This is a genomic window from Flavobacteriales bacterium (genome assembly GCA_019694795.1).
Classification (GTDB): Bacteria; Bacteroidota; Bacteroidia; order Flavobacteriales_D; family UBA2798; genus UBA2798.
The window spans coordinates 1-54,190 of sequence record JAIBBF010000019.1 but is presented as its reverse complement, the minus strand read 5'-3'; the positions used below and the strand labels follow the sequence as shown (position 1 = coordinate 54,190).

The 54,190-nt window shown below is 41.2% G+C and carries 31 protein-coding genes; 18 read left to right on the top strand and 13 right to left on the bottom strand.

The window, feature by feature from the left end; all coding sequences use genetic code 11:
- Positions 1–120: 120 nt before the first annotated feature.
- Positions 121–1,638: a hypothetical protein gene (locus K1X56_07930; GenBank protein ID MBX7094632.1), complete on the top strand. Its 1,518-nt coding sequence runs from the start codon at positions 121–123 to the stop codon at positions 1,636–1,638.
- Here K1X56_07930 and K1X56_07925 read toward each other — a convergent pair.
- The 3 genes from K1X56_07925 to K1X56_07915 all read right to left on the bottom strand — a co-directional run bounded on the left by K1X56_07925 (position 1,635) and on the right by K1X56_07915 (position 6,533).
- Positions 1,635–2,447, bottom strand: coding sequence for a helix-turn-helix domain-containing protein (locus tag K1X56_07925; GenBank protein ID MBX7094631.1), 813 nt, complete (start codon positions 2,445–2,447; stop codon positions 1,635–1,637). The genes K1X56_07930 and K1X56_07925 overlap by 4 nt on opposite strands.
- A gap of 119 nt (positions 2,448–2,566) precedes the next feature.
- Entirely contained in the window at positions 2,567–3,757 is a 1,191-nt protein-coding gene (locus K1X56_07920) for a T9SS type A sorting domain-containing protein (GenBank protein ID MBX7094630.1), read from the bottom strand.
- A 97-nt stretch (positions 3,758–3,854) separates the two neighbouring features.
- The gene (locus K1X56_07915; GenBank protein MBX7094629.1) at positions 3,855–6,533 is read right to left on the bottom strand and encodes a S46 family peptidase; all 2,679 of its coding nucleotides are present in this window, start codon (positions 6,531–6,533) and stop codon (positions 3,855–3,857) included.
- Positions 6,534–6,620: 87 nt separating this feature from the next.
- On the opposite strand from K1X56_07915, the gene K1X56_07910 reads away from it, so the two are divergent.
- Positions 6,621–8,147: an SPOR domain-containing protein gene (locus tag K1X56_07910; GenBank protein MBX7094628.1), complete on the top strand. Its 1,527-nt coding sequence runs from the start codon at positions 6,621–6,623 to the stop codon at positions 8,145–8,147.
- Here the strand turns inward: K1X56_07910 and K1X56_07905 are convergent, their stop codons facing one another.
- A complete protein-coding gene (locus K1X56_07905; protein MBX7094627.1) occupies positions 8,148–8,675 on the bottom strand; it encodes a hypothetical protein in 528 nt (175 codons plus the stop codon).
- A 69-nt stretch (positions 8,676–8,744) separates the two neighbouring features.
- On the opposite strand from K1X56_07905, the gene K1X56_07900 reads away from it, so the two are divergent.
- Complete coding sequence (locus tag K1X56_07900) at positions 8,745–10,775, top strand: T9SS type A sorting domain-containing protein (GenBank protein MBX7094626.1); 2,031 nt, start codon at positions 8,745–8,747, stop codon at positions 10,773–10,775.
- Here K1X56_07900 and K1X56_07895 read toward each other — a convergent pair.
- A complete protein-coding gene (locus K1X56_07895; protein MBX7094625.1) occupies positions 10,772–13,249 on the bottom strand; it encodes a T9SS type A sorting domain-containing protein in 2,478 nt (825 codons plus the stop codon). The two genes, K1X56_07900 and K1X56_07895, sit on opposite strands and share 4 nt — an antisense overlap.
- Before the next feature lie 143 nt (positions 13,250–13,392).
- Between K1X56_07895 and K1X56_07890 the strand changes: the two genes are divergently transcribed.
- The 9 genes from K1X56_07890 to K1X56_07850 all read left to right on the top strand — a co-directional run bounded on the left by K1X56_07890 (position 13,393) and on the right by K1X56_07850 (position 32,258).
- Positions 13,393–16,584: a PKD domain-containing protein gene (locus K1X56_07890; protein ID MBX7094624.1), complete on the top strand. Its 3,192-nt coding sequence runs from the start codon at positions 13,393–13,395 to the stop codon at positions 16,582–16,584.
- 23 nt (positions 16,585–16,607) lie between these two features.
- The gene (locus K1X56_07885) at positions 16,608–17,597 is read left to right on the top strand and encodes a PorP/SprF family type IX secretion system membrane protein (GenBank protein ID MBX7094623.1); all 990 of its coding nucleotides are present in this window, start codon (positions 16,608–16,610) and stop codon (positions 17,595–17,597) included.
- A gap of 2 nt (positions 17,598–17,599) precedes the next feature.
- A complete protein-coding gene (locus tag K1X56_07880) occupies positions 17,600–19,654 on the top strand; it encodes an OmpA family protein (protein MBX7094622.1) in 2,055 nt (684 codons plus the stop codon).
- A gap of 278 nt (positions 19,655–19,932) precedes the next feature.
- Positions 19,933–23,349, top strand: coding sequence for a gliding motility-associated C-terminal domain-containing protein (locus K1X56_07875; protein MBX7094621.1), 3,417 nt, complete (start codon positions 19,933–19,935; stop codon positions 23,347–23,349).
- A 14-nt stretch (positions 23,350–23,363) separates the two neighbouring features.
- Entirely contained in the window at positions 23,364–24,344 is a 981-nt protein-coding gene (locus K1X56_07870; GenBank protein MBX7094620.1) for a type IX secretion system membrane protein PorP/SprF, read from the top strand.
- 1 nt (position 24,345) lies between these two features.
- Positions 24,346–28,074 (top strand): PKD domain-containing protein, encoded by a 3,729-nt coding sequence (locus K1X56_07865; GenBank protein ID MBX7094619.1) that lies wholly within the window; start codon positions 24,346–24,348, stop codon positions 28,072–28,074.
- A gap of 5 nt (positions 28,075–28,079) precedes the next feature.
- The gene (locus tag K1X56_07860; protein ID MBX7094618.1) at positions 28,080–29,069 is read left to right on the top strand and encodes a type IX secretion system membrane protein PorP/SprF; all 990 of its coding nucleotides are present in this window, start codon (positions 28,080–28,082) and stop codon (positions 29,067–29,069) included.
- 8 nt (positions 29,070–29,077) lie between these two features.
- Positions 29,078–31,102 (top strand): OmpA family protein, encoded by a 2,025-nt coding sequence (locus K1X56_07855; GenBank protein MBX7094617.1) that lies wholly within the window; start codon positions 29,078–29,080, stop codon positions 31,100–31,102.
- Positions 31,103–31,154: 52 nt separating this feature from the next.
- Entirely contained in the window at positions 31,155–32,258 is a 1,104-nt protein-coding gene (locus K1X56_07850) for a glutaminyl-peptide cyclotransferase (GenBank protein ID MBX7094616.1), read from the top strand.
- Positions 32,259–32,331: 73 nt separating this feature from the next.
- On the opposite strand, the gene K1X56_07845 is transcribed toward K1X56_07850, so the two are convergent.
- Together K1X56_07845 and K1X56_07840 are read right to left on the bottom strand one after the other, a co-directional pair.
- The gene (locus K1X56_07845) at positions 32,332–32,757 is read right to left on the bottom strand and encodes a hypothetical protein (GenBank protein ID MBX7094615.1); all 426 of its coding nucleotides are present in this window, start codon (positions 32,755–32,757) and stop codon (positions 32,332–32,334) included.
- 1 nt (position 32,758) lies between these two features.
- Complete coding sequence (locus tag K1X56_07840) at positions 32,759–35,401, bottom strand: valine--tRNA ligase (protein MBX7094614.1); 2,643 nt, start codon at positions 35,399–35,401, stop codon at positions 32,759–32,761.
- 146 nt (positions 35,402–35,547) lie between these two features.
- On the opposite strand from K1X56_07840, the gene K1X56_07835 reads away from it, so the two are divergent.
- The 4 genes from K1X56_07835 to K1X56_07820 all read left to right on the top strand — a co-directional run bounded on the left by K1X56_07835 (position 35,548) and on the right by K1X56_07820 (position 38,301).
- Positions 35,548–36,003: a DUF1573 domain-containing protein gene (locus K1X56_07835; protein ID MBX7094613.1), complete on the top strand. Its 456-nt coding sequence runs from the start codon at positions 35,548–35,550 to the stop codon at positions 36,001–36,003.
- Between the two features lie 162 nt (positions 36,004–36,165).
- On the top strand, positions 36,166–36,618 hold the full coding sequence (locus K1X56_07830; GenBank protein MBX7094612.1) for a DUF1573 domain-containing protein: 453 nt from the start codon (positions 36,166–36,168) through the stop codon (positions 36,616–36,618).
- Positions 36,619–36,624: 6 nt separating this feature from the next.
- Positions 36,625–37,008 carry a DUF1573 domain-containing protein gene (locus K1X56_07825; protein MBX7094611.1) on the top strand — a complete coding sequence of 128 codons (384 nt, stop codon included), beginning with the start codon at positions 36,625–36,627 and terminating at the stop codon, positions 37,006–37,008.
- Between the two features lie 66 nt (positions 37,009–37,074).
- Entirely contained in the window at positions 37,075–38,301 is a 1,227-nt protein-coding gene (locus K1X56_07820; GenBank protein ID MBX7094610.1) for a pyridoxal phosphate-dependent aminotransferase, read from the top strand.
- Positions 38,302–38,358: 57 nt separating this feature from the next.
- Here the strand turns inward: K1X56_07820 and K1X56_07815 are convergent, their stop codons facing one another.
- The 3 genes from K1X56_07815 to coaE all read right to left on the bottom strand — a co-directional run bounded on the left by K1X56_07815 (position 38,359) and on the right by coaE (position 44,672).
- Entirely contained in the window at positions 38,359–42,441 is a 4,083-nt protein-coding gene (locus K1X56_07815) for a T9SS type A sorting domain-containing protein (protein MBX7094609.1), read from the bottom strand.
- A 118-nt stretch (positions 42,442–42,559) separates the two neighbouring features.
- Positions 42,560–44,089, bottom strand: coding sequence for an NAD(P)H-hydrate dehydratase (locus K1X56_07810; GenBank protein ID MBX7094608.1), 1,530 nt, complete (start codon positions 44,087–44,089; stop codon positions 42,560–42,562).
- Positions 44,076–44,672, bottom strand: coding sequence for a dephospho-CoA kinase (gene coaE, locus K1X56_07805; protein MBX7094607.1), 597 nt, complete (start codon positions 44,670–44,672; stop codon positions 44,076–44,078). Before coaE ends, K1X56_07810 begins: the two co-directional genes overlap by 14 nt.
- 159 nt (positions 44,673–44,831) lie before the next feature.
- On the opposite strand from coaE, the gene K1X56_07800 reads away from it, so the two are divergent.
- Complete coding sequence (locus tag K1X56_07800) at positions 44,832–48,917, top strand: gliding motility-associated C-terminal domain-containing protein (GenBank protein ID MBX7094606.1); 4,086 nt, start codon at positions 44,832–44,834, stop codon at positions 48,915–48,917.
- A 47-nt stretch (positions 48,918–48,964) separates the two neighbouring features.
- On the opposite strand, the gene K1X56_07795 is transcribed toward K1X56_07800, so the two are convergent.
- On the bottom strand, positions 48,965–50,425 hold the full coding sequence (locus K1X56_07795) for a DUF4301 family protein (GenBank protein MBX7094605.1): 1,461 nt from the start codon (positions 50,423–50,425) through the stop codon (positions 48,965–48,967).
- 100 nt (positions 50,426–50,525) lie between these two features.
- On the opposite strand from K1X56_07795, the gene K1X56_07790 reads away from it, so the two are divergent.
- Positions 50,526–51,101, top strand: coding sequence for a hypothetical protein (locus K1X56_07790; protein ID MBX7094604.1), 576 nt, complete (start codon positions 50,526–50,528; stop codon positions 51,099–51,101).
- 22 nt (positions 51,102–51,123) lie between these two features.
- On the opposite strand, the gene K1X56_07785 is transcribed toward K1X56_07790, so the two are convergent.
- Positions 51,124–52,242: an efflux RND transporter periplasmic adaptor subunit gene (locus K1X56_07785; protein ID MBX7094603.1), complete on the bottom strand. Its 1,119-nt coding sequence runs from the start codon at positions 52,240–52,242 to the stop codon at positions 51,124–51,126.
- 4 nt (positions 52,243–52,246) lie between these two features.
- The coding region (locus K1X56_07780) for an efflux RND transporter permease subunit (GenBank protein ID MBX7094602.1) at positions 52,247–54,190 on the bottom strand (1,944 nt) is incomplete at its 5' end.

Below are 54,190 nucleotides of genomic sequence, written 5' to 3'. Positions count from 1 at the left end.
GGATTCCCGCCCAATAAACGATTGGTGGTTACCGCAGAGCTCAAGTAGATTTGGCCTGATTCTTGTCAGTTCATTACCAAAAATGGTCAATTCTGCTATATTTGTAGAGCACTGAAAATTATGAGAAGACTTCTACTTTTTTTCATTCTTAACAGCATTCTCCTCTCGAATACAATGGCGCAATTCCCGCGCTTCAATTTCGGACCGGAAATCAATTCAACGCACAGTGATCTCAACATTTGCTCCATTTCTGAATTGACCAACGGAAATAAACTAGTGGTTCGCAGTAATTACCAAAGCAATGCTACCCGCTATTCGTTCGAGATTTTTGATGAATCCAATACCCAAATCGGATTTTCCACGCACACCTTTAGTATTCCCGAAACGGATCGTTTGTATTATGTAGAAACCATCACCCTGGGTGAAAAAAACTGGTTGTTTATTTCGCGATTTAATGCCACCGAAAAAACACATGTACTCAATGCCTATCCTATAACGGAAGATGGTATTCAGGAAAATGGGAAAATGGAAATTGACCGTATGCCTGCATTTAATGTCGGCAACACCGGAAAATTTCGTCTGAACATTTCGCCCGATAAAAAAAATCTGGTGCTGGTGCATGAATTCCCTTCCGATAAAACGAAAAACGAATCGCTTTCCATCCATATTTTCGATCAGGATTTAAAAGAAACCTATCACAAAGATCACCTCTTCGATATTCCGAGCCGACCTAATCCGGTCAACCTCCCCTTCATCAACAACAATGGCGATGTGTTTATCATTAAGAAGGACCGCGATAAAACGCAGTATAAATTTTTAATCGTTTCTATTGATAAAAGCACACGTCACCTCGGTATAAAACCAATTACGGTAACGGGACTACTCATCTCCGATATTAAGGCGGGATTATTACACAACGGAAATCTGGTGGTATTGGGATTTTATTCCTCACAAAATTATTCCGATTACGAAGGCATGTTTTATTTTGCTTTTGATCCAGGCGGAAACGTTGCGGCAAAACATCATGAAATGCTGAACTCCGATATCCTTTCCAACTTCATGAGTAAAAAAGAAGCCAGTAAAGCAGGAGCATTTTTGAGCGGATTTTCATTGCAGCATTTAGTAGCACAAGACAATGGCGGATTATATGTGTTGGCAGAAAAATCTTCCATCACCACCAATAATAATCTGGATGCTTTTCTTTATGAGGACATCCTGGTTTTAAACATCGATCACAATGGAAATGTAAAATGGGGAAAAGGGGTTAAGAAGAAACAAGAAAGCATTAACGATCATGCAAAATGGAGCAGTTATAATTTCTGGCTTCACAACGACACGCTAAATCTCATTTACAATAAAGTATTCCCCGACGATCAACTTACAAAAACCGGCAAGAGAAAAAAAGCCGACGAATTTGGCGATAAAACATTTTACGGCAGTACCTGGTCGATGATTTGTCCGGATGGCAGCATAACCAATAACCCCTTGCTCCAATTGCACAGCAATCATTCCGTACCGATGAGTCTTAATCCCGAATTATTGTATCAATCGCCTAAGGGATATGTTTACATTATGTGCGAAGATTATCTCAGGCAACACCATTGCTTAGCTGAAATGCAGTTCTTCAGCCATCATTAAGCATCTTTTCTGTCCTTCAATACATTTTTTATCTGACGGATTTCCTTTTGAAGATTAAGAACCACAGAAGACAAATCGTCTTTGTCCACCTTCGGATCCGGCAATTCATTCGAAATAAAATTCACGAATTTCCATACCTCTAGCACATCGCGGATATCTACTTCATAAGGATCATACAATGGATTGGTAGAAACCAATTGCAAGGATTTATTTTCTTTGAGTTTGTTGTAAACGATTTTAAAAACAATCCCATCGTCTTTGGTTACCAAAATATACGGATACCCACTCTTTATGGTGTTCCAGTTTTGCACGTACTCACCGGTTACAAATGAACCGGAAGCTACCGGCGGCATCGAATCGCCACTGATGGTAAAGGTGCGGTATTTTTTATCGCGCGATAAAAAGGGAAGACTAAAGGTTGGAAGGACTTTAATAAAATCCGGATCGGAATAACCCGCCATATAACCGGCTCTCGCTTTTTCAGGAACCAATTCAATATTTTCCTGATCATCCTGATCCACCGTAGTAGCCAATACACGGAGACGGTTTCCATTCAAATCAATATCATAACCCGATTCTATTTCACTCAACTGCGCATCCGATAAAGAGGATAAATCCGTTTTGAGCAGTTTATCGATGCTGACTCTAAAAAAATTCGAAATACGAATCAGGGTAGCGAAGTTGGGCTCGGCCGTACCGTTTTCATAGCCACTCAAAGAAGAGCGGGTAATTTCCAAACGACCCGACAATTCCTCCTGGGAATGATCCTTTCGTTGGCGTAACAGCTTGAGATTCGGGGCAAAAAACATAGGCGACTCGGTTAAATATTGACAGAAATATAGTCAAATATAGATTAAAAAATCACCAAAACAAAAAAAAGGGCAAAAAAAATCCCGCACAAGGCGGGACTTTCAACTTATCAATACGATTAACGCTTGATCAATTTCCCGGAAGAAACCAATTCGCGGTTCGATACTAAACGATAAAAATACATACCCGAAGAAAGCGTTGAAGCATCCAGACGAATAACATTACCATTGTAATTCATGCTGAGCACTTGCTGACCGATCGCATTCACTACGGTGAGTTGGTAGTTCATGGATTGCTCACTACGGATTTCGAATACATCATTAAATGGATTGGGAACAATATGCACTTCGTTACTCGATGTTTCTTCTACTCCAACATTGCATGAAGTTGCACAAAAAGTTACCGTTCCTGCCACCGTACCCGAATTCAAATCAATCGAACCACCGGTTTGATCGCAGATATCCAATGTACCATTGATAGAACCCGAATTGGTAGTTCCTTGTCCAATACAAAATCTACCGGTACCCGAAACCGTTTTCGAATTCACGAAATCCTGAGTAATCGATACCAATCCGTCATTATTAAATGTAGCTCCTCCACCGGTAGTATCACCGTTGTAAAGCGAATGAGAAATAATTAAATCATGATTAATATCTACATTTTCTGCATTCCAGAAATCATTAGAAACTATCATCGGAGCTTGGGTAGTAAGCGTTCCTGAATTATAAATATTGGCAATGGAAAAACTACCGGAATTATGATTCACGGTACCTGTCGTCCAAAGATCTGTCCCCGTAAACGATCCCGTAGTAGTTAATGTACCTGCAGAAGCCGTAACCACTGCATTCAGTGTTCCTGTGTTAGAAAAAGTAGCAGATGAATTAATGTATAAGGAATCCGACACCGTGAAGGTTCCCATATTAGAAGTTACGGCTGTTAAATCAACACCAAAGGCATTGGTGATGGTCATGGTAGCATGATTCATAAACGTACCACCATTTTGATACATGTTGGCAATGTTTACATTTCCATAATTGTGAAATGCTCCACCACCCACGGCAAGAATCCGGTTAGGCGAATTTCCAAGTAAAGCACCGGAGGCATTAACCGTTACTGAACCCGAGGTGTAGGCGAAATCGACATCCAGCGTTAATTGGTGATTAATCACAATATCGTTTCCGGAGGTTGGAACACAGGTGCAATCCCATGTAAACGGATTGGTTGCATTTCCATTGGCAATGGTGGTTCTGGTTTGAGCAAATGAACCTAGAGCCAAAAGACTAAAGATAACAGCGTAAATAGATTTCATATCAGAGATTTTGTAACTGAAAATTACAAAAACCAAGCCAATAAACTGTTAAAATTACTTAAGAAATATTAAAAGTGTGACCAAAACCGAATAATCCTCAATGGCACAACTCTTTCCGCAACCAGCTTTCCTTATCGCCACCCAGTTTTTCAGCCACCATAAAATCGGCACAACCTTCAACGGTTTTGTTTTGGATGTAATAACAAACCCCGCGATTGTAATATCCGCGATGATCCAGACTGTTCATGGATATGTATTGGGTATAAACCTTAATGGCATCGTCAAACTTCTTCAACTCCGTTAAGCAAATCCCCTTTTTCAAATAGGCATCCGCCAGTTTAGAATCCAGCGAAATAGCTTTTTCGTACGATTTAAGTGCTTCTAAATATCGTTTCGACTCCAGCAACACTTCACCTAACTGATAATGCACTGCGGGATTCTGAGCTTGAATCTTGGCCGCATTTTTTAAATCGAGTTCGGCATCATGCAGCATGTTCAGATCCAAATACAATTTTGCACGCTCAACAAGATAAGAAACATCTTCAGGGTGATTGCGGATATTGTCGGTCACCTGCAATACCTTTTCCTTTTCCTGTTTTTCTTTTTTAGCACGAATACTTTCAGGCGTCATTAATTCCATCTCACGCAGAAGGTGACCGGCACCCGCGTATTTATCTATGATAAATAATACATAGCGGATATCGAGAATAATATTTCTGCAACGTTCCGGATCGTACATCACATCACTCATGGTACTCTCCCAGCTGCGATCGAAATTAATACCGATCAAATACCCATCCGCATCCAAAACAGGAGATCCTGAATTTCCGCCCGTGGTTTGATTGCTGGCGGTAAATGCAACCGGCATTCCATAATGACTTGCATAAGCACCATAATCCTTATTTTTCCACAGGGTGATGAGTTTTTCAGGTAAATCAAATTCTTCATTTCCGGGAATGTATTTTTCCATCATTCCGTCAACAGTAGTGTAATATTCATAACGCATTCCATCCCGGGGTTTGGATCCTTCTACTTTTCCGTACGACAAACGCAATGTAGAATTGGCATCGTACCAATAGGTTTTATCAGGAAACAATTGCATTAATCCGGCAACATAATCCGTCATCATCTGCTCCGATCTGCCATACAACTTTTTATACTCGCCATCTACTTTTGTCCGATATCCATCGTACATCATTTTCATAAGTAAAAAAGCAGGATCCGATTTTAATTTTTTAACGGTAGAAGCAGTAAACTTATTCAGCGTAGCACTCATGCGAACACTATCCGTAAATACTGATTTATTAAAAATATCATCAGCTAATAAATTCCAGTTGCCTTTGTATTTTTTCTTTAAAGTTGAGATTTCATCCGGCAATAAATCAGAAGGTGTACCTTCTAAATACATGGGGAACATCGCCAGGAATAATTTTCTATCGGTGGCAGCATTGTAATTTTTAAAATAACCGCGAACAGAGGAACGATGTTTCTCAATCATTTCTCCGGATTTATTGGAACGCTCTAAATCTGCGAACTGATCAATGGTTTTTTCAAATCCCTGGGTATAACGGATAAACTCCGGACCCGAAAACACCATTTCAGAAAAATAATCATTGGCCTTTCCGTATTCCGAAAATTTCAGATAAAGCGTTGCAAAATCCATAGGAAGCGAAGCATATTTTCGTGCAAACTCCGGATCTTTGTTCGCGCGCTCGGTATATTCCTTTTCCAGTTCACGTTTTACTTGCACGGCATTCAAACGTTTTAATCCAGCCGTTTCACCAATCCACTTTTTATACGCATTACTAATCCGGGCTTGCTTGGCGGCATATTGAATACGAATTAAATCGGAGCTGCGCATATCGGCATCAATAATGTTGAGTGCCGTTTCACGCATTTTAATCCGAATAGGGTTCGAGGTGTTTACGATATAATCAACCGCCGCCGAACTGAGGTATTGTTGTGTTCTGCCCGGAAACCCAAACACCATGGTGAAATCACCTTCCTTTATTCCAGTCATCGATACCGGTAAAGCATATTTTGGTTTATAGGGAACATTATCGGGGGAATAGTCGGCGGGACGATTATTCTTATCGGCATAAATTCTGAAAATAGAAAAATCACCGGTGTGGCGAGGCCAAATCCAGTTGTCGGTATCACCTCCAAACTTACCAACCGAAGAAGGCGGAGCTCCTACTAAACGGACATCACGAAATGTTTCCGATACAATCAGAAAAAATGAATTTCCGTAATTGAAAGGTTTAATCTGCGCTTCATAATGTGTTCCGCGAACAGCATCTGCTTTTATTTTCTCTGCAGCTTGTTGCATGGCCATCGGATCAAGATCTCCATTTTCATTTTTCGCAGCACGCATCAACTCATCTGTTACATCATACATATTCACAACAAACGATGCGGTGAGTCCCGGATTCGGCAATTCCTGCGAACGATCCATTGCCCAAAATCCATTCTTTAAATAATCATGTTCTAAAGAACTGTGCGCTTGAATCTGACCAAAACCACAATGGTGATTGGTAAGAATTAATCCTTCATATGAAATCACTTCCGCTGTGCAACCACCACCGAAATTTACAATGGCGTCCTTTAAAGAAGGTTTATCTTTCGACCAGATTTGCTCCACGTCGATTCGTAATCCCCTTGCTTTCAAATCACTTTCCTTCTGTTTTTTAAGTTGAGAAGGAACCCACATCCCTTCATCAGCTACAACAACTAACGAGATCAATGAGAGAAGAAGTAAAAACGCTATTTTTTTCATAGTATCAGATTATGCAGTAAAAATCGGATTTTTAAATTCCAATTGCAAAAAAAGACATTCCCATCAAATGATTCTCTATTTTTGTATATGCGGTTGCGCATTTACATAACAGGTGTTTTCATTGTTGTAACCGGCCTTTCAGTATGGGGCGGAAATGGTGATACTACACTTATTCTCAAAAAAACACTCAGGGGCGGACTCTCACCCAAATCGGTTGTGCACAATGGAAACGGATTGTTTTTTGCGCAAAACATGATGTACAATCACACCATTTCCGTTTACGATCAGCATTACAACTTGCGAAAAACCATTTCTGACCGTGTTAAGCTGAGTGAATTTGGATATGCCGACAAAAACGGATCATATCGTGGTGCTCCGGTGGAATGTGCATTTAGTCCGGATGGAAAATATGCCTACGTCAGCAATTATTTCATGGAAGGAGAAGGCTACAGCAATCCCGGTTGCGATGAATGTTATGGAAAAGATTTTGATGAATCCTACATATATAAAATCAACACATCATCACTTGCCATTGAAAGTGTATTTCCGGCAGGAAGTGTCCCCAAATATGTTTCCGTAACTCCCGACGGAAAAAAATTATTGGTCAGCAACTGGAGCAGCGGAGATATTTCTATTATCGACCTCAACACGGAGAAGCTGATAAAAAAAGTAAATGCCGGACGATTTCCGCGTGGTATTTCCATCGACTCAGAAAGCAAATATGCCTACATCGCCATTATGGGCAGCACCATCATAAAACGATTAAACCTCACCGATTATTCCAGTGAAAAATTTTGCGACATAGGGAAAGGACCGCGTCACCTTTGCATCGATTCCAAAGATTCGGTTTTGTACGTAAGCCTCAACTCCGATGGCGACATCGCTGCCATACGAATTAAAGACCGCGCAGTTCGAAAACTGCACATTGGAGGAACACCGCGAAGCATGACCATCGGTAACGACGATCGCTATTTGTATGTGGTAAATTATTCCTCTGCTCAAATCACAAAAGTGGATTTAAAATCGTTTTCCGTTGTAGAAAAAGCAGAAACCGCTAAGAATCCCATTGGCATAACTTACGATGAACGCAACAATGAAGTTTGGGTAGCTTGTTATTCCGGATGTTTGATGGTGTATGAAGATTTAGATCAACCGGAAACAAAATATACACTGGCCGAATATTTTAATTTTGGACCCGCGGTGGATGATTTATTCAGCGGCATCACGCGAATTTTCCCTGATAAAACTGCTGCATCCAATCCTGCATCCGGCTCCGAAAACATTCTCAAATCTTCCACCACTGTTGCATTAAAAACAGAAAAGAAAAAAGAAGCGGAAGCCAAAGAAATAAAGGAAGTCAAAACCGAAAAAGTAATCGTTTCATCCGGTGGTAATTATTTTGCAATTACCGGTTCATTTAAAAATGAAGCCAACGCTAAACGTCAGGTCGATAACCTCAAGAAAAAAGGATACGCCTGCGAAGTAATTGATAATAGCAATGGATTCCACTATGCTGCAGTTGGAGGATTTAATTCCAAAGAAGAAGCAACTGAGGCATTGTCGACACTCAAATCAAAAGAAAACCTGGAAGCTTGGGTTTGGCAGAAAAAATAATTACTTCAGTTTACCGGTCAATACCGTAGCTAATACGGTAACGAGATTTGCTCCCAGTAATCCAAACAATAAAATCAGCGGCATGGCTTTACCGTGAATCAGCATGATCATTACCACGAAGGCAGCAAGGGTAACCAAAAAATTAATCAGCTTTAATAAATCGTTTGAACGTTTCAGCTCATTGATTTCAGATAATTGAGCAGCAAAAAGTCCCAACACCAAAACCGTATTTAACCAAGGCCAATAAGCATCCGGTTTCACGCTTTCGTAAATGATAAAAATCAAAACCACCCCCGATAAAAGGACCATCCAGCCAATAAATCTGAATAACTTTTCGAAAGGTGTTTTGTAATCGTCGGTACAATTCAGAAAAATAAACAGCACCAGCAACACATCAAACAGGGTAAGGAATAGTTTAATGTCGTTAAAAATGGAAAGATGCCCGGTCATAAACAGTACGCCCATCACGAGAATTCCCGCAATTGCCAGATATTCAATGATTCGAAAAAACGACCGTATAGTTTGCATTAGGTAAATCTACAAAGTTTTCAGAAATATCAAGTATTTGTCCGATTTTTGCCGTATCTTAATAGAGAAATGAGAATACTACCTGCCTGCCTGTTGACCCTGATTCCTTTTTTTGGTTTTTCGCAAACCGAAACAAAGTTACTGGCTCCCGATGGTGCAGCTTCCGACGAATTCGGAGATGCTGTTGCCAAATGGGGAAATGTGGTATTGGCGGGTGCTCCTAAAAATAACGATATCAATCCCGGTTGCGGAACGGTATACTTCTACAGAGAAAATAATGGAACCTGGACCATGGAACAAAAGGTAACCCCTTTGGATCCGGATCAGGATGATCGTTTTGGAATTTCGGTTGATCTTTTTGGTGATGTTGCCATTGTAGGTGCTTGCCTCGATGATGAAAACGGAATCAATGCCGGGGCAGCATATATTTTCCGCCACAATGGTTCCATTTGGGTGCAGGAAGATAAGCTGATTGCCAGCGACGGAGCTGCAGGAGATGAATTCGGATATTCGGTATCTGTTTACGATAGCATTGCAGTGGTAGGATCCTATCGCTCGGTGATTTCAGGAACAGGTAATGGAGCGGTTTACATCTTCAAATACAACGGAATCAATTGGCCCCAATTGCAAAAATTAAGTGGGACTGCTCCTCAGATCGATGACTTCTTTGGATACAATGTGGACATCCACAAGGACCGTTTGATTGTAGGTGCATACCAGGATGACGATATGGGCGTTAATTCCGGATCGGCTTATATTTTTTCATGGAATGGCGGCATGTTTTCGCTGGAACAAAAAATATTTCCGGCAGACGGTCAACCAGGTGATGCTTTTGGTTTTTCCGTGGGCATTAATGATAGTCTGGCAGTTATCGGCGCCTATGGAAAAGATGTATTAGCTTCTGCAAGTGGAGCTGCATATGTGTATCGCAGAACTGGAAATAGCTGGAATCAGGAACAAGTATTATCAGCCCCTGATGGTGCTACGGATGACTGGTTAGGTTATTCCGTTTCCATTTCAGGAAAAACCATTGTTGCCGGTGCATTTCATGATGATGATTTAGGATCGGAAAGTGGATCTGTTTATATCTACAGATATACAGGAAGCAATTGGATGTTTGAATTTCCATTGCGCGCTACCGATGCTAATACCAATGATAATTACGGAATATGTACAGTGGTCGACAATATGGATATCGTCATCGGCGCACCGTTTAACGACGATAATGGTACCAATAGCGGATCGGTGTATGTGTATCCAATGTGCACCTTTTTACCTGTGCAGGAATTATGCATGGCCTCCGTAAATACCAATTTCAATGAAAACATTCTGATTTGGGAAAAACGAAACACCACCTATATCGATAGCTTTTTAGTGTACCGCTTTAACGGCACAGGTGATGATTTACTTACTACTCTACCCTATTCCTCCGTTGGAGAATTCATTGATAATGGTGCCAATCTGATTGCCTCCGGATATTCCTACCACCTCACTACAAAGAATGTTTGCAATGTGGAAAGTCAGGCCGGATCCTATCACAAAACCATTCATCTCACCACCACACCTGGTTCACCCGGACAAACCATTCTTAATTGGGATGTTCAACTCGGATTTTCATTCCCCTACTACAGAGTATGGCGCGATACCACCGGTACAGGAGCATTTCATTTGATTTATGCAACGCTCAACTCTCAATTTACCTATACCGATAATTCCGCTCCGCTCACTACTCCACTCGATTATTACATCGAGGTGCAGCGATCTGCAGGGGCCTGTATGAATGGACAAACCAGTCGTGTGAGTGCCTATTCCAACAAATCGAATCCTGCACTTAGCAGTATATCAGAAAGCACAAACGATTTAAAATTTTCACTTTATCCCAATCCAAGTCAGGGAATACTTAATGTGAAATTTGAAAACAGCGAGAACACCAGCGCTACCATTTCATTGATCGATCTAAGCGGAAAATTGGTGTACACAACAACAACAAAGGAGAACCATCAGCTGATTCTCCTTCATGAAATTCCTTTCGGATATTATTTTGTAAAACTGGAAACTGGTCAAAAAACCGCGGTTTTACCAATGGTGTATATCCCTTAATTTTTTATCACCCTTCGGGTGATGTACTTGTTTTCTTTGGTAAGAATACGAACAAAATATATTCCTGAATTCTGATTTTTAAGATCGACCTGAATGGATGATTTTCCGTTTGGAGAAATAGTATAAACCACATCACCCAATACATTGATTACATCCATTTGCTGAATGGAATAGGAAGCATTGATTTCAACCGTAAACATTCCATTATTCGGATTTGGATAAATCGTTAAATGCTCCAAACCTAATTCCTCCACGCTAACATCTAATACGGTAACGGTATCTGAATTTGCACTCATACAACCATTGGCATCGGAGTAAACCACCCAGTACTCGCCATTGGCCGTTACATTTAAAACCTGACCCGTAGCTCCCGGAATGGCAACCCCGTTTAAATACCATTGGTTACCGGAAGTATTGTTGGTAACACAGGTATAGTTCGCTTGAACAAAGGTGTTGGTTGGAGTGGTTGGAAGAGGATTTACATTCACAAAAACTGAATCGTAATTACTGCATCCGTTTGCATCGGTGCCGGTAACATAAAACCAGGTATCTGCGGTTGGTGAGGCTTGCGGATTAGCAATGGAGGTATTGCTTAATGCAGGATTAGCATCCCACACATAGGAAACCGCTCCGCTTGCATTTAAAGGGGTACTGTTACCAATACAAAAATCAGCAGCTGTTCCCGCATCTACTGAAGGAAGCGAATTTACAGAAACTGAAATATTTGTTGAGTTATTACACATCATGGCATCCGTAACGGTTACCGTGTAGGTCCCTGCCGTATAAACTGTAATAGAAGCATTGGAAGATCCGGTATTCCAGGAATAGGCAGCGAATCCGGATGCATTTAAAGTAACTGAATCACCAACACAAAAAGTGGTAGGTCCGGATGGCGTAATTACAGGACCCGGTAAAGTATTTACCACAACCTGAATGGTATCTAAATCTGTGCAACCATTCCCATCGGTGGAGCTCACAAAATAGGTGGTGGTAGAAGAGGGATTCGCTAAGGGATTAGAAATATTGCTTGCGCTAAGTCCGGTGCTGGGTGTCCATGACCAGGTAGTTCCTCCCGTTGCATTCAGTTGTACACTTCCTCCGGAACAAATTTGCTGATCGCTTCCGGCATTGGTGGTAAGCTGACAATATTTTATGGTGCTGTAATCGGTACCAGTTCCACTTCCTTTGCTATCTCCGCTTACATAAACATTTCCTGCAGCATCAACATTGATTTTTTTAGCCTGGTCGCTGTTGTTCGCCGTTCCGTTGAAGCGGGTCGACCAAACACGGCTTCCTGTTGCAGGATCATATTTGATGGTCATAAAATCATTGTTCGATCCGGGTAAATAACTATAACCGGTAACGTAAACATTGCCTGAATTGTCAATGGCAACATCACTTGCTTCGTCATAATTTCCACCAATACCATTATAGGAATCGGTCCAGATTAATCCGAGTGTTGAATTGTATTTAGCCACCCAAAAATCTTCGGCGGTTCCTGTATTTTTTGCTCTGCCTACAACATAAACATTTCCGCTTGCATCCAGTTTAATCGCATTCGAAACATCTGCGGCATTGGCAGTTCCGTTAAATATGACTGTATTCGTAATCGTACCTGAAGAATTAATTTTTATGGTGTGAACATCATCATCACTGGCTGCTCCATTATAGGCATAACCGGTAACATATAAATTTCCTGAAGCATCCATCACCATATCGGTGGGGTATTCATAGGAATTGAGGGTATGATTGTATTGAACGGTCCATTGCTGCGTTCCTGCCGAATTGTATTTAATAACGCGGTAATTCAGATCCTGACCTGTATTAAAGGCGTTTCCTGCAACGTAGACATTTCCGGAGGCGTCGGTGAGGACAATGGTCCCCTGATCGAGGTTATTTCCGGAAGAAGTAAAATCAGCCACCCATTGCTGCGTTCCGGCAGAATTATATTTTACCGTGCGGATATTGGTATTCGATGTACTTACATTGGCAGAACCGGTAACAATAACATTTCCTGATGCATCCACTGCAATGTCGCGGGCATCATCAAACAGACTTGCGCCGGCATCATAATATTGCTGCCATTGCTGAGTTCCAGCGGAATTGTATTTGATGGTGGTATAATCGTAATTCGATCCCGAGCGAAATGCGTAACCGGTAACATACACATTTCCGGAAGCATCCACGGCTAATGCACGCGCTTCATCTAAACCGTTTCCGGATCCATTGAAGGTTTGAGTCCACTGTGCTACTCCCGCATTATTATACTTCACGGTGACAATATCATAACCGCTTATGGCATTGTAAGCAGAGCCGGTGACGTAAATATTTCCGGAAGCATCAACATACATATCGGCAACAATTTCAGGCGTATTTGTACCTGCGCCATTGTAACGCGATTCCCATTGTACATTGATCTGAGCTGATACTGAAACACTCAGCAAGAATCCGGAAAAAAGTAATAGTTTTCTCATAGCAGAAGATGGCAATAATACTAGCTAAAATAGACAAAAGGAAGCAAACCAAAACCAAAGTTTGACTTTATTATTGGAAAAATTTCATTCTGCATTATTGTAAGAACCTTTTATTTATATTTACTCATTAGAACTATCAAGCTATGAAAGGAAAACTCTACAGGCTACTTTCTGTATTTATTTTTTTAATCACCTTCTCTCCTGCCTACTCAACGCATATTGTTGGAGGTTCCCTCACCTACGAACATTTGGGAGGAAGTACCTATCGGATTCTGTTAAAACTGTATCGCGACTGTACACCTGCAACCGGACCGCATGCCGATTTGCAAACTTCAGCAGCGATTGAAATTTATAATGCGAATGGTACCTTCAATGCTTCGGTAACCTTAAACCGAATTCAGCTCACAACAGTGCCGCTAAATCTCGACACCTGCGTAGCAGATCCGGGTATTTGTGTAGAGGAGGGTTTGTATGCCGGTATCGTAAATAACTTACCACCTGTAGCAGGCGGATATCATTTGTATTTTGAAACCTGTTGCCGAAATTCTTCCATTGTCAATTTGAACAACCCACTCAATGCGGGAGAAGGATTTTACTGCAGAATTTCAGATAACACTATGTTGCTCACCAACAGTTCACCCCAATGGGTGAATTTCCCACCTGTATTCGTTTGTCAGGGGCAACCACTCGATTTCGATCACAGTGCTACGGATGCTGATGGAGATTCATTGGTGTATTCCTTTTACAATCCACTTTCTGATATCGATTATTTAACACCAAACGATTTAACCTTTACTGCCGGCGTTCCGAATTTTGTATATGTAAATTACAATCCCGGTTACGGCGTAAACAATCCGCTTGGAGGAGCTAACCTAACCATCAGCAGCGGTGGAATTGTAGATGGAATTCCATCCAATATCGGACAGTACGTAGTTGGTGTTCGCTGCGATGAGTGGCGCGATGGAATTTTAATTGGAAGTGTATACCGCGATTTCCAGTTTAACGTAGTGGTTTGTCCCCCACCAGCCCTTGCGGGAATTGGACCCGTAAACGGATGTGCAGGAAATGCCATTCAGTTCAACAATACTTCATCCATAACTGCCAACGGATTTGTATGGGATTTTGGTGACGGATCTCCTACATCTACACAAACCAATCCTTCGCATACCTATCCCGGAATCGGAACCTACACGGTACAACTAATTGCACAATATGGAACCCCATGTGCCGACACAGCCTACCGAACATTTCCAATTGCATGGTCGAATGCCGATTTCAATAATCCGGATTCCGTCTGTATCAGTTCACCCGCTTCCTTTAGCAATACATCTACAGCTTCTGCGAATAATACCGTGAATTCATGGACCTGGAATTTCGGAGATGGATCGCCCACTTCCGGATTACCGAATCCAACACATACGTTTGCTAGCGGTGGATTATACAATGTTCAACTCATCATTAATTCATCCTCAGGTTGCCGCGATACGATCAATCACCCTGTATTTGTACAATCGCTGCCTAGTGTAAATGTGGGACCCGATACTTCTGCCTGTAACAACAATCCATTGGTAAGTTTGAACGGAACGGTAAACAATGCTTCGGGTGGACTCTGGCTCAATGGAAATGGAACCTTTAATCCGAACAGCAGTACCTTAGTTACCGATTACACTCCATCAGCAGCTGAAGTGAGTGCAGGCTCGATGTTCCTGGTTTTATCTTCCACCGGAAATGGATTATGTCCCACTGCAGTTGACACTCTACACATCGTTTTTGTGGATGGTCCCGATGTAAACGCCGGAGCCGATATTCAGGTTTGTAAAGATACCAGTGGAGTTCCTCTCAATGGAACCGTGCAATTTGCAGGTGGCGGAACATGGAGCAGCAGTGGAAGCGGAACATTTTCACCCAATGCAAATACACTCAATGCAACCTACATTCCAAGCGCAGCAGACACTGCAGCAGGAGCGGTTACTCTTTATCTTACCGCTACCAATGTTGGAAATTGTATAACAACAACCGATACAGTAGAAGTCGGATTTTATAATCCACCTACCGCACTCATCATGAATAACGACACCGCATGTTCCGGTGATCCGATTCCACTGTTGGTGAATGTAACTACAGGACAAGGAATCTGGACCACACTCGGAAGCGGAATTTTTACACCCGATTCATTGGTGGGATCTTATTATCACCCCGGTGCAAATGATATTAGCAATGGAACGGTGACGTTAATTTTTACATCCATCAACAACGGAGGATGTCAGGCTGCCAAAGACACGATCGATGTTGCCATCATTCCATCACCTGTTCCTGCCTTTAGTTTTACAGAACCTTGCTTTGGAATTACTTCAGTATTCACCGACGGATCTACTGCCATTGGCGGAGTGGTTGGCTGGAACTGGGATTTTGGCGATGGACAGAGTTCTACTTCTGTAAATCCTACTCATTTATTTGCGCAGGCAGGAACCTACAATGTTACGCTGATTGCCACTTCATCCAATGGATGTAAAGACACGTTAACACAACCTGTAGACGTTCATTATCTGCCCGAAGTTGGATTTTACTCTCCGAATCCATGTTTAAATGGCGGAACCGATTTTACAGATACCAGTTCGGTAGTGGGATCAACCATTACAGGATGGCAGTGGAATTTCGGCGATGGAGGAACTTCTACAGTGCAAAATCCAAATCACCTTTATCCGGGTGCAGGTTCCTATTCGGTTACATTGATAGCGACGACAGCTTTCGGTTGCATCGATTCCTTAACTCAAAATACCAATGTACTTCCGGGTCCAAACGCTGCTTACATTGCATCATCCTATTCGGTGAATCAGTTTGAAGTTGTAAACTTTACGGATCAATCCACACCGGCGGGACAAATCGTTAGTTGGCAATGGAATTTCGGAGATAGTTCTGCCATTGATTTGAATCAGAATCCAAGTCATGGCTTCAACGGCAGTGGCACCTATTCGGTGATTCTGGTAGTGGAGGATGGAAATGGATGTTACGACACAACTAAATCCGACATCATTGTTTTCCTTCCACCGGATATTCCAAACGCGTTTAGTCCGAACGGCGATGGCAATAATGATTTTCTCTATATCTACGGCGGTCCATTCAAAGAATTGGAGTACCGTATTTACAACAACTGGGGAGAATTGATTTTCGAATCGACCGACATTCAGCAATGCGGTCCCTATGTTTGCCTCGGTTGGGATGGAACGTATAAAAATGTTCCGCAACCAATGAGTGTTTATGTGTACCAGGTGCGTGCCGTAACAGAAGACGGTGTTGAGCACGTGATTACCGGTGATGTAACATTATTACGATAAACGGGGAGGGAAGTAACATGAGAATGAAAAAACTGATTATAGCCTTGCTTTTTACTCCCATTGGGGGACTCGTTTCTGCGCAAGATTTTCACCTTTCGCAATATGAAGCAGCACCTTTAAATATAAATCCTGCCATGACGGGTATGTTTAAAGGGAATTTACGATTGCACGGACACTACCGCACTCAATGGTCGGCCATTGCAACAAAACCATTTACCACCGGATTAATTAGTGGCGATATGCCTTTAAAAAAGTTTTCGGTTGGAGCACAAATTGCAAACTTCAGAGCAGGAGCCGGAAACTACAACGTATTTAGTTTTTTGGTTTCAGCAGCTTATAAAATCAAATTAGATAAAAACAATAATCACCATTTGAGTATCGGTCTACAAGGAGGTGCATTTCAGAAAAGCATCAACTACGAAAAACTCAGTTTTGGAAGTCAGTATAGTCCCTACCAGGGAGGTTATTTCGACCAGAACGTTTCATCGGGTGAAAACTTTGCCGGTAACAGTGTGCTTAAAGGAGATTTTAATGCCGGACTGATGTATTTCTACGGAAAGGAAAGTGCATTGTTTAATCCCTTTGCAGGCATTTCATTTTTCCACATCAATCAACCAAAAGAATCCTTCTTTAACTCCAACAACAAACTACCGGTAAGATGGGTTGCTCATGGGGGAACAAAAGTTAATCTGACCGAAAAAATTCAGCTGGTTGGAAAAGCATTTTATATGGGAGAAAAAAATGCGAGAGAATTAACTTATGCCATGGACATCCATTACTACCTCGCGGATCAGGATGCGTTTTTATTGTTTGGTCCGACCTTTAGAAACAAAGATGCAGCTGTAATTATGGCCGGTTTACAATTAGGAAAATTCACTTACCGCATTAGTTACGACATCAATACTTCTTCCCTGCAGCCTGCAACTAACGGAAGAGGAGGTTTAGAATTATCGGTTACCTACATCAACAAAAAAATCGATCCGAACCCAGTTAAAACCTGTCCAAGATTATAAAGATGAAAAGACATATACTACTTCTTGTATCCCTGTTCATCGGATTGATTGCACAGGCACAAAGCAAAAAAGAACTGATAGAACTCGGCGACGCTGCCTTTCAAAAAGAAAACTACGGCTCCGCAGTTTATTTCTATAAACGAATTGTTGAACACATTCCGGGCAAGTACGACCTTACCTATCCGTATGAAATTGTATCCGCATCCCGTTCCGTAAAAAAGGAAAAAAGCGACAGCACTGCAAAAGTGGATGCTTCCGATGCGAAAAAAGTTTACGTGATTCATCGTTTAGCCGAATCGTACCGCCTGTTGAGGGATTACGACAATGCAGAACTGTGGTACAAAACCGCTATGGAAAATCCATCGCCACAATTCCCGAATGCAAAATATTATTATGCTAGCTGTTTAATGCATAATGATAAGTACGAAGAAGCACAAAGTTATTTTGAAGCCTTCTTAAATGAAACCGGTGATGAAAAAATGAAACAACTCACCGAAAACAAAATTGCCAGTTGTGCTTTTGCCCGCAATGAAGAAAACCGGCGCAACGATATTTTCATTCATAAACTCGACTCCACATTTAATTCTGGTGTTGCTTCCTTTGGCGTAAATTTCTTTACGGATGAATCACTCATTTTTGCCAATGCAAAATCCGGCAATACGGTTCTTGATCCGAAAAAAGACGACGGAAAATACACTTCCGATTTATTTATCGTTTCACAAAAAGACAGTGCATCGTGGGATCAACCATTACCTTTTGCATCACCTGTGAATTCCGAGATGAATGAAGGCGGATCGGTGTTGTCGGTTGACCGCAGCACTTTTTATTTTACGCGCTGGAATCCCGAGAACAGAAAAGAGTGTTATATCTATGTAAGCAAGCGTTTCAATAAACGTTGGATGGAACCATTAAAACTCGACATCAACATGGAAGGTTATAAAACCATGATGCCGATGTTAAACATGGATGAAACCAAGTTGTTTTTTGCATCGGATCGTCCGGGCGGACAAGGCGGTTTAGATATCTGGTATTGTCCGGTAGATGCAGACGGAATTCTAGGTGACCCGGTGAATTTGGGTCCCGTTGTAAATACCGCTGAAGATGAAACAACGCCTTATTATCATCTTCTGACCAATACACTTTATTTTTCATCTACAGGTCACAGAGGATTTGGCGGATTAGATGTTTTTAAAACTCAATTTGTAGAAGACGAAGGCATTTGGTCGACCCCCATCAACATGGGTGCACCCATCAACTCCAATAAAGACGACCGTTATTTTATTCTGGCTCCGGATCAGAAACGCGGATATTACGCATCCGACAGAGAAAAATGCAGCTCTTGCGATAGTTCGGAAGTAATCTCGGGTAACTGCGAAAAATTGTATGGATTTGTAAAAGGAACCATTGAAATTGATATTCAGGGTTACGTTTACGATGCAGCTACAGAAGAACCGATTCCGGGTGCAATTGTAGAATTGAAGGACGTAAATGGCGAATGGGAACCGATTGTTTTAATTACCGATGAAAACGGTTTTTATAAGACCGGTTTAAATGTGGGGATGGAGATATTTATGAAAGGTAAAAAGACCAAATATTTTGCCGATGCTGCAAGCGTAAACACCACCGGAATTACAGAGACCACACACCTGCAACAAGATTTTTACCTGCGCTTAATTCCTACCGGTGAAATAGAAATTCCGGGTATCGAATACGATTTCGATAAAGCAACCCTTCGTCCGAAATCCAAAGAAATTCTGGATCAGCTTTACGACTTCCTTGTTCTGAATAATGACCTGGTAGTAGAAATTAAATCGCACACCGACTGCCGCGGTAACGATAATTACAACCTCAAACTTTCAAAAGACCGTGCGAAATCCTGTGTCGACTATCTCATTTCGAAAGGAATTGCCAAAGAACGCTTGATTCCTCAAGGTTATGGTGAAACGGAACCCTTGTTTAAATGCGATGATATCGAGGCTGAACAAAATGCCGATAAAAAAGAAGAAATGCATCAGCGCAACCGAAGAACAGCTTTCCGTGTTGTTAAACAAGAATAAAAAAACATTCATCCTTAATTCCCAAAGCCCGGTCAATTCCGGGCTTTTTTTATGCAACGTTTTTTCATTGTCCAACGTCCATTTTTAGTGCTACCAAAACCCGTTTTTTAAAAGACTAAACCCTGACTTTGTCCGATTAATGCGGCATTTTCATTGGTTTACGCGCTTAATTAACTACCTTTGCGACCAAATGTGCTGCTATTTAATCAATTGAATGTTAATCAATTGATAAACAGCAACATAACACTCTTATTGCGTTAAGAAAAGTCAACATACCTATGACCAAAAGTCGAATTGCTCTTTTAATTTTACTGTTTAGCGGGATTTTTAGCCGTACATCTGCCCAGATTGACACCGATTTCTGGCTGGCGGCTCCTGAGGTTTCTGCATCACTCGGTGACCAGCCCATTGGTTTGCGAATCATGAGTTATGGCTCGGCTGCAACGGTAACCATCAATCAACCGGCCAATGGCGGATTTACACCCATTGTGGTAAACCTGGGAGCAAATGCTACCCAAAATGTGAACCTCAGCGCATTTTTGGCATCCATCGAAAGTCCATCCGGAAATGCGGTTAACAACAACGGTCTGCACATTAGCTCAACGGCAGACATTAGCGTTTTCTACGAAATAGGAGCTGCATCCAACAAAGAAGCCATTTCATTAAAAGGAGAAAAAGGATTAGGAACCGAATTTTATACACCATTCCAAAAATTCTGGAACAACGGTTCCACTACCCCAGCTTCGTTTAACAGTATAGAAATTGTTGCAACGCAAAATGCAACTACCGTTTTAATTACTCCACGTTCGGCAGTAACCGGACATGCCGTAAACTCAACCTACAGCATAACGCTGAATGCGGGACAAACCTATTCTGCACGCGAAAGTGATTTGGTATCTACTACCTCGTTAAGTGGATCTATTATTTCTTCCGATAAACCCGTTGCCGTAACTGTTTACATGGGCGCAATGAGTAACACCGGATGTTTAAGTACAATGGCAGACCAGATTACTTCTTCGCAATACATCGGGAAAGATTACATCATTCACAAAGGAAAAGCCATCAACGAAAAAGTGTATGTGCTGGCTACACAAAACGGAACTTCGGTTAATGTTTACAATAGTGGTACAGCAACCACATTAATCAACTGGGGTGAAGCTTATGAAATCAGTATTACCGACACGGTAAATTTCATTCAAACTTCAAAACCCGTTTATGTTTTTCATGCATCAGGAAATGGATGTAAATTAAGTGGAGCGCAGGTGCCGAATTTACTTTGCGCAGGAACCTACTCCACCGCATTTACTCGTCCTGTTACCGACTCTTTCGCTTTGCGATTATATACAAGAACAGGATTTGAAGGACAATTTCAATTAAACGGAAATTCATCGTTAATTCCTTCCTCTGCATTTAGAACTGTTCCGGGTACCGGCGGAAATTATAAAAGTGCATTGATCTTTTTTAACACCACCGATATTCCGCAAAACAGTTACAACATTGTAACCAATAGTGGCGATATTTTCGGAATGGGAATTATGTACGGAAGCAGTACTGCCGGATCAGGTTTTGCATACCTCAGCGAATTCAGTTCTTATCCTTTTGTTGATGCAGGTGCAGATGCAAGCGTTTGTGCCAACGTTCCTTTTAGCTTAAACGGAATTGTTGGTGGCGGATCAGTAACCGGAACATGGAGTTCTACCGGATTCGGAAGTTTCCAAAATGGATTGACCAGCCTAACCAATAATTATCTTCCTAATGGACTCGACACTGTTGTGAGTCCCATAAAATTAATTTTATCCTCTACCGGTCCTTGTCCCGTACAACGCGACACATTGATTTTAACTGTTGAACCCGCACCAATTGTAAATGCTTCTGCCGACCAAACAGTTTGTGGAAACAACGCTATCGTAAATCTGAATGGCGGAGTTACCGGTGGAGCAACAACAGGAATTTGGTCGACACTAGGCAACGGAACGTTTAGTCCGCAAAACACCGATTTAAATGCCGATTACATTGCTTCTTCTACCGACACTGCCAATGGAACGGTGATCTTAGTTCTTACAGCGACCAACATAGGTACCTGTGCTTCGGTAAGCGATACCATGGTTGTAACCATTACTGATGTACCGAAAGCAGATGCGGGTCCTGCAACAGCAACAGCCTGCAGTAACAACCCGAACATTTCCATAAGCGGAACTATTTCCGGAACGGCAACTACCGGAAGATGGACCACCTCTGGTAACGGAATTTTTTCTCCGAATAATTTATCACTCAACGCCACCTATACACCTTCGGTGACGGATGTAAATTCAGGAAGTGTAACACTGTATCTTGAATCCACCAACAACGGCATTTGTAATCCGGCCATCGATAGTATTGTGGTCACCTTTACTCCCGATCCAACCGTAAATGCCGGAGTTAATCAGATTGCCTGCAGCAATGATCCTTCAGTAGATTTAGCCGGAGTAGTTAGTGGTCCCACCACCAGTGGTATCTGGACCGGCGGAGCGGGAACATTTAGTCCTTCCTCATCCGATTTAAACGCCAGCTATACACCAACGGCAGCGGAAATCAGCAATGGAAATGTAATTCTTACACTCACCTCTACATCAAACGGAAATTGCCTTGCAGAATCCGCAACGATGCGCATTGATTTTGTTGCTCCTCCATTTGCGAATTTTAACTACAACAATGTTTGTTTAAATGAAAGCAATTCATTCACCGACTTTTCTTTACCAGGATATGGTTCATTGAACACATGGGAATGGAATTTTGGCGATGGAAATACTTCTACCTCTCAAGATCCAACACATACTTATCTGGCCGACGGATCTTATCCTGTTGAATTGATTGTAACCAATACTACAGGATGTAAAGACACCTTATCGCAAACCGTAACTGTATATCCTCTTCCTGTTGCTAATTTCAGCTACGTACCTGCATGTAGCGGATCACAAGTGACGATTGATTTTACCGATAACTCAACAGTAAGTTCTGGATCGATCAACTACTGGTATTATGATTTTGGCGGTTTAGGAAATATCGCTGCACAAAATGCCACCCAAGTATTTACAGGTGTAGGAACATTTTACATTACGCACATCGTTTCCACTACGAATGGATGTCGCGATACCATTGTAACACCCATCACCGTTAATCCTCGACCAAGCGCCGGTTTCTATTACAATACCGCCAGTGGATTAAATGTTGGAGCTGAAGTTGAATTTATCGACACCTCCTCCAATGCTACCATCTTCGAATGGGAATTTGGGGATGGTACCGGAGGATCTACATTGCAAGATCCAACGCATATTTATTTTGCGAATGGACTATACCAGATTACACAAATTGTGTTCGACAACCTGGGATGTTCAGATACAGCCAGAGTCTATATCTCCATCAACACGGTATCTAACGACATCAGTACATTAATTCCAAATGCTATTTCACCGAATGGTGACGGAAAAAATGATGTATGGAAACTCAACTTCATTTCCATTCTTTATCCGAATGCTAGTGTAGAAATATTTAACCGCTGGGGACAAAAACTATTTTCTTCCGACGGTTATACAACACCATGGGATGGAACCTTTAATGGAGAGCCATTACCTGCCTCTACTTATTTCTTCGTTCTTGATTTGAAAGACCCTTCGAAGCCTGAACCGATTACTGGTACTATTCTATTGATCCGATAAAAACAGATACAGACATGAAGAATTTTAAATCCATAATTTCGATTTGCCTTGCACTGTTTTCATTTGGAAAAGTGTATTCGCAGCAACAGGCTATTTACACCAACTACCTGTTAAACCCCTTGTATTACAATCCTGCTATTTCAGGAAGTGAAGCATTTCATCGTGCCAACATTAACTACCGCAATCAGTGGGCAGGATTTGATGGTGCTCCTAAAACATTTTCTGCAAGTATAATCGGATCTGTAAAAGATCGTCAGAAACATGGCTTTGCGGGAATGATTGTTTCGGATAATGTAGGACTCACCGCTCGCACCGGAGTTTACATTAACTACTCGTATAAAATCAAATTAAATAAAACAACCTCATTGCGATTGGGTGTAAGTCCTGGATTTGTGCAATACCGTGTCCGCCTATATGATGTACGCGTGGTTGACGGAGGAGATGAATTGCTGACCGGAAATGTTCTATCTGCCAACGCCATCGATTTAAATTCCGGGGCCTATATTCACAATGAAAAATTCTTTGTCGGATTATCGGCTAATCAGGTATTGGGACAAAGCATCAGCTTTACTACCTATAACGACCAGTTAGCTATGCACTACAATTTAATGGGAGGATACACACATGCCTTCAAGAAAAATTTTGAGTTGCAACCTTCAACGCTTGTTCGCTATACCAAAGGATTACCCGTATCGGCAGATTTTAGTTTACGCGGAATCTTTAATAAAAACTTCTGGGTATCGGCCACCTATCGCCTATCAGATGCGGCAAGTATTGGTGTAGGATACACTGCGTTTAACCGACTCACCATTGGTTATTCTTACGACTATTCATTATCGTCCATCAACCCATACCAAAACGGAACCCATGAAATTGGCATCAGTTTCCGATTAACCACCAAGAAAAAATCGTTGGATGAAGAAGATGAAGAACTCAATAACTCCATTATGGAGAAAAACAAAAAGCAACGTGAAACAGAGGAAAAACAGAAATAAGATGAAGAACCTGAAATATATTTTCCTTTTGCTTTTCGGACTTAACTGGTTCGGATCAAAGCTACATGCACAAGTTGATACCTTGTTTTGGTTTGCAGCACCATGGGTAACTCCGGATCACCACTGGAGAGATCCTATTGCATTCCACTTTTCAACCTTTGGTAATCCAACCACCATTCGTTTGCAACAACCCGTAACCGGTTACGATACCACTTTTGTTGTGCCTGCGAATTCCTTGTTTTCAAAAACGGTTCATCATATGATGAATACCATTGAAAGCAAACCGGCGAATACCGTTTTACCCTATGGATTTAAAATCACATCTGATTTCCCTATTACCATAGTTTACGATGTAATTACCCGCGCACCGCAGTATTACAATCCGGAAACTTTTTCATTGAAGGGTCAAAATGGATTAGGAACTGAATTCGTTGCATCCTTTCAAACCAGATGGAACAATCAAACCTTGGGAGGGGATTTAAATGGAGATGGAACAGTTACCCAACCTTACCAGCAAATCAATTTAGTGGCAACAGAAGACAACACGGTAATATATATTACACCGCGCTGTAATGTGGTAGGCGGACATCCTGCCAATGTAACGTATTCGGTGACCTTGCCTTTAAAAGGACAATGCTACACGATTCAAAACATGGTCCAAAACACTTCAGTACCCGGAAATAATTTAGCAGGTACCGTTATTGTAGCCAGCAATCCGATTGCCGTAACTGTTACCGACGACTCCGTTAACCCATCAGGTGGTGGAGGATGTTACGATTTAATGGGAGACCAAACTGTACCAACAGATGTAATCGGTAAAGACTATATCGTATTAAAAGGATTTTTAAATGCGGGTTCAGAAGAATCGTGCTTTATTACAGCTACTGAAAACTTCACCACCGTAACAATTAACGACGGTACAGCAACAACCGTTATTTTAAATCAGGGCGACACCTATCGCTATCAATTATTGCAACCAAGAACATCCGTATCTGCAGATAAAAATGTGTACGTGTTACATATGACAGGATACGGTTGTGAATTAGGAAAAGCAATTCTTCCTCCGTTAAACTGTTCCGGTTCCGACATCGTAACCTTTCCAAGAACGAATCCACAGAATTTCTCATTGAATATTTTGTGTCCAACCGGAGCAGAAGGCGGTTTCCTATTAAACGGAAGTGGAGCATTAGTTCCTGCAGGATCATTTAATGCGGTGCCTGGTACAGGTGGACAATGGATGGCTGCGCAGTTAACGTTTACCACAGCACAAATCGCTTCTGGTTCTTCTAACATTCTCACCAATTCAATTGATAATTTCGGATTAGGAATTATTAATGGAGGAACATCAACCGGATGTTTATACCACTATATGTCGTCCTTTATCCGTCGCGTTTATACCAATGCAGGAAACGATCAAACCGTTTGTTCGGGCGAGCCGGTAATCAATTTATCGGGAACCGTTGAAGGCGGAAGTACAACGGGAATATGGAATGTATTGGATGGTTCAGGTACGCTTGCAACACCTACCAATCTAACTACAACCTATACACCCACAACATCAGATTATACGCAAGGAACATTAACCTTCGTACTTCAAAGTACAGGAAACTGCGAACCGGTGGCGGATACCATGCGTGTTACCTTTATTCAATCGCCGGTTGTTGATGCTGGAACAGCAAACATCTATTGCAAAAACAATATCACCGATATTCCTGTAAGCGGAACATTACAATTTGCTGCCGGTGCAACATGGACTGGTGGTAATGGTGGTGCATTTGCCAATAATGGAGCATTAAGTACAACTTATACACCATCACCTGCAGATTTATCGCAAGATAGTTTGGTATTAATTCTTACTTCGGCAGGAAGCTTCTTTGCATGTCCGAACGATGTGGATACGCTGGTTGTATTCTTTACTGATCCACCAATGGTAAATGCAGGTGCAAATCAGGTTTTATGTGCAAATACACCACAGGTAAATATCAGCGGTTCTGTAAGTGGAGCAACAACAACAGGTACATGGTCAACATTCGGAGGAGGAACATTTAGTCCCGCCGGTAATTTAAATACCGTGTATAATGTAAATCCTACAGATACAACGAATGGAATTGTGTACCTCACGTTGACATCGACCAACAATGGAAATTGCTTAGCCGTTCGCGATAGTATCGAAATCCAATTTGTGGATGTTCCATTTGTTGCTATTGTTTCTGAAGATACCGTTTGCGCCAATGTGGGAACCGTAAATCTGGATGGTGCAATTAGTTCCGGCTATACACCTTTATGGAATACCAACGGTGCAGGAAGTATTGCATCGAACAATTCATTAAGTACGGTTTATTCGGTGAGTCCGATTGATACCACTGCAGGTTTTATTCAAATTTACTTGAGCACCAATGCAGGAATTTGTCCGGCACAAACCGATACCATGATTTTAGTTTTCGCTACTCCACCCGTTGCATTTGCCGGAATTGATCAGGCGTTTTGCGCTAATGAAGTGGTACAATTGAATGGTGTCATCACCGGGGTGACCAATACCGGAACCTGGACCTCTACGGGAACAGGAACATTTAATCCGGGTGCCAATTTCTTAACCACTACCTACACACCTTCGCCATTGGACGTATTGAATGGTGGATTGGATTTGATTCTAACCTCTACCAATAATCAAGGTTGTAATCCTGCCTCCGATGTAATGAGCATCACGTTTAAACCTGCTCCATTGGCAGATTTCACGGCGAGCATCGAATGTGTGGGCGACAATACCATCTTCAATGATATCTCTGTTGCAACACCAAATAGTGTGAACAGCTGGAACTGGAATTTCGGCGACTTAACTACTTCCATTGCACAAAATCCATTGCATCCGTATACCGCAAGCGGAACATTTACGGTAACCTTAATTGCCGGATCCAGCAACGGATGTTATGATACCATTCAAAAACAAGTCACTGTTAATCCATTACCCATTGCCAACTTTACTGTGAATACACCGTGTGAAGGATCTCCGGTTACATTTACCGATCAGTCATTCATCAGCACTGGCGCAGTTACCCAATGGGATTATGATTTTGGAGACGGATCTACGCATGGAACCAATCAGGTAGTGAATCACGTATTCCCGGGAACGGGAACATTTAACGTAACACTCGAAGTAACTTCTGCATTAGGATGTTCCGATACTGTAATTATTCCTGTTACCATTATTCCACGTCCAAATGCAGCTTTCACCATGAGTCCGAATCCGGTACTTGCACTGGAGGCTGTACAGTTCACAGATTTATCTACAGGTACAACACCCATCATTGACTGGTATTGGAATTTTGGCGACTCTGCCGGAATCAATCAGCAAAATCCTACTCACGTTTACAACAACGGCGGTGTGTATTATGTCGATTTAATTGTAACCGATCAAAACGGTTGTACCGATACAGCACGCAATGAAATGATCGTGACGCTTCTCCCTGCAGTACCTTCCGGATTTACTCCGAATGGCGATGGAGAAAACGATGTGTTCCGTGTAAGAGGAGGACCATTTGAATCTATCGTGTTCCGTGTATATAATAGTTGGGGACAACTTATTTTCTCAACCACCGATCAAAATGAAGGATGGGACGGCACCTTTAAAGGTGAAGATCAACCTATGGGTGTTTACACCTGGACAGTTGAAGTTGTAATTACCGGCGGAAAAGTGTTTAACAAAACCGGTGACGTAACCCTAATGCGCTAATGATTATGAAGAAGTCGATATTAATTTTTGGATTCAGCTGCTTTGCGCTATTGGGCAAAACACAGGATTTTCATTTATCCATGTATGATGCAGGACCACTCTTTTTAAACCCGGCCATGACCGGCGTGTTTGAAGGAGACTGGCGATTGCATGCGCAACAACGCACACAATGGAGAACGGTTAATTTTAAACCTTACAACACCTCGTTGCTAAGTTTCGATATGCCTACCGGCAAATGGGGATTTGGAGCACAGATCATAAATATGCGTGCAGGTTTAGGAAATTACAATGCCTTACAAGGAACAGTTTCTGCAGCCTATACCGTTCCGCTCGATCGCAAAAAAACGCATAATTTCTCCATGGGATTGCAAGCCGGAGTAACGCAAAAATCGGTAGAGTACCAATTGCTCACTTACGATAATCAGTATGTAACTACCAATGGAGGCGGATTTGATAATTCACTTCCGAGCGGAGAAAATTTCCAATCCAATTCTGTTTTGGTTCCGCAACTTAATGCCGGATTATTGTATTATCACTCCAAACAACAAAGTCGCTTAAATCCATTTTTAGGAGTATCTGCATTTAATCTCTTAACACCCAAAGAATCATTTTTTAGTGGTCCCAATAAATTACCCATGCGTTTTTATGCGCACACCGGGGTTCGGATTAACATTACGGAATTCATTTATGTATTACCGAAAGTGTTATACATGATGCAATCATCTGCCAGCGAAATTACCGCTGCTTGCGATGCCGGATTTTTCATGAAGCAAAGTGAGGTAATGGTACTTGGTGGCGTTGTGTACAGAAACAAAGATGCTGCCATCCTATCACTCGGTGCACGTAAAGGAAATTTCACCGGTAAGCTGGCATACGATATTAATATTTCTACACTGCAACCATCTTCCAACGGAAAAGGTGCCTTTGAAGTATCGCTGACCTACATCGGTAAAAAACCAAAAAGTAAAACACAAAAGATTTGTCCTCGTATCTGATCATCTCCATGAAACGAATTATAACCGTATTACTACTTCTGATTTCGTGCTCCACATTTGCACAATCTAAAAAACTCTGGTTGCATTATGCCGATCAGTACTACAAGGCGAAGGATTATTCCTCTGCATTGAATTACTATTTAAAAACGCTCGATGATACCTCAGTAATGAACCTGCAGATTCGTCCCTACGAACCTGAAATCTCCAATCAGAAACTGGGACAATTAAAAAACAAACAAGGTTCTGAAGTCCCGATGCGCAGTTATGTGTTGCATCGCATTGCCATGTGTCAGAAATACATTTTCGATTACAGTGCTGCTATTCCTTCGTTTAAAAATAGTTTAACCACCGGACATTTTCCGGAGGACGAATATTTTCTGGGTTACTCCTATATGCAAATCAAGGAGTACGACACTGCAGTAATTCATTTCGAAAAATATTTACAAAACGATAAACGAACCGATTCACTGGCGAAATGTGCAGACCGCGACATGATTGGTTGTTATTATGCCAAAGACGTAAACAATGTAAAAAGCGAAGTAATCATTACTATGCTCGATACTTCGAGCGTAAATAAAGGAACATCGAATTTTGCTGCGATTTATTGGGATGGTTATGAAAAAATAATTTTTACCAGTGCGCGTACAGGCGGTGTATTACTTGATCCGGAAAAACAACAATCGGAATATCTCTGCGATTTGTATTGGGCAGAAAAAAATGAAGCAGGATGGTCGACCCCTCGTAATTTTGGACGACCTGTAAATACCGGTTTACATGATGGAGCCGGAAGTATGTCCATTGACGGATTTATGTATTTCACCCGTTGGTCGGATTTAAACCGCAATGATGTAAACATCTACGAAGCACGTATGATGAACAACATGTTCTTTGAAGCGTATAAACTCGATTCAAGTGTAAATGTTCCTGGATACCAAAGTAAAAATCCATTTATATCCATGGATGGAAAACAACTATTCTATTCCAGTAATCGTCCGGGCGGATCGGGTGGTTTTGATATTTGGGTTTGCGACATCGATGAAAATGGTCATCCCGTTAATCCACGCAATTTGGGTCCTACCATCAATTCCGAATACGACGAAGTAACTCCTTTTTTACATCACGTTTCTTCTACCCTGTTCTTTAGTTCCAATGGACATAATTCAACCGGTGGTTTAGATATTTTCAAAAGCTATTACAATCCGGATGACTCCACCTATGCCACACCTGGAAACATCGGATTACCGTTTAACTCGCCGCAGGACGATGCTTATTTTACGGCAGATCGTTTTTTAAAACACGGGTACTTCTCGAGCGACAGAGAACCTTGCGATGGTGGTCATTGCTACGACATTTATGAATTCACCAATTCGCCGATTGCGTTTAAACTCACCGGTTTTGTTTACAATGCAGAAACCGATGATATTATTCCAAATGCACTCTTAACCTTTAACGATGTAAACGGTCAGGATGAACCTATTTTCCTAACCACCGATGAAAACGGTTTTTACTCGCAGGATTTAAAACAGGAGCAGGAATTATTTATTAAAGCCAAGAAAACAAAATTCTTTGCTGATGCTGCCACAGTTACTACTTTCGGATTAACAGAAAGCAAAACACTGGAGCAGGATTTCTTTTTACGTCCGATCCCTGCCGGTGAAATTGAAATTCCCGGTATTGAGTACGACTTTAACAAAGCAACGCTTCGTCCGAAATCCAAAGAAATTCTGGATCAGCTTTACGATTTCTTAATGCTGAACAATGACCTGGTAGTAGAAATAAAATCGCACACCGATTGCCGCGGGTCGGATGCCTACAACATGAAACTTTCTCAAGAACGTGCTCAGTCGTGCGTAGACTATCTGATTTCGAAAGGTATTGCGCGCGAGCGTTTAATTCCTCAAGGTTACGGCGAAACCGAGCCACTCTTTAAGTGCGATGATATTGAAGCCATTAAAAAATCGGATCCGGATAAGTACGAAGAACAACACCAACGCAACAGACGTACTGCTTTCCGCGTTTTAAAGCAATCCTAAACGATTTTTGGTCCAGCCCCCGGGTGAACGACCGATTTTCTAACTTTGCTTTATGAAAGGCTTTAAAAACATCATTTCGCTTACAGGTATTCTTGCAGTTCTTGTAGCATGCAACGGAGATGACAAACCCAGGCATCAGGGAAATGATCCCATCATTGCCAATAGTTCACGCTCTTATATTGCATCACCAAATGGTGGGAGTCAGGTAAGTGTTGGTACTAAAGTTAAACTCGAACTTAGCCTTAGAAATCCTGCAACGGAAACGGACAGTGTTTACTTTTTCGTAGATCAGCATTTGGTTTATTCAACAGCAGGAAAAAATAACGCTTACTCCTTTGAACTTTCTACCGACAGTTTATCACTCGGAAAAAAATCGATGAAGACGGTGTTAGTTTCTTCTAAAGGAGAACGGGAAGAACAGGTTTCGCATTTTTATTTGATTTCAGATATTGAACCGGCACAATACACCTATCAGGTGATCAATACCTATCCGCACGATCCGGAAGCTTATACACAGGGTTTGATTATCGACAATGGAACGATGTATGAAGGAACGGGTCTGGAAGGAAAATCGGAGTTGCGTATTGTGGACCGTTACACCGGAAAAATTCAGAAACAATTAAAACTCGACAATCAGTATTTTGGAGAAGGGATTACCATTTTAGGAGATAAGCTTTATCAATTGACCTACCGCAGTAAAAAAGGATTTGTGTACAATAAAAAGACCTTTGAAAAAACCGGTGAGTTCAATTACGATACGGAAGGTTGGGGATTAACCACCGATGGCAAAAGCATTATCTACTCCGATGGAAGCAACAAACTTTATTTTCTGAATCCGGAGTCGCTCGAAAAAACAAAAACGATTGAAGTTTACAACAATAAGGGTCCACAAAACCTCATTAACGAATTAGAATACATCAATGGCGAAATCTGGGCGAATATTTACCAAACCAACACAGTAGTTCGCATTGATCCTTCCAACGGAAAAATTACCGGGGAAATTTCGTTTACAGATATTTTAAAAGCAGAGGATATGCATCCGAGAATTGATGTCCTTAATGGAATTGCCTTTGATCCTTCCAATGGAAAAATTTATGTCACCGGAAAAAACTATCCTAAACTGTGGGAAGTGAAAATTGTGAAAACAGAAATTTAATCACAAAAAAAATCAGGATTCCGTTTCACCAAAGTGAAGGAGATCCTGATTAAATTTCAATCCGTTTAAACGATCAGGGCTTATACCAATCCTTTTTAGCCAGCACACAATTGCAGTCGGGCGAACCGGTAGCCGGAGCGAAGGATTGAATGATGGGTTTTCCCCATTTTCCATCTGCAGAAAATTCCTGACGAATAGTAAACTTCATCAATTTGCATTCGCCTTTATCGTTTTGCTTGGCCACTAAAAAATCGATATCGCGGTAAATTACTTTACCGTCCTTTTGCTTTTCCTCAAAATTAGAAGTGGCAACCTGACGTAAATATTTTCCTTTAAACAAGGGCGAGTTACTGGTAGCGAACTTTTTATAAATAACACGAGCCACCTCAACATTAAATGCTGAATCGGCATATACCGACTCCGGCATACAATTTTGTTCCTGTGCGAATCCCACCAAAGCAGGAATGGCCATACAAAGAGAGAGAATGAATTTTTTCATATTAGTTCAGGCTGGATATTTTTTCTTCTAACACTTTAATTTTTGCCTCGGCGTCTGCCATTTTTCGCTTTTCAAGTTCAACCACATCAGCTGGAGCACCTGCAACAAATCGTTCGTTGCTTAATTTTTTGGTTACACTATTCAAAAATCCTTTGGTGTATTCCAATTCTTTGCGAAGTGATTCAATTTCAACTTTTACGTCGATGCTTTCATTAAACGGAATAAAATATTCGTTCGATTTTACCACAAAGGTATAGGCATTTGAAATTTTCTCACTGCCATATTCCAATGAAGAAATATTACAAAGCTTACAAATGATTTCATCAAATGAACGGTCAATATCTTTTTCCCTGCTCAACACCGAAAGCTGCAATTTTACTTTTGGAGCAATGCTTTTTTCGTTACGGATGGTTCGAATACCTGAAATAACTTTTTCCGCAAAATCGAAACGGCGAATCACCTCGTCATTTACTTTTCCGGTGGACGGCCATTTTGCAATAATCAAACAATCGTCTTCAGAACGCTCGCGGATTAAGTGCCAGATCTCTTCCGAAATAAATGGCATAAACGGATGCATAACACGCAGTAATTGTTCGAAGAAGGAAATAGTAGCTTCATACGTTTTCTGATCAATCGGAGCTTCAAATCCGGGTTTAATCATCTCGAGGTACCAGCTGCAGAAATCGTCCCACACCAATTTATACATGCTCATCAGTGCATCCGAAATTCTGAATTTTTCGAAATGATCATTGATCTCTGCCAGCGATTGCTCAAAGCGTGAAGCAAACCATTCGATGGAAACTGCATTCCCTTGCGGTTGCTCCTGATCACTCACTTTCCAGCTCGAAACCAAACGGAAAGCATTCCAAACTTTGTTACTGAAATTTCTTCCTTGCTCGCAGAGTCCACTGTCGAATAACAAATCGTTTCCTGCGGGCGATGACAATAACATTCCAACACGTACACCGTCGGCTCCGAATTTTTGAATTAACTCAATCGGATCGGGTGAGTTACCCAGCGATTTCGACATCTTCCTTCCGAGTTTATCGCGAACAATTCCGGTATAATACACATTGCGGAATGGAAACTGATCCATGTATTCATATCCTGCAATAATCATTCGTGCTACCCAGAAGAACATGATCTCAGGAGCAGTTACTAAATCGGCTGTCGGATAATAATATTTCAATTCATCATTCGCTTTACCGCTGGTATATATATCGGTGTCGAAAACAGAAATGGGCCACAACCACGAAGAAAACCAGGTATCGAGTACATCTTCATCCTGACGAAGCTGTTCTTCGGTTAATGCGGAGTTACCCGATTTTTTAATGGCCAACTGAAGCGCTTCTGCCGGTGATTTTGCAACAACAAAATCATTTGCTCCATTACCAAAGTAATAAGCCGGAATGCGATGTCCCCACCACAACTGACGCGAAATACACCAGTCCTTGATGTTTTCCATCCAGTGGCGATAGGTGTTTTTAAATTTGTTCGGATAAAAACGAATGGTATCGTTCATTACCGTTTCCAACGCAGGTTCCGAAAGTTCTTTCATACTTACAAACCACTGCAGCGATAATTTTGGTTCAATTACGGCATCGGTACGTTCAGAAAATCCAACTTTATTAATATGATCTTCAACCTTCACCAGGTAACCTAATTCTTCAAGTTGTTTTTCAATTTCTTTACGAACCTTAAAACGATCCATACCGGCAAAATGTGCGGCATGTTCATTTAATGTACCGTTATCATTCATGATATCGATGATTTCCAGGTTATGTTTTCTGGAGAGTTCGTAGTCATTAATATCATGCGCCGGCGTTACCTTTAAGCAACCCGTTCCAAATTCTTTGTCGATATACGTATCTGCAATAATGGGAACCAATCGGTTTACAATCGGAATAATTACTTTTTTCCCAATGAGCGATTTATAACGATCATCTTCCGGGTGAACGCAAACTGCGGTATCGGCCATAATGGTTTCCGGACGTGTAGTTGCTATAACTACCCACTCATCATCGGTACCATCTACTTTATAGCGTACATAAAACAATTTCGAATTCACTTCTTTGTGAATTACTTCTTCATCCGAAACGGCGGTTAATGCTTCCGGATCCCAATTGATCATCCGAACGCCGCGGTAAATTTTTCCTTTATTATATAAATCAATAAAAACATCAATTACACTATTGTAATAATGTTCATCCATCGTAAAACGGGTGCGGTCCCAATCGCAGGAGGCGCCCAGTTTTTTTAATTGCTCTAAAATAATTCCACCATGCTTTTCGGTCCAATCCCATGCATGTTGTAAAAACTCTTCGCGGGTAAGGTCCGATTTTTTAATTCCCTCTTTACGCAGTTTATTCACCACTTTTGCCTCTGTAGCAATCGAAGCATGGTCGGTACCCGGAACCCAGCAGGCATTCTTTCCCAGCATACGGGCGCGACGAATCAGTACGTCCTGAATGGTATTATTCAGCATATGTCCCATGTGCAACACGCCGGTTACGTTTGGAGGAGGTATCACCACGGTGTAGGACTCCCTTTTATCGGGGACCGAGCGAAAATAGCCTTTGTCCATCCAATGCTTGTACCATTTACCTTCAACCGCTTCGGGCTCGAACTTTTTAGGGATTTCCATAAACTGTAATAATTCAAATTTCCTGCAAATTTAGGATTTAGTTTCAGCTAAGCACAATTGCTAATGACTTGTTAATTCCGGTTAGCGTTCCGTTAATTTCCTAAAATCCTCTGCGGGGCTTTGTTTCTTTGAAAAAAACGAAAGCCATGAAAACGAAAAAAAGATCCATTTTAGCCTCTCTCCTCCTCTGTGCAGTGTTCTTTCCATTGAATGAAAGCGAAGCACAGGCTGTTTCTGAACCTAACATTGTATTTGAAGAAACCGAATACGATTTTGAACACAAAAAGCAAAATTCGGTGGTTGAGCATGTATTTGTATTTAAAAACACCGGCACCGCTCCGCTGGTGATAAGCGACGTGGAACGCAGCTGTGGTTGTACCACTCCCGAATGGAGCAAAGACCCCATTCCTCCGGGCGGAAAAGGTGTTATTAAAGTGCATTACGATTCCAAACGTGTGGGCGTGTTCACCAAATCAATCACCGTAAAATCCAATGATCCTGATGAACCGGCTAAGCTGATACGGATAAAGGGACAAATTGACGCAGAAGAAGGCGGGGGTGCACCGGTGAAAAGTCAGGGCAGTGTACCGGGCGGACAATAACCCATTCATTCTCAACAATTAGAAATTGGCACATCATTTGCAATTGTTATCACGGTTATCGAAAAAGGGTCCTGTTAAAGTTTTGTTAAAGCAGGCAACCTTCTGTAGAAAAGCCGTTATTTTTGAGAAACCCTAAACGTTGAATAAATAAAAACCATAACAATGAAAAAGTTAGCTCTTTCTTTCGGTGTACTTTTCCTTTCTGTATTTGCAATCAACACAGAATCGAAAGCACAAACAGCACAAGGTCCTGCCATTTCTTTCGATAAAGAAGTGCATGATTACGGAACCGTAAAACAAAACGGAAACGGTGAGTGCGAATTCAAATTCACCAACACCGGAAATGCTCCATTGATCATTTCAGATGCAAAAGGTTCTTGCGGATGTACAGTTCCTGAATGGCCAAAAGATCCAATTAAACCAGGTGCTTCTGCAGTAATTAAAGTAAAATACGACACTAAGCGTGTTGGTCCGATCAACAAATCAGTAACAGTTACTTCGAATGCCGTAAACGAAGGTGTTAAAACACTTCGCATTAAAGGTACAGTTGAAGCTGTTGAAGGTGGCGGTGCTCCTGTTAAAACTGAAGGTGGCGGTGCTCCCGTTGAAAAATAAATGAGTATGAGGTTCATCCTCTTTCTAATACTACTGATAAACTCCGCTCTTGCCACTGCGCAGGTAGCGGAGTTTTCATTTAAGGACGCTAACATAAAGCTTCCTAAAACACCCGAGGGTGAACTCTTGCGGTTTGAGTTTCCGTTTACCAATAAGGGAACTGCTCCATTAATCATCAGTGAAATAAAAGTGCAATGCAGCTGCACAAAATTCGTATATCCCAAGGAACCTGTTCCTCCGGGAGGAAGTGGTGTAATTAAGGTGAGTTTCGATACCAAGGGCAAAATCGGATATCAGGACCGGATTCTTCAGATTTATGCCAATACCAAAAAGAATCCTACCGAAGTGCGATTCAGGGTAATGGTCGATAATAAGCACCCTATTAAATAATCCATCCTTTCTTTTTTGGCAGCCTGCCGATTCTTTGCGAAATTTGCATTCGTAAAAATTCTATTTATGCCAAGCATTTCCGAAAAAGGGCACATGATGCCTCCTTCTCCTATTCGTAAACTGGTTCCTTATGCCGAGGAAGCCAAACGTAAAGGAAGAACAGTTTATCACCTCAACATTGGTCAACCCGATATTGAAACGCCTGAAATTGTTCGCGAAGGCATGAAAAAGATTGACCTGAAAGTGATTGAATATTCACACAGTGCAGGTAATGAAAGCTACCGTAAAGGTTTGGCTAAATACTACGAGAAATACGGAATTCATATCGACCATAACGATATTATTGTCACCACCGGTGGATCAGAAGCTTTGGTTTTTGGATTCATGACTTGCCTTAATGCAGGTGATGAAGTCATTATACCTGAACCCTTTTATGCTAACTACAATGGATTTGCCGTAATGGCCGGTGTAACCGTAAAACCGATTACAGCGCGAATTGAAAATGGATATGCATTGCCTGCCATTGAGGAATTTGAAAAATTAATTACTCCCAAAACAAAAGCAATTCTGATTTGCAATCCCGGAAATCCAACCGGATACCTCTACTCGAAAAAGGAATTGGAAGCACTTCGTGATATCGTTAAAAAACATGATTTGTTTTTATTTGCCGATGAAGTGTACCGCGAATTCTGTTATGATGGTGCATCTCCGTATTCAGCCATGAATCTGGAAGGAATTGAAAACAACGTGATTTTGGTCGACTCCGTATCCAAACGCTACTCCATGTGCGGAGCACGTATCGGTGCATTGATTACCAAAAATAAAGAAGTGATTGCTGCTGCGTTAAAATTCGGCCAAGCACGTTTGAGTCCGCCTTCATTCGGACAAATTGCTTCTGAAATTGCGTTGGACACGCCACAAGAATATTTCGATAATGTGGTGAAAGAATATGTAGAGCGCAGAAATGTTTTGGTTGACGGATTAAACAAAATTGAAGGCGTTACCTGTCCCAAACCCGGTGGTGCATTTTATGCGATGGCGCAATTACCGATCGACAATGCCGATAAATTTTGCCAGTGGATGCTCGAAGAATTTGAATTTGAAAACCAAACCGTAATGATGGCACCTGCAACAGGATTTTACGCTACAAAAGGATTGGGTCAGAATGAAGTTCGCTTAGCCTACGTACTGAATAAAGAAGCATTAAAAAAATCGGTAGAAATTCTGGAACATGCATTAAAAGTGTATCCCGGAAGAACCATTCCTGCTACAAAACAAGCAGCTGCTTTATAAGAAAATTGATTAAATAAAAAGGGGATCCGCGGATCCCCTTTTTTGTTTTAAGCTGTATTAACGGACAAGTACTTTTTCCGTTTTCACAAAATCTCCACAGCTAACCGACATTAAATACATTCCCGCAACCACAGGATAAGGTAAGGTGATGGTTCCGGTTGGACTAACTTCTCCAATAGAATGAATTAATTTTCCGTTCATATCCATCATTTCCACACGTGCATTTACACTCCCGCCCAATGCGAGGTTAACACGAATATTATCCGGTGTTTGCAATACCGAAACATTTCCTGAACCATTGGATTTACTCAAATCAGGAACACATTCAGAACCTTCACTGGAGAGCACCAAAATAAAACGATCCGGATCGTCGCTGATGGAAGCATCGAAATTGTATTCTTCATCCGACAACAAATCGAAATACCTCGCCATTTTTTTGTCGTACACCCGCGCACAGCTATATCCTCCTGCTAACAAATAATCGAGATTTTCCGGTTTCATGGTATAGGTTCCGGAGACACCAACTTTGCAATAAACGGGAATCTGTATAAAGGAAGAGGAAGGCAAATAATTATCACGTAAAAAATAATTTTCACTTACCGAAAATAAAGCAGGCGCTTCAGGATGCGGCAGTTTTAAAAATGTAATATCATGCTCATCTTTTCCATTTTCTGCCTGATCATTAAAAATGAAACGTGTGCCGGAACTAAATAATTTTCCTGCATCATTTTGCTTAATACGTAAAACAAATGCAACATCCGAATTCCGATAGGAACTGTTGACGGAAGTAGTTTTGTGATTTTCCGTAAATGAAAATGCAGCAGAAGTTCCTGTGGTTTGAATCCAGAATCCCTGATGAGGAGCCAACTCAATGCCTGAACCGGAAGTAAAGGTTGCAAAATCACCTATCGTTTCATCATAAATCATAATGGTAGATGCCACCTGTGTGGAACTGGATAATAAATTATCCCAGGAAACAAATGATGCATAAGGATTACCAATCAGATTCCATCCGTCGTTTACGTGTGTAATTTGTGATGACACATTGATTGTTCCCTGATTCGGAATTCCTTTTGTATCGATGGTGGTGGCATTGAATGACGTATAATTTCCATAACTATCGAGCCATAACTCATACCCCTTTCCGGGAGTAATTGCAGTAGCAGCACTGGTCACCGGAACATAATCCCACAAACTTTCGCTGTACGACCATGCGGATGGATATACATTGGGTGGATTATAACCGTAAATCATCAGCATATCGGCCGACCAATCTGCAAAGGTTGCGTTGCTCACGGGTGATGACATATCTGAATACCCCGCAGCACGTGCCGAAATAAAACGCTGAACGGTGAATGTCCCGCTTAATGTCCCACTTGTCCGTGGTGCAATTCGGGCTGTTTGTGCAGCGTCGGAATAAAGGATAAATGCAGCCGCTCCAGCAGCATTTAAATTACCTGCCACAGGGAAAATAGCATCACGTACTCCAAAAGTGGAGGTTTGCGCACTAACTCCGGCTGTATTATTTATTTCCAAATCGTAAAAATCGGTAGTGGAACTTCCATTCATGATTTGAGCTACCGTACCCGAGAAAATAACTTTCCCTGATTGCGCAACAAAAGAACCATTGTTGGTCCAATTTCGTTTTGTGGTAATCAATTTATTCGCCGCTGAAACATCCAGTGAAGAATTAATGGTCAAATTTCCGTTGGTTGTAATATCAGTATTTAAAAGCACTCCGCCGGTACCACCTGCTACAAGGTGATTAAATGTTTCTCCGTTGGGATCATTAATGCTTTGTTGTGTACTTCCATTAAACGTAACGGTTGATGTCCCCGGAACAAAAACATCGTTGTCGGTCCAGTTTCCTCCTAAGGTTACATTCAGGTTATTGGTATTAAATGTCCCTGCAGTAATGGTGACATTCTTAACGACTGTAAGCGGATTTGTATTTAACAATGCCGTTGCCGTTGAACGATTTACCAATAGATTTCCTACAGGAACAGAAGTATTAATATTAATGATGGAATTTGCCGTTGTACTTGCGTTTCCAATTTGAAGTGTTCCATCCGTAACATTCGAAAATGAAACATTATTCACCGTAAATCCTAAATTCTGAGCACCGGTTCCTCCTTTATTGCGAATGACTATTGTACCTCCGCTCATATTAAAAACTGCACCGGGTGATGTAATCTGGAAAGGAGATTGTCCGTTAATTGCAGTGGACACAGAAGGAACAATCATGGTACCTCCGCTAATCTGAAATTTAGAAATGGTATTTTGATTCACATTGGTATATCGGCCACCAACATTTAAAGTCCCGCCTTCAATAAATAAATCACCACCATTCGAATTTAAATCCGCTTCCGCAACTGTACCCGCATTAAATGTTCCCTGGGTAATGCGCAATACACCTCTTAAATCTACATCTTGTGTTATTTGCATGGTAGCATTTGCACCATCCATCCACAAACCTGTATTAAAGGGGATGCTGTAAGTGGTGGTAGATACATTCATGGTTAAAGCATCATTCCCCGAATAATGAAAGGTACCTGAATTCAGCGTTAAAAAGTTATTGGGTAGATTCAAATTAGAAACGGAAACATCCAAACGATCATCGCTTGAAGATCCGATATTAAGTGTAATTAAATTTAAGCGGGTTAATGCTGCACTTCCGGTGAAGGATTGTGATGAATTACGGTTGAATTCTATATTGGCAAAACTGTTATTGTCCGGTTTAAAATCCATTGTTCCATTGTTGAGGATTTTACCGAAACAATAGAGCATGTTGGTTTGGTTGTTGGAATTGGTAGGCACAGAAAAACTTGCGCCTGTATTTATTGAAATGTTTCCGTTCACTTTCAGATAAACAGGATTTCCATTTACTCCCATTCTTAACGTACCACTGGTTCCTTCTCCTATTTGCAAATTATTACATACTGCAGGTGAAGCCGCATTGGTCACGTTTACAGTAACCGTATGTCCGTTGCGAATAACCACATTATCTCCGGCAGTGGGAACCGAATTGGAGGTCCATGTTCCCGGAGTATTCCAGTTTCCATTGGTCACATTCGAATAAACAACCGTTGCAGCAGAGGTCGATTGTGTTCCTGTAGAGGCATTACTTAATGCTCCTTCGGTAACGGCGAAAACACGCCATTGATAAGTTGTTCCCGGCCATAATCCTGTTGCTGCATAGGTAGTAGCATTGGCAGCTGTTTGACCGGCGAAATAATAATTGATTCCATCGTAAGAATAATAAACGGCATAACCCACTTCATTGGTGGCCCAGTTTGTCCAGTTAACATTCATCGATGTTTGCGTTACCGAAGAAAAGGTTAATCCACTTACCGGATTTGCAGGTACCGGTGGTACGAAGCTAAGTTTTGAATTAGCTGCGGGCATCACCGATAAATTATTTTGAACCGTATTCGAAAAAGTAGCCGTATTGGCTGTTTGTTGTGTTTTTAATTGCGCTGCCGTTGGTGTGTTGCTTACGTTAGGTGCATTAATTCCACAGGTATAGGAAAAGGTATGTGTACCTGAGTTCATGGTAGAATACAAATATTCTATCACCCCGGTGCCTTCGTATAATTTAACCTGGAAGTTAAGACTTGGAGTTACGTTGGTATAAATGGCCATGTTGATCCACTCCACTGTAAAAACCCTGCTTCCTGCACTTCCTGTTAAGGAATAACGGATACTGTTCCCCAATGGATCTGTACCTCCCTGAGCCATTAAATCATCGTAAAAAGGAGCGAGGGCGGGACGTGTGGCATTGGCTGCAGCGGCTTGTGTAAAGGCGGCATTGGCATATCCGAATGCATCAGCTATGGGACCACCATCGTCGGTAGAAGATGAAAAATCAATAAAGCCATTGGTAGAAACAGAAAGCTGGGTGTAACGCGTACCATCGTACCAAAAATCGAAACCGATTGGAATAAAATAACTGCGGTTATCGTCCTGCGTAAATGAAGTGGTATTACGCCAACTGGGAATGGCGCTTCCACTGGTGGAAATGGAGGAATAGGTTATACCCGTTGTTCTGCTTACCGCATAATTGGCTACACTTTGTGCATTGGAAGAAGTGATCCAAAACAAACAGAGTATAACCAGAATAAATCGCTCTCTTCTAGGCATAAGTACTGGTGGCAAATAGTGGTTACCAGTAAAAATACCTAAGAGTAAACCCGTATCAAAAGAAAAATAGACGAATTATCGGAATCCAATGACTAAAACGATAATTGAGCACCTTTCTTCAATTGTACAAATCCTGAAAGCAAATTGGCAGGAATCCAAGAATATCGCGAGCCAAAACAGATTCGGGTCCACGCTCATTCAAGGCCATATCGCCTGATTTACCGTGAATATAAACGGCCATTACAGCAGCGGTAGCCGGTTCATAGCCTCTGCTTAACAAACCCAGAATAATTCCTGTTAACACATCTCCCGATCCACCTTTGGCCATAGATGGATTTCCGGTTGAATTAAAAAATACATCTCCATTGGGAAATGCCACAAGTGTGTGAGCGCCTTTTAGAATGATGATGATTCCTTTTTTTATAGCCTCTTCTTTCGCAGTTAAATAACGATCCCAACTGCTACTGTGTTTACCAAACAGACGATCGAATTCGCCGGGGTGTGGACTAAGAATGGTGTTCTGCGGAAGAAATGCAAGCCAGGTTTTATTTTCTGCAAGAAGATTCAGTGCATCTGCATCAATCACCATTGGAACATTGCATTGCTGAATTAATACTTTAAGCGCATTGGCTGTTTGTTTATCCCTTCCAATTCCGGGTCCCACCCCAATGGCATCAAACCGACTTAAATCAGGAATCTCCGTAATAAAATCTTCATTTTCGTCTGCGTTAACCATGGCTTCCGGTAAATAGCTATGCAACATTTGCGCACCGTGTGATGGCAAATGGGTAGTTAACAATCCTGCTCCCGATAATAAAACGGCAGAGGAAGACAATGCCGCCGCGCCAAACATTCCTTTTGATCCTGCCAATAAAAGAGCGTGACCATAATCTCCTTTATGCGAAAATTTGGAACGTAGTTTTAAATGATTCACGATTAATTCATGCGTAGAAAAAATCCGTTCTTTTTTTAAAACGGAATTTTCTTTCAAACCAATATCAATTACTTTCCAGTGACCGACATAATTCGAATTTTCGGGAAATAAAAAGGAGAGTTTCGGACAGTGAAACGTAAATGTTTTCCAGGCACGGATAATTCCATCTGCCGGATTTTGAGAATTATCTTCACAAAACAATCCGCTGGGAATATCGATGCTGTAAATTTTCACCAACGATTGGTTTAAGGATTGAATGATATTTTTTGCGAGTCCTTCTGTTTTGCGGTTAAGTCCATACCCAAACAAGGCATCCACTAAAAATTGAAACCCACTCCAATCAGGAATATCTTTTTCCGAATGAATAAATTGTATCGGAACATTTTTTTCTTTGCATCGCTCCAGATTCAATAAATGATCGGCGCTGGGATTTTCTTTTTCTTTTAGAATAAAAACCTCAACTGAAAATCCCTGAATGTGTAAGTGACGAGCAAGCACCAGTCCGTCTCCCCCATTGTTTCCGGGTCCGCATACAATTCCAATTCGTATTTCTTCATTTCCATATTGCAATGCACGTAACAATGAAGCATCATTTAAAAACTCATCCATAAAGCGAATCCCCGCTCGTTCCATGAGTTCGGAAGATGAAATTCCTTCTGAAGCAATCGTTAATTCGTCCGATTTTTTTAAAGAAGCAGGATCAAGAATGCGCATGACTAGTAAGTTGATGGATGAGGGACTGAATTTGGGGAATAACCGCATGGAAACCATCATTTACAATGACAAAATCTGCGTATTTTTCCTTCTCTTCTTCCGGCATCTGATTTTTAATTCGTTGCAAAACCAATTCCGGGGTGGATTTATCACGCTGAATCACTCGATCAATGCGTGTTTGTTCCGGACACTTCACCAAAATTAAATGGTCTAAATTTCGATAAGCCCCGCTTTCAATCATGATGGCTGCCTCTCTGAAAATCAAATCCGTTTTTTGGTTTTTCCGCCATTGTTCAAAATCCTCGGCTACCAGCGGGTGAATCACTTCGTTTAAGGCTTTTAGCTTTTCGGGATCCTTAAATACAATTGCTGCAATTTTTTTTCGATCTGCTTTTCCATCCGCATACACCGAATCACCAAGTATTTTTTTTACCGCTTCAATTGCATTCCTATGATGATCCAAAATGGTTCTTCCGGATAAATCCGCATCAAAAACCGGATAGCCAAATTCCTGTATAACAGAAGAAACAAGCGACTTCCCGGAACCTATATTTCCTGTTATGCCAACCAATATCTGTTTCATTCAACCATTGCTAAAATTTCACAATTCCTTTACGCATTGTTAAACCTTTTGATTCTTCGCTTGTTCATCTGATATAGCTCAATTTATGAGTTAAATTTGTCTTCACCAAAAGGCAACCTTTTCACAAGATTTCAGTCATAAAGAAAAGTATTTTTTACCATGAAGAATTTTTTCCGCAAGTTTCTTTACCTACCTGCAGTTTGGGCCACTGCTTTATTCGTAGCTCAAACCGCCAGCGCATCTCACGTTCCGGGTGGTAATATAACTTACGAATGTGTTGGACCCAACCAATATGCGATTACGCTGACCCTTTTCGAGGACTGCGGAACTGCATTTGAATCGAACGGTAACCAAACGATTACGATTACTAATGATTGCGGTATTACAGGGTTAACCTCCCTTACCCTAACCAATACCATTTTCCAGCAGGAAGTATCTCAGCTTTGTCCGGCACAGATTGGTCAGTCCGAATGTAACGGTGGTACACTTCCGGGTGTTTGGATGCATCAGTGGACAGGTATCGTTACTTTACCTGACACCTGTGATTCTTGGACCTTTGCCTATTCATCCTGCTGCAGAAACACCAGTATTAACTCCCCGAATCAGGATAGTTATTATTGGGAATCTACCTTAAATAATGCGGATGCCCCATGCAATACCTCTGCGCAGATTACATCACAACCCATTCCCTACGTATGTGCTAATCAGCCTGTAAACTTCAACATGTCGGCATTGGATCCCGATGGAAATACCCTGGTGTTTTCTTTAATACCGGCCATGACTTCGGCAACGGGAACCATTACTTATAACCCACCATATACAGGGGCGGTACCAATTACTGGTATCACTATTAATTCTGCTACGGGACAAATTAACTTTACGCCAACAGTGCTTGGGAATTTTATTGTAGCCGTTTTAATTGAAGAATATGATGCGAACGGGAATCTTGTTGGAAGTGTTGTTCAAGATTTTCAGTTTGAAGTAATTACCTGTACCAATCAGGTACCTAGTCAGCCTGCAGGTGGTATTACCAATTATACCGGCGGCGGAGTTCAAACCAGTGCCAACAGTATTCAGGTTTGCGAAGGCGACAGTTTTTGTTTCGACCTAACCTTTTCCGATTCAGATCCATCGAATGTTTTAACAGTTACTTCCAATATTGCTACCAGTTTTCCGGGTGCTACCATTACTATTACAGGTACAAATCCTGTAACTGCTCATGTTTGTCACACCGTGGCCAGTGGAGCACCTCCAGTATCCATTATTTCATTCGATGTAGAAGATGACGCCTGTCCGATTCCTGGAATTAACTCTTACCCGATTACGATAAGCGTTATCAACTCCACCTATGCGGGAATGGATGAAATTATTTGTTTGAATCAGGGCGTACAATTACAAGCGAATGGCGGATCTAACTTTGTTTGGACTGTTATTTCCGGTACACCAATAAATCCCGGAAACTTTTCCTGTACAAACTGCCCGGATCCAATTGCAAATCCTCCAGCTACGACCACATATATGGTTACCAGTAACCTTACCGGTGGTTGTGATAATATCGATACCGTAACTGTAACGGTAGTTCCTGATTTTACCTACACCATTACACAGTCTTCAACTCAATCCTGTTTAATGGATCCGATTTCGGTGAACGTAACAACCAATCCAACCGGAGCATTTAACTTCGTTTGGAGTCCGGGTACCTATTTAAATACCACTACCGGTCCGAATATTACCATTACAGCTACTGCGCCTGGAACATACGGTTACAATTTATCGATTACGAGTCCGGATGGTTGTGTAAAAACCGATCATGTCAATTTAACCGTTGCTGCCGCTTATGCTCCTACTCCAACGGCAACCACCATGTTCGATACCTTACAATGTGGTGGTGGAACCACTGTATTAAGTGTTGACTTAGGAGGTGGGGTTCCTGCTACTTGCGGATTAAGTACTTCCGGTGGATGTTCAGGAAATCTAAGCAATATTAGTCCGGGAACACAAACCGGTGCCAATACTACCACAAGTTATCCTGCAATTTGGGGTAACTGGTATAAATCCGGACACACACAAATGCTCTTTACCGCCGCCGAATTAAATGCAATGGGCTTTATCGGTGGAAAAATTATTGAAATGGATGTACCGGTTACCGCCATTAACGGAACCGCATTGTATAAAGGTGTAACCATTCAGATGGGATGTACCAACATTACACAATTCGGATCAGGTTGGGAAACCGGACTCACCACGGTGTTTGGACCTCAAAACGTTCCGATTGCTGTTGGATCAAACATCATGGCCTTTACCACTCCTTACGAATGGGATGGCGTTTCTAATTTGATCGTAGATATCTGTAGCGACAACACCTCTGATCCTTCCTACACGCAAAACAGTATTACTCCACAAACTACAACAGCCGGATTACAATGTCAGTATTTGTATCAGGATTTTGCAAATGCTTGCGGAACTACTTACGCACCTTCATGGGGATCACCTTCAACCACCCGACCAAAAGTTGCATTTACAACTTGTCCGTCAGTTCCGGATACCACACAATATTCCTATTCATGGACTCCAAGCGCATCTGTTGCTCAACCCAACAATTTAACCACCAATGCAAGTCCGAATATTACCACGAACTATACAGTTACCGTTACCAATAACAATGGTGGTTGTACAGGAACATCTTCAGTGATGGTGGTAGTAGATTGCCTATGCTTCCCTCCAGATCCAATTATTACCAATGTAAGTTGTAATGGTGCATCAGATGGAGCAGTTACAGCCAACATGGTAGGAACAACTGGTCCGTGGACGGTGAATTGGTACAACTCAGGCGGAACATTAATTCAAACTACAAATGGAGTTACTGTTTCTGATGCAATGACCGGACTTGCTGCAGGTACTTATACCATTGAAATTATTGATACAGCTCTTTGTCAGCGCGACACCGTAATTACCATTACTCAACCTCCGGTAATGAGTGTTAATGCAGGACAAGATCAGATTATTTGTTTATCCAATAGCGCTACCATGACTGCTGTTGCTGCCGGTGGTAATGGAGCACCGTATACCTATTCATGGTCGAATGGCGGAACTGGTGCCAGTATCACTGATTCTCCATTGGTACAAACATGCTATGATGTAACTGCTACCGATGCGATGGGTTGTGTATCACCGAGTGATCAGGTATGTATTTTTGTAAATCCTCCAATCATAGGAACGGTTTCACAAAACGATACAATTTGTCCGGGAGAAACTGCAAACATCACAGCTTCTGCCATCGGAGGTAATGGTGGTCCATATAACTATGCATGGTCACTCAATGGTGTTGCAGCAGGCAATGGAACAAACATCAATGTTACACCAACAGTGAGTCCAAGTACTTACATGGTTATCATCACCGACAACTGCGGAACGCCTGCCGATACACAATATGTTTCCGTTTATCATTATGCAGTACCACAACCGAATTTCACTGCCGATTTATTAGGATCATGTGCACCGTTGGTGACGAATTTCACGAATACTACCAATCCTGCATTAGTTGGTTCAGTGGTTTGGGATTTTGGAGATGGAACTACATCCACGCAAAGTCCAACCGTACAACACACCTTCTCTACGCCTAATTGTTACGACATTACTTTAACAGTGGAATCGATTAACGGATGTGTTGGCGACACGACTTTTAGCAATTACGTTTGTGCATGGCCTTATCCTGTTGCAGACTTTATTTTCGGTCCGCAACCAACCAATCTGTTCAACACACTCATTACATTTAATGACATGTCGAGCAGTGATGCGATTACCTGGAATTATGACATTGCCGGATTATCTTCCTCTACCGATCCTAATCCGCAATTTGAATTCCCGAATGATAATCCAAACAACTACGATGTAACATTAATTGTAACCAACAACTATGGTTGCGCAGATACAACGATTAACACCGTAGTGATACAAGGTATTTATACGATTTATGCTCCGAATTCCTTCACACCAAATGGTGATGGAAGAAATGATATCTTCTATGTATTGGGAGAAGGATTTGATCCGGATGCATTTGATTTCTACATCTTCGATCGTTGGGGAGAATTAATTTTCCACTCCGAATCGATGGCGAATGGATGGGATGGAATGTATAAAAACGTTAAAGCGAAAAACGATGTGTATGTCTGGAAAATCAAATCGAAAGACATATGGACCGGCAAGAAATATGAAACGTACGGACATGTAACCTTGATCCGATAAAACAAAAAAGCCTCTGAAAATTCAGAGGCTTTTTTTATTTCGAATAATTAAGATCGGTGAGCGTCCTTCAATAAATCATTTACCGTTTTTACCGGATTAAATGTACTCACCGGAATTTCTATGAAAACAGTAAGCCAGTTAGCCATGGAACCATTCCAAAGTCCGGGGTGTTCCAATGCCTTTATTTTTTTCCCTTCCACCGATTTTTCTACGATTAATGCGGTGTCGTGATCAGTGAATTGCTTTAAATCGAACAGCGACCCTTGAAAATCTTTCAGTGAGCAAACTAAATCAACCGGATTAAAATGTGTAGCACTTTTTAAAATGGCTTGTTGATCTTCATTGGAAGAAACCTGCGCAGCTTCCACAATTTGCAAATTCACTCCGCTTTTATCTGTAACCCAAAACGGACCTCCTCCCGGTTCTCCTTCATTTTTAACCATACCGCAAACACGAATTGGCCGGTTTAAACGATGGAACCATTCATCATCGTTATGCTGAAGTGATAATCCAAATGCATGAAATCCGGAATACTGTTTTAAAAATTTTTCCTTTTGTTCCTGCGATATGGAATTTTTGGAATGGAATGAATTCAATAAGGCAAAGACATCTTGTTGTAATGTCAGTAAATAACCGCCCAATACTTTTTTATAAAAAACATTTTCTCCATTTTTTGAAGGAGGTAAAATATTATCGATGTTTCTCAAATAAACAAGATCCGCGTCAAGCGATTGCAAATTAGAAAGCAAAGCGCCATGTCCACCCGGACGAAAAACAATCTCTCCTTCATTATTCCGGATTAATTCATTTTTATCGTCAATGGCAATGGTATCAGTGGAAGAATGTTGAATGGAAACCTCGATATGCGATTCTATCCCGTAATTGTTTTTGATTTCAATTTCCGTTTTAGACATCAATGCTTTTCCCTCTTCGAGATGCTCGGGAGATAAGGTGAAATGAATGGCAATTTTTCCGTTTGTAGAGCGACTGTAATTCATCGCTTCCAGAATATGGGATTCGATAGGTGTTAAACTGCGATCACCTTCCTGATGAAACGGAATTAATCCCTTTGGCATGGATCCGAGATTCAATCCCTCTTTTCCAATCACCATTTCGATCACTTTCGTTTGTTCCAGTCCTTCCCATTTTTTTTCTTTTAACAAGGAAAAGAAAGCAAATTCGGAAAGTGAATGAAGAAACTTTTCTACTGAAGGTGTTGACTGTCCCTCCGCCACAAATGCATATAAATCTTTAAACATCCGTGTTGCCGCACCGGAAGCAGGAACAAATTTTAAGACATCATAATTTTTTGCTTCCTGATCAAAATAATGCGCAAAATGATTTCTCTCTTCTTCATTTAACGCAAGAATTCCATCGTTGATTTTGGCAGGGTGATGAAGATTAGAAAAGGGTAAACCTTTGCATAAAATGGTGTATTGTCTTTGCACCTCTTCGGGTGAAAGTCCATGAAATTTAATCCGTTGTATGTCCCTATCGCTTAAATTCATCAGGTAAATATAATTGAAATCAGCCTATCCCTTTCATTAAAATGATTCAGGTCACTCTCCGCATGATGATTTAATACTATTTTAATCTAAAAATCAGCTTATGAAAACAAATCCTTTTGTTTGGTTTCTTATTCTTCTTTCGAGTGGAATTGCCATTTATGCGGTAGTACGCCTGATTCAGGTAAATGCCCGGATGGTGGATATGCAGAAAAAGATTCTGGAAATGGAAACGGGTTTAAAATCTTCTTCCAGACCTGATTTAATGGAAAAAAACAATCAGGAAAATGAAGGGGAAAAAATAGAAATCGTACATAACATGGTACGACTCCAGCAATACCATTATAAACTTCATGCGGCGGGAAAATATGATAATCGTCCGCTGATGGAATTTTACCTGCACGAAATGGAAGAGGAAATGTTGGCCATTAAAGATGCGAAAGTATATGAAGACAGCATCAGTATTTCGGATATGATGAAAAATTACGGCCTGAGTGCATTGAGTAAATTCCAGACCGAATTAAAACTAAAGGATTTTGATTTTAATTCATCGTTCCGGGTTCTCACAGAGTCCTGCAATAATTGTCACAAAACCATGGGACACGAATACATCCTTATTACCGTACCCGAAAAAACTGATTTTTATAATCAGAGTTTTAAAAAAACGGGAAATGAATAATCACTTCCCGTTTTAATATTTTTTATTCTTCTGCGGCTCCCTGCAAATAATACGCACCTTTGGTCACCAATTCAACATCCGGTGTAAATCCTTCAATGGATATGATTTCTGCCTGGGTGTTATCTTTATATCCGATTTCTGCTTTTGATTTAACGAAACCTTTATCGGTTTTTACAAATACAAACCAGTTTTCACCTTCTTTGATCAATCCCTGCAGTGAAATGGAATTCACTTCTCTTGAACCGGTTAAAATTTGTCCGTTAATAAATGTCCCCGCAGTATATTTCGATTCATCCTCAAAATGGGCATGCACCATTACGGTATTGTTTTCCGGATTAATGGCTTTACCTACCAGATACACTTTTGCGCGGTGAATGGAATCGGATCCCGGTAATGTAAACTGAATTAATTGTCCCTCCTGCACCATGGCAACATCTTTGGCATAAACATGAATTTCGAGATGCAGGTGATCGGTATTAATGACCTCCGCAATTAAATCTTCGGGATTCACCAGTTTACCGATGTTGACATTCAATTTAGAAACAAAACCATTAAAAGGTGATACAATGGCAATATTGCGCTGAATTACACCGCTGGAAATAATTTTATCTACGGAAAATCCAGACAGAAGCAATTCTGATTTTAATCCTTCGAAACGCGCTTGCTCCGATTTCAATTCGCTTTCTGCCATTTCAAATTCACGCTTAGAAACCGCATCGCCGGATAATAACTCCTTTTTTCGCTCAAATTCTTTTTCCAAAAAACCTAATCGCGCATTGCTTTCCAGTAAATCACGCTGCATACGTGCAAACTCCGGATGATCGATGCTTGCAATAACATCGCCTTTGTGCAAATGATCGCCCTGAATTGCATTGATGCTACGGATAAATCCTTTAACAGGGGTGTGAATACTCGCAACATTTTGGGGCGGTACTTCCACAGAACCTGTGCAATTGATAAAGCCCGACATTTCCTTTTTTTGCAAATGACCGGTTTCAATTCCGTTCTTTTTCATTTGCTCATCGCTCAATGTAAAAACAGTGGCGGTTGGAGCGCTTTCGGAATTGTTTTCAGTTTCAGATTTTGTTCCACATGATGCGATGGCGATGGGAAACAAAACATATAAAATATATTTTTTCATGGCGTTAATTGCTAGAAGTTAAAAAATCAATTTGATGAATCACTTGTTCGAATTCACGCTGCATTTCCATGCGTGCAATCCGGGCATTGAGATAAGTGTCCATAATTTGTGCGAAGGATAAAAAATCGCTTTGGCCGGATACATATTGCAACAGACTTTTTTGTTTTAATCCTTCCAGGTTTTGAATATAATCCGAGCCTTGTCCGTTTAGCGTTCCGGTTAACACATCATAACGTTTAAACAAAGCCTCGAGTTGAAAAGATAATTCCTGCTGACGTATTTCGATTTCATTCATGATGATCTCTTCTTTAATTTTAGCCTGGTTCACCGAGGATTTAGTGGACCATGCCCATAAAGGAATAGAAATACCGGCACGGAATCCCCAATAACCGGTTACCTTTTCGAGCGACTGATTAAAATATCCAACCATGTATTCGGGAGCATAAAAACTGCGTGCGTAAGAAGTTTCTATTTTACTTAATTCGGCAGTTGCATTCATGGTGTTCATTAAAACAGGAGATACATTTCCTTTTTCTTTTAATGCAATAATCCATTGCAAGAGTTCAGGACTTCTGTTTTCAGTTTTCAGCCAGGCGGATAAACACAATTGCGACCATGCATCATTTAAGCGCGATAAAGCAGCCGCTTTTTCATTCTTCAACGTGGTGTAGCGGACAGAAAAGAAAGTCATTTCCAATCCATCCGACTCTCCACTTTTAACTCTCTTCTGCATACGTTCGTGAATGCCTTTATACATGGTTTCGAGTGAATCGAACAGTTGGGCTTCATAATATGAAAACTTCCAGTCGGTATAGGCTGCTGACGCTTTATACAATAATTCTCTTCGCAATAATTCTTCCTGCGATTTAGCCAACAGAATTTTTTGTCGTGTTACCGCATCTAGTTTAAACCATGAAACGAAATTCCCAAGGTTTTGATTGGCTTCTAAATAATAGTCGCGTTCGGAATAGTTAATCTGACCATGTTGCAATACGATATCTACAGGATTTAATTTATAAACTCCGGCCCGGGAAGCTTCTTCCAGTTTAATTCCCAGTTGTGCATTTTTTAATTGCGGATGATTTTGAATAACCGAATTGCGCACTTCATCGATGCTTAACATATCACCCTGTGCATTGGATGCAAATGGTAAAAGCAATAAAGCTAATACCCCAATTTGTGCTTTTTTAGGGTAGTTTTTTCGCTCAACCATATAATACAATACAGGTAAAACAATGAGGGTTAAAAATGTTGCTGTAATTAATCCGCCAATCACTACAGTGGCCAATGGTTTCTGCACTTCTGCTCCATTGGAATTTGAAATGGCCATAGGTAAAAAGCCCAACGAAGCCACAGCGGCGGTCATAATTACGGGACGCATCCGTGTATTTCCTCCGAAAAGAATTAAAGATTTAATATCCATTTCTCCTTCTTCTTTTAGTTGATTAAAAAACGAAATCAGTACAATTCCATTCAACACGGCAACACCGAACAAAGCGATAAATCCTACTCCCGCCGAAATACTAAATGGCATGTCTCGTAACCATAACGCAAACACACCGCCAATGGCAGAAAGTGGAACTGCAGAATAAATCAGGGTTGCGTATTTAAACGATCCGAATGCAAAATACAGCAGGATAAAAATCATAGCTAATGCTACGGGAACTGCAATCAGTAATCGTGCTTTTGCTTTTTCAAGATTTTCGAATTGTCCGCCAAACTTCAATGAATACCCCGAAGGCAATTTTACCTGTGCATGAATTTTCTCTTCTATTTCTTTCACCAACGATGCCACATCTCGATTTCGCACATTTACACCAATATTAATTCTCCGGCGCGCATCTTCTCTTGAAATGAGCATAGGTGATTCCGTTTCAATAAAGTCGACCAATTCATTGAGAGGAATTTGATTGCCATTATCGTCCGGAACAAATAATCCACCCAAATC

What these genes read in the sequence shown, in the direction of transcription:
- K1X56_07905 (MBX7094627.1), bottom strand. Translation starts at nt 8,675, where the DNA reads ATGCAAACTATACGGTCGTTTTTTCGAATCATTGAATATCTGGCAATT.
- K1X56_07895 (MBX7094625.1), bottom strand. Translation starts at nt 13,249, where the DNA reads ATGAGAAAACTATTACTTTTTTCCGGATTCTTGCTGAGTGTTTCAGTA.
- K1X56_07790 (MBX7094604.1), top strand. Translation starts at nt 50,526, where the DNA reads ATGAAAACAAATCCTTTTGTTTGGTTTCTTATTCTTCTTTCGAGTGGA.
- K1X56_07900 (MBX7094626.1), top strand. Translation starts at nt 8,745, where the DNA reads ATGAGAATACTACCTGCCTGCCTGTTGACCCTGATTCCTTTTTTTGGT.
- K1X56_07870 (MBX7094620.1), top strand. Translation starts at nt 23,364, where the DNA reads ATGAAGAATTTTAAATCCATAATTTCGATTTGCCTTGCACTGTTTTCA.
- K1X56_07885 (MBX7094623.1), top strand. Translation starts at nt 16,608, where the DNA reads ATGAAAAAACTGATTATAGCCTTGCTTTTTACTCCCATTGGGGGACTC.
- K1X56_07810 (MBX7094608.1), bottom strand. Translation starts at nt 44,089, where the DNA reads ATGCGCATTCTTGATCCTGCTTCTTTAAAAAAATCGGACGAATTAACG.
- K1X56_07920 (MBX7094630.1), bottom strand. Translation starts at nt 3,757, where the DNA reads ATGAAATCTATTTACGCTGTTATCTTTAGTCTTTTGGCTCTAGGTTCA.
- K1X56_07860 (MBX7094618.1), top strand. Translation starts at nt 28,080, where the DNA reads ATGAAGAAGTCGATATTAATTTTTGGATTCAGCTGCTTTGCGCTATTG.
- coaE (MBX7094607.1), bottom strand. Translation starts at nt 44,672, where the DNA reads ATGAAACAGATATTGGTTGGCATAACAGGAAATATAGGTTCCGGGAAG.
- K1X56_07830 (MBX7094612.1), top strand. Translation starts at nt 36,166, where the DNA reads ATGAAAAAGTTAGCTCTTTCTTTCGGTGTACTTTTCCTTTCTGTATTT.
- K1X56_07815 (MBX7094609.1), bottom strand. Translation starts at nt 42,441, where the DNA reads ATGCCTAGAAGAGAGCGATTTATTCTGGTTATACTCTGTTTGTTTTGG.
- K1X56_07825 (MBX7094611.1), top strand. Translation starts at nt 36,625, where the DNA reads ATGAGGTTCATCCTCTTTCTAATACTACTGATAAACTCCGCTCTTGCC.
- K1X56_07800 (MBX7094606.1), top strand. Translation starts at nt 44,832, where the DNA reads ATGAAGAATTTTTTCCGCAAGTTTCTTTACCTACCTGCAGTTTGGGCC.
- K1X56_07890 (MBX7094624.1), top strand. Translation starts at nt 13,393, where the DNA reads ATGAAAGGAAAACTCTACAGGCTACTTTCTGTATTTATTTTTTTAATC.
- K1X56_07915 (MBX7094629.1), bottom strand. Translation starts at nt 6,533, where the DNA reads ATGAAAAAAATAGCGTTTTTACTTCTTCTCTCATTGATCTCGTTAGTT.
- K1X56_07785 (MBX7094603.1), bottom strand. Translation starts at nt 52,242, where the DNA reads ATGAAAAAATATATTTTATATGTTTTGTTTCCCATCGCCATCGCATCA.
- K1X56_07930 (MBX7094632.1), top strand. Translation starts at nt 121, where the DNA reads ATGAGAAGACTTCTACTTTTTTTCATTCTTAACAGCATTCTCCTCTCG.
- K1X56_07835 (MBX7094613.1), top strand. Translation starts at nt 35,548, where the DNA reads ATGAAAACGAAAAAAAGATCCATTTTAGCCTCTCTCCTCCTCTGTGCA.
- K1X56_07865 (MBX7094619.1), top strand. Translation starts at nt 24,346, where the DNA reads ATGAAGAACCTGAAATATATTTTCCTTTTGCTTTTCGGACTTAACTGG.
- K1X56_07845 (MBX7094615.1), bottom strand. Translation starts at nt 32,757, where the DNA reads ATGAAAAAATTCATTCTCTCTCTTTGTATGGCCATTCCTGCTTTGGTG.
- K1X56_07855 (MBX7094617.1), top strand. Translation starts at nt 29,078, where the DNA reads ATGAAACGAATTATAACCGTATTACTACTTCTGATTTCGTGCTCCACA.
- K1X56_07910 (MBX7094628.1), top strand. Translation starts at nt 6,621, where the DNA reads ATGCGGTTGCGCATTTACATAACAGGTGTTTTCATTGTTGTAACCGGC.
- K1X56_07795 (MBX7094605.1), bottom strand. Translation starts at nt 50,425, where the DNA reads ATGAATTTAAGCGATAGGGACATACAACGGATTAAATTTCATGGACTT.
- K1X56_07875 (MBX7094621.1), top strand. Translation starts at nt 19,933, where the DNA reads ATGACCAAAAGTCGAATTGCTCTTTTAATTTTACTGTTTAGCGGGATT.
- K1X56_07850 (MBX7094616.1), top strand. Translation starts at nt 31,155, where the DNA reads ATGAAAGGCTTTAAAAACATCATTTCGCTTACAGGTATTCTTGCAGTT.
- K1X56_07840 (MBX7094614.1), bottom strand. Translation starts at nt 35,401, where the DNA reads ATGGAAATCCCTAAAAAGTTCGAGCCCGAAGCGGTTGAAGGTAAATGG.
- K1X56_07880 (MBX7094622.1), top strand. Translation starts at nt 17,600, where the DNA reads ATGAAAAGACATATACTACTTCTTGTATCCCTGTTCATCGGATTGATT.
- K1X56_07820 (MBX7094610.1), top strand. Translation starts at nt 37,075, where the DNA reads ATGCCAAGCATTTCCGAAAAAGGGCACATGATGCCTCCTTCTCCTATT.
- K1X56_07925 (MBX7094631.1), bottom strand. Translation starts at nt 2,447, where the DNA reads ATGTTTTTTGCCCCGAATCTCAAGCTGTTACGCCAACGAAAGGATCAT.